The organism is Cytobacillus oceanisediminis, assembly GCF_003182355.1.
GTDB classification, from domain to species: domain Bacteria; phylum Bacillota; class Bacilli; order Bacillales; family Cytobacillaceae; genus Cytobacillus; species Cytobacillus oceanisediminis_A.
Genome location: NZ_QGTW01000002.1, coordinates 362,324 through 419,994 on the forward strand (window position 1 = coordinate 362,324; position 57,671 = coordinate 419,994).

Here is a 57,671-nt window from a genome sequence, read left to right on the forward strand (position 1 = left end):
GTCAATCATTGAAACCGTCTGGTAAATCAGAAATTACAAGTGTAGAAGTTAGTTTTAGTGCAAAGGATAATATTAATAAAACGACTAGAATTAGCACAAACAAAGGCAATATGAAAACAGCTAATTTACACGGTATTATTGGTTCTCCTATTAGGATCAATACGCAATCAGAATTTGAGAAAGCAAGCATTACATTTACTTATGATGAATCAAAGCTAGGAGACACGTTGGAAGATGATCTAGCCATCGTTTGGTATAATGAAGAGGAAGAAATGTTTGAAAGCCTTAACGCTGTGTTAGATACAAGTAAGAATACAATAAGTGTGGAAACGACTCAGCTTAGTGAATATATGGTTGTTGATAAGAAAAAATGGTTGGAGCTTTGGAGTAAGGAAATAGACTACTTAAGCAGAGATAAGAATATAGTTTCTAGTAGCGATGATTCAAGTGGTGGAGAGACAGATCCAAAAGATTCAGATGGGGATGGCTTATACGATACCTATGAAACTGAAGGAATGAAAACACCATACGGTATCATCTACTCAGATCCTAACAAGAAAGATAGTGACGGAGATGGATTAACCGATGGGCAAGAAATGGGTCCATTCAAAACTTTCACTATGGAATTTTTTGGAATTACTATTCATTTTGAAGGTTTCTTTCCAACCAGTTTTCCTGACCAAAAAGATAGTGATGGAGATGGAATTTTTGATAAAGAGGATGAAAGACCGTTGTTGTACTCTGATTTATCCAATTTAGTAATTTATCAATCAGATAGACCAGAAGGCTATGATGAAAATGGAGATGTAGCGAATGATATGAAAACAAATGATTATACTGGAGATGAAATGACTGACATTAGCTGGATGTTCAATTTCCAATTATGGGAATCTGATTGGCCAGATATTCTCTTTGATGAGTTCGAGTGGATGTCAACAAGCTTATTTTCTACGGGAGAAATGGAAGATGTTATTTTAGATATGATTGACCATTTTGAGGGAGGAAATGGTACTGATTATCGCAATCAGACTTTAACGAAAAAAGCGAGGGAGCATGAGACAACAAAAGCCTATATTGAATTCCTCAAAAATGCTTTAGTTGATGAGTTAAAGAAAAATGGAGGTAATTTGGCAGCACTTCAGTTTGATAAAAGTACAAAGGATACAGATAAATTTTATCAATATATACAGGATAATGCTGTTTACCCGACGTTTAGCACTTGGGGTGATAGAATAGGCGGACTTACAATTTCAGTAAATGATACTTGGGGGAATACCGTATCCGTAAAAGACTTTTCAGTAGAGAACAATCACTTTAAAGGTGTTATGCAGGTTCGTTTATATGATCATTTTGGGTTAGATCAGCCAGATGTGGAGAAGGAGTATGTCAACTTAGCAGGATTTCGTGCCTGGTTTGTCTTACAGCATTATGATGAATATAATGGGAAATATAAGCCCTTTGTTTCTGTAATGGAAATGGATACCATTTGAGGGGAAATTGAGTGATTAAAATTAATGTAAAAATTATCGTTTTAATGATTGGTATAGTTTTAATTCCATTAAACGTAATTGGATGTACAAAGAATGAGGAATCAAGCGGGGAAACAAAGATTTTCGAAATTGCCAATACAGAACAGATCGTTGGTAAAAAGGATGAAGAAGAGGTGACTCTTAGAAAGCATTATATGATTCTGAATCCACCAACAGATTTAATAGATTTAAAAGAATTAGTTGAAAAATACATTAAGAATCATCCAGTTGAAGAAGACATGAATGTAATAGAAGGAAAAAACAGGATTTTTTATATGTCCTTCTATAGGGAAAGTGACGATTTGCCAAGAGACTGGCAGCCTGATGAAAGTTACATGAATACGGATCGGATGGAACATCATAAGCATGATCTCATTGCATCGATCATTTGGTCAGATGCTGAACCACAAAAAGAATACAATGTTTATGATAAAAGTAAGGAAGGAGAAATAATTAAGTGGTTGCGTTTTATTGAGGATCAGCTTGTTGAGTGATTAGACTGGGGATCACCATTCCCATATGACCCTCATTACTCGAATCGTTTCCATGTTCCGTTAAAGGGCGCTTTTGTTCAATAATCAAAAGTAATAATGAACCAAAAATCTGCACGTTCTTATTCAGAACGTGCAGATTTTTGGATTTTTTACATTCAAAAAACATACTGCCATAATCAGCATTTTTTAAATGCCAAATACACCAAAGAAGTAATTAGTATCATTACTTGCTTAACAAAAGGAGGAGGCAATGATTTGCCTCCTCCTAGTTATTTTACTTATGTTAAATTTTAAGTAGTTAGAGCAAATTCTTCTGTAATGCCAATTCTGTATCTGCGCTAGTCTCAGCCCAGAGAGAAGCTTCATAAGAAGAAGTAAACTCATTATTTTCAGAAGCATAGAAATCCGGGTTCAGGATGAGCTCAGATTTTTCCTCAGCCGTTAATGATAGGTTCCCGCTAGCAGAAGTTGCAGCCAGTTCCTTACTTGAAGAAATCGCAGCTGCTAAATCTGCTTCAGTGTTGCTTTGTAACTTAGTATTCAAAGAAGATTCTTTATCATTATCTTTAGGTTCCAGCTTAAGGCCACCCTCTGTTAATCCGTTAATGGCTAGAGAAGCTTCATCTGCCTTCAAGTCAGCGATGATAGAGTCATTTTTCACAGTGCCACGGAATGTGGTCTCAATGCCATTCGTACTTTCACTCTCTTGACCTGCTTCCACGTTCGCTTCTGTGGCAGCTTCAAAACCTGCGGATAAAGCACTATTCGTTTCAATAGAAGCGTTGCTCTCACCACTCAGGGACACATCCATTTGGCTGGAAGCCTCGGTATCAGCCGATCCTGACACTTCAGCGCCTGCGTCAGTCACTGCATCATTTACTGCAGATGAACCGTTCGATACAGTTTCAGTGACTTCCTCATTTTCAACTGATACGGACACTGCTGTGCTTGCATCACTTTTTCCATTAGCTTGAACAGAAACTTCATCTCCGGTTACGGATACATTGCTTTCTTTGAGGGAAGCCTGTGCCTTTAGATCAGCTTGTCCGCTGATCGCTGCGGTGTCATCAGTGTCTCCAGTTAGCTGGAGGTCCGCTTTTCCTTCAGTAGAGTGATCCTTGGAAACTGCTTTAATGGTTAATGAGTTATTAACACTTCCTTCAGCTGAAGTACCTTCAGTTTGAAAAGCAGATTCTGCTTGTGAATGGATCGTGCCCTGCAAATCAAAGCCATCCTCTGTCTCAATAGTCACTTGATTTTCGCCTTGAAGCTGGCTGGAAAGTGTCAGGGAGTTTTCTTTTTCCTCAGCAAAACCGGTACTTCCTCCAATAAATAGACCTGCAGCGATTGCACCTGTAATAGATAATGTTTTTACTAGATTCTTCTTTTTCATGATTATGTTCTCTCCTTCTTATTTTTTGATTTTTAAATATCGTCGTTTATAAGAAAGAAGAGAATTCCGGCGGCCGGGACGGCGGAGCATTTACCCATTGATCAAAGAACTGTCTTACATGACTGCTGCCGCCCATTGATGGCGAAGTAAGATCCTTTATTGTGCTTGGTAATATACCCGGAATATATGTAAAGGCTGAAACCGATGAACCTGCCTGACTGGAGGATGGTGACCCTGGGCCTCCGTTGGAAGGAATGATTATGTCCATTACAGGCATTTTTTTATCCGGAAGCAAGCTGGAAGAGTTTGAGCCCTGATCAGCGTTTCGCTTTGGTTTGGAACTTTGTTTTCCTGTGGGTTTACTATTATGTTGAAATAGCGTTTCTTCGTTATTGAAAGGTGTTTCCTTTTTGGAAATGGTGAACTTTTTCGTATCTTCCAATGGGAATGGTCTTTCAGATTCAGGTTTTGCATTTGATCTCTTAGAAACGCTTGCTTCTTTTTCAGATGTTTCAGCTTTTATAACAGGTTCTTTTAAAACCCCGGCTGATGGAGCTGGATCTTCCGCTTCTGCAGCTGCCTTTATATCTTGAAGACTGGCAGTTGGGGTAACAGCCTTAACCAAATCTCCTTCCTCCAGTATGTCCACTTTTGCCGCTGGTGTGCTGGCGGAAGAAGAAATATTTTCAGAAAGCGATTCAACTGCTTCACTCACAGCTTTGTCATGAGTGGATACAAAGTCTTCCAGCTCCTTATTAACAGCAGCGGTGCTTTCTTCCGTGCTGTTTTTTAATCCTGATTGTTCCTGGTCTTCCAGGACTGCTGTACCATCGGCCTCTGCTGCATCTGACAGCAAACCTGAATCGGCAGAAGCATAGCCCGGAAGGCTCATCACAAATATAAAGGAAAATAAATAGAACAAACGGTGTTTCACTGCGTCACTCACCCCCCTTCGAAAGGAAATCTATTATGTATGAAAAAATCTTTTTCTATTGTTTATACCCTCTAGGAAATGAATTAAACCTATTTTTTGAGATTTTTTTTTAGAAGAAAGAAAAGCCTTTAATAAAAGTATAAACATCCTAATAGGAGAGTGAAGCTGTCTTAAGTCCTAAATCTATTTTCATGACTTTTGAAGGTGGAAAAAATCCGGAGCAAGACCCCGGAAAACCCCACATTGCTCCTCTTTCTGATATGATGTAGTTACATCTATTAAGTCGCAGTTCATCCTATTGAAGATCCTATTTATTTGGGGGAAGAAGTATGGTTGGGGTAAAATCGGTCATCATCGATGGAGAAACGTTCTATATATTTAACAGTGCCATCTATATTTTCGAGTCTTCTACAGGAAGTACTTTGGAAGTGGATATGATTGTGAGTGAGGTTACTCTAAGAAAATATAAAGATAGGGAAAGTTTGATAGCAGAAATAGAGTTGGAAGATGGAAGAGTCATTAGTTCCTTTATGTTTTTAAAATCACTGCCGGGAAGGCTGCCCAGGCTTAATTTATTCTGTGAACTGGATGAGAGCGAAAACTACGAAGGTGTGCTTAGGATAAGTGAGAATGATTTGGCATTTCCAGATATTGAAGAAGGCATCACGTTAGAGGATATCAGGAAAGTGGAGATGCCAAATGAAAAGATTACGCTTAAATTAAACTTGCCCATTGATCAAGTGGAATGGTTAAGAGAGCAGAAAAACAGGGATCTAAATCTGCTATTTAAAGAGCTGTTATATAAGCATTTTAAATAGACAGACCAAAAATGGTGAACCAAAGTCTGTGTCTGACTATATCCGGTATAGAGCTGAAGGAGATAAAAATAAAACCTTGCTGATTTTTACAGCAAGGTTTTTCGCTATTTATTCTTTCAATCGAGTGCTGACCTGAAAACATTTTCACTTAAAAATTTCCCCATTAATTCTATATTTGTAAAAAGTAAAAAATAATCTTTATCCAGCCGAATAGCGAGAACCACAAAGGAATGCTTAATCCAGTGGCCCATAAAAGCCCTTTAATGAAATTCTCTGATTCTGGAAATTCTTGTTCGTTCATAACAATCATCCTTATTTAATCTTGTTTGTTATGAATTGTTTCCTGTCTCTACTAGTTATATACATATTGGAAAAGCTTTGCGCCTTAATGAGGAAGAAGAAAAATAAAGATGAATACTTAAATGCTTGAGGAGTACGATCTGCTTAAATGATACAGACACACCAGATGTTATTGAATACTAACAAAAGAAATTAAATAGAGTTATCGCCCCCACCTTAATGGCTGTGGGCTTTTTTACAGTTTGCTAGCCATGTTTAGATATTTAAAGATTACCTGGCAAAAGAAAACATAAATCCGGACGATAGTAAAGAAAACAATTTGGAAGTATATAGGCTATATTACCTATATTAACATTGTATTTATGTTATTATTTTCCTATATGGCAATAACGCATATATTCATAGCCTTTATAAAATATAAAACACGAGGGGAGAAGACATCGTGATTGAAGAATCACACATGAAAACCATGCGGATTTTGTCCCTGTTTGAACGTCTTAGCCAAGGAGAAGTAATCAGTAAGGAAAAGGAAGCAGAGAACTTTAATGTGAGTGTCAAAACAATCCAGAGAGATCTGAAGGAAATAAACACTTATTTTTCGAATTATAAGTTTAACACTATAACAAATAGCATCGTTTATAACCGAAAGGCCAAAGGATATATGCTTAAGTTTAATAAGGAGTTAGCTTCAGTTAGGCCAGGAGGAAAGTGAAGAGAAGTTACTTTACTTCAGCAAGGGATCTGGAAAGGTCCCTTGTTTTCTTATTTTAGCAGGTATATTGACTGGAGTCCTATCCCTTTAGCCGGGAAGAGGCCGGCTGCCATTTATTTAAAAACATATGTCCCTTTTTTTGAAAACTCTTGAAATACCAAAATGAAAACGCTACACTTATAATATACAATTTTTCGTATATTGAAAGTGAAGAGGTATTGACATATGAGCCGTATTTGGGAAAGTTTGTATTCGAAGAATGGGCTGGCAGCGAAGTTTATTGCGAAGGAGCTTATTCAGTTTTCAGAGGGAGAGAGGATCCCGCGGGTGAGTGATTTTACGGAAAAGCTTTCCCTGGGCCGGGGAACTGTGCAGGGAGCACTAAGAGTGCTGGAGGAATTGCATGCCATTTCTCTGGAGTCAAGGGGGCATCTTGGGACCTTTCTTAAAAAGAGAGACATCAACCTTCTATACGAGATTGCCGGCATCGGACCTGTAATGGGCGTTATGCCTTTGCCTTATTCCCGCAAATATGAAGGCTTGGCTACCGGCATTGTGGAAGGCTTTGAAGAGTTGAATAAGAAATCGGGACTCGCTTATATGAGAGGGGCCAGGAGAAGAATTGAATCTTTGAAAACGCGCCGCTACGATTTTGCGATCATGTCCCAGCTGGCAGCGGAAGAAGCGGTACAGGAATTTGAGGGCCTGGAAATTCTACATACACTAGGGCCTGAAACATATGTGACGTCACACAAAGTATTTTTTTCAAAAAGCGGAAATGACAGGATCCTGGACGGCATGCGATTAGGGATTGACTATTCATCTACTGACCAGGCCAATATCACTATGCTGGAATGTGAAGGTTTGGATGTTGAACTCATCAAAGCAGACTATATGCAGCTCTTCACCATGCTGAAAAATGGCAGTATTGATGCAGCGGTATGGAATGCTGATGAAGCCAGGGCTTTTAAGACCTTTACTTCCTCTGATTTTAAGTCGAAAAAAGCAAAGGAACTGGCCCTGAAAGCAACAAGGGCTGCCATTGTAATAGAAAGTGAAAGAACGAATATTAAGGAACAGATCCAGCTTCTTCAATTTGAAAAAGTGGAGGAAATCCAACAGCTTGTCGAGGAGGAAAAAAAGTATCCTCACTATTAAGGAACTGGAGTTCTAGTTTCTTTCTGTGATTAATATACTAAATACTGTATACTGGAGGAATTTCAATGAATTTAGAAGAGTTGAAACAAAGATTAGACATCCTTTTGACCTCTTTGGTTGTTAGCACAAAAGCTGCAGATATAACTACTCTAGCATTCATGCATTTAAGTTCAATCTTAAAAAAAGATACCATTGACCAGGCAGAAATGCTGTTCACGCATTTGCCGACAGCACTGACCAGAATTGAAAAGGGTGAACAGGTGGAAGCTCCTCATCCGTCTCTGCTGGAAGAGGTAAAGCAGTCACCGCAAGCGGCATTGGCAATAAAGGAAATCGATTTTATACAGCAGCAATGGAAAAAACAGCTCCCCCAGGAAGAAATTGATTTTCTGCTAATCCATTACACGAATGTACTGCAAATTAATAAAGGAGGAAACTAGGATGAAAATTGTAGTTGGAGGACAAGTGGATAAAAAAGAGATTGAGAGCTTAATAAAAGAGATTGATAGCAGCATCACGACGATAGTCAAGTCTGATTTGGAAGCTGCCATGGCAGTCAAGACAGGACAAGCAGATTACTATGTCGGCGCCTGCCATACTGGAGGCGGAGGTGCTTTGGCAATGGCTATTGCACTTCTGGGCAAACCAAATTGCGAGACTGTTTCCATGCCAGGGAAAAAGCCTGTTGAAGAAAAAATAGTAACCGCTATCAATGAAGGCAAAAAAGCTTTCGGATTTACAGCGGATCATAAAGATGCCGCAGTCCCGATGATTATCAAAGCTTTAAAGAATAGAAGGTAGGAAGTCCATTTAACTTAAGGGGGAAAATGAAATGGAAATGACCTTAATTATCCTGATTGGTGCCGTTGCTGCTGTTTTGGCCCATATGAATATTGCTGTTTTCAATGATGGGCTTCGGCCCATTGTCTCCGAGCACGTAGAAGGGCGGATGACACGAAGAGACCTGGCATTCACTGCCTTTGCCATGAGCTTTGGCCTTGTGATCGGTTTTGGAATTCCTTTTACATTGTCGGCCAGCATCATCCTTGTTCATAGTATCTTGCTGGGGACAGATATTATCGGGCTGCTGACTCCGAAAAATAAATGGGGAACGCCACTTGCTGCCGTAATCGGAGGCGCGTATGGAGCAGGTCTTTTAATCGGACTGGAAGGCTTTGTGAAGCTGTTTGATTATCTTCCGCTTAACTTCCTTGAAGCAATGGGAGCAGTTGGAGCCCCCGTTGTTGTAACATTCATGGCATTCCCTGCCCTTGCTGTAGCAATGCAGTTCAGTGTAAAGAAAGGTGTCATCACCTTTATTGTTTCTGCATTAGTCCGCCAGCTTGCTGTTTGGCTGAATGAAAGTGCCATCTTAACTGTTTCAGGTACAACTGTAACACTTAACCAGGAAGGAATGGCTCTTATCACAGGGATGATCTTCTTGCTTGCATTTGCCATGAAAGAAAAAGCAGAAGAGGGATCCTCTATTGACCTGGCTGCTGTGTTCAGTGACAAAGTGGCTAAAATCAGAAAAAACGTGGTCTTCTTTATGATTATTGGCGGTCTTATTGCAGCTGCTACCAATCTATGGATTATGGCTGGAGATCCAATTTCGCTGAATCTATTGGCTGAAGGCAAAGCAACAGATGCCGGAATTGCTGCAGCTGCCCGTGCACTCGGCTTTATTCCGCTTGTAGCCAGTACAGCTATTGCAACAGGCGTTTACAGCCCGGTCGGATTCACGCTCATTTTCGTCGTAGGATTTTTCTCTCCAAATGTTTGGTTAGCCTTGATTGGCGGTGTCATTATTATTTTCATTGAAGTTATGCTATTAAGCTCAATTGCCAGATTCCTTGATAAATATCCTGGTGTCCGCAACTCCGGAGAAAACATCCGCAGTGCGATGACCAAGCTTCTGGAAGTGGCCCTTTTGATCGGTGGAGCGAATGCAGCCAATGCCATCGCCCCAGGATTTGGCTTCTTCTTCATTGCGGGCTTCTATTTATTGAATGAAGCAGCAGGACGCCCAATTGTCCGTATTGCGGTTGGTCCTGTTGGTGCCATTGCAGTCGGAATCATCGCGAATATCCTTGTTGCTCTTGGAATTATGTCCATTCCTCAATAAATGGTATGGAAGCTGTCATAAAAAAATTAATCTATGTTATAGCGGGGTTTATCCCCGTAATAATTATCCACAAGATAAGATTAAGCAGAGAAGATCGGAGTGAAAGGCCATGATACAAACAGTTCTTGGAAAAATTGCTCCGGAGGAATTGGGGATTTGCTCGGCTCACGAGCATCTCTCCATTGATCTTTCGCGAGTGAAAAAAGATCCGGATACGATATTGGATGATGAACAGGGCATGCGTGAGGAACTGGAGGACTTTTACCGTCTGGGCGGCAGGTCGATGGTCGAGGTGACGAATGACGGCATGGGCCGGGATGCTCTTGTTCTAAAAAGATTAAGTAAAGCGACAGGCGTTCACCTGATTACGTGCACAGGCTTTTACAAGGATCCATTTATCCCGGAATATGCCGGAGACTGGAAAGCAGAGCAGTTTGCGCAGCATTTCATGAAAGAAGCTGCGGAAGGAATCGCTGACACCGGCATTCTTCCAGGTGTCATCGGGGAAGTAGGCACAAGCAAGAATGAAATGAAGCCGATTGAGAGAGAACTGTTGATTGGTGCGGCTATAGCCGGAGCCGAAACAGGCCTTCCGGTCACAACCCATACGACGCTCGGGACACTTGGCTTTGAACAGGTGCAGCTTCTTACAAAGCAAGGACTTCCTGTAGACCAAATCATTGTCGGCCATCAGGACCTTAATCCGAATAAAGAGGAAGTGCTCTCCGTTTTGGAAACAGGTGCCTATATCGCTTTTGATACGATTGGCAAAAATAATTACCGGCCGGACGGAGAAAGAGTGGATTTCCTGCTTGATTTTATTAATCGGGGATTTGAAAAGCAAATCCTGCTGTCAGCCGATTTAACCAGGAAATCCCATTGGAAAAAGAATGGCGGGCCAGGCTACGGGCTTGTGCTTGAATCTTTTATTCCAAAATTAAAAGAGGCCGGTGTTTCGGACAGCATTCTGCAGCAGCTTCTAATCGTTAATCCATCCAGAGCTTTTTCAATAAGGGAGGGATCATAGTGTCAACATACAATCCAGCCAATCTGAAGTATGCCGATTCTGTTCTGCCAAGTTTATCGATACAGGAGGCCCGGGAAAAACAATTCAAACTCGTCGATCGAATGAGCCGTTATTTTGAGGGAAAGCAGTTTCTATCGATGGGAGATCTTGGTGTCTCTCCAAAATGGAAGCGTCCGGAACAGACTTATCTTGTGGAAAGAGTGCTGGCGGATTTTTTTGAAGCGGAGGATTGTGCCCTTGTCCGAGGTGCTGGAACGGGAGCGATCCGAAATATTTTAAGCATGCTTTTAAATGCAGGAGATGAAATGTTCATTCATAAAGCCCCTGTCTATACAACGACCAAAGAAACGTTAAGGATATTAGGCATTAAAACAGTCGAAGCGGATTACAACAATCTTGAGGAAATCAGAGCAGCAATCAGGCACAACCAAAGCCCTAAAGTTTTCTACATTCAGCATGCCCGCCAGCAGCCGACAGACCATTACCGTTTGGCTGAAGTCATTAAAGCCGTAAAGGAAGAACGCCCCGATCTGCCAATTGTGGTGGATGATAATTATTGCGCATTAAAAACGAAGGGGATTGGCGTTGAATTGGGCGCCGATTATTCCACTTTTTCCGGGTTTAAACTGCTGGGTCCGGAAGGGATTGCTGTCATTGTCGGAAAAAGAGAGGCGATTGCACGAGTCCATCATTATAACTATTCGGGCGGAGGCCAGGTCCAGGGCTACGAAGCAATGGAGCTGCTCAGGATGATGACCTTTGCCCCTGTATCTTTAGCGATTCAAAATGAGCAGGTAGAAGAGCTGTGCCGCCGGCTGAATGAAGGGGCTGTGGCCGGAATCCGCGCTGCGTATATGACCAATGCCCAATCGAAAAATGTCATTGTGGAATTGGAGGATCCCATTGCCCAACAGGTTATCAGCATGAGTGATAAGCACGGCGCCGCCACTCACCCTGTTGGGGCAGAATCAAAATATGAAATCATTCCAATGATTTACCGGGTATCCGGAAGCTTTTTGGAAGCCCAGCCGGAACTGAAGGAGTATGGATTGCGCATCAACCCAATGAAATCCGGTGCAAGCACGATTATCGGCATATTGGAAAAAGTGATACCTCTTGCAAAAGAAAAGCATCATCGCTGATACCGTAAACAAAGGGGGGATATTCAATGTTTTTAGATGTAACAAAACGAAGAAACCCAAAGCTTATACAATCAGGTGTCACCTTGCATCAAAGCGGGCAAATTCCCCCAAATACGTATGTGATCGATCTTGATATCCTGGGAGAGAATGTGGAGGCACTTGCAAGAACGGCAAATGATCACAGCTTCCAGCTTTATTTCATGAGCAAACAGCTGGGCAGGCTTCCGTTTATTGGCCGGTTTATAGCAGAGCATGGCATTCAAAAAGCTGTGGCTGTGGAATTTGATGAAGCCAAAACACTGGCAGAAGGCGGCGTTGAAATCGGCAATGTTGGCCACCTTGTTCAGCCTGGGAAAAACCAATGGCCGGAAGTTTTATCGTGGAAACCGGAGGTCGTGACCTTGTTTTCCTACGAACGTGCGCAGCAGCTTTCTGAGGCAGCCGTCCAATCCGGAATGGTGCAGGATGTCCTGCTGAGAGTGTATGCAGACGGGGATTTCATTTATCCCGGACAGGAGGGCGGCTTTCCCTTGGATTCATTGGATGAAGAGCTGACTAAGCTGGCCGGACTTCCGGGCATTAACCTAGCCGGAATCACAACATTCCCGAACTTTCAGCTTTCAGAAGACCGGTTGGGCATGAAGCCAACCCCTAACTTTCAAACCCTTCTTCAGGCAAAAAAAGTTTTAGAGGAACGAGGCATTGAAGTCAAGCAGGTAAACGGTCCAAGCGCGACAAGCTGCGAAACCATTCCATTTTTAGCTGACAAGGGTGTAACACATGGAGAACCTGGACATGCCCTCACAGGAACGACGCCGCTCCATGCTTATAGGGATCTGGCTGAAAAGCCGGCCATTATCTATGTAACGGAAGTGTCCCACCAGGACAATGACCATTATTATGTAATCGGGGGCGGATATTATGGCCGCTCCCATCTAACGGGGTGCCAGGTCGGAAATGCAGAAAGCGAGATATTGGATCAGTATGTCCCGGCAGCAGAACCGGCTCCTGAAGCAATCGATTATTACGGGGCAATCGAAAAACCGAAGGACTTCCGTATTGCTGAAGGGGATACAGCCATTTTTTCATTCCGCACACAGGTTTTCGTTACAAGAGCCCATATTGCCTTGGTAAAAGGAATACAAAGCGGACAGCCGGAACTTGTTCACTTTGAGAGGAAGTGGTAAGGATGGCAAAAGCAATACTGCTGGTGATCGACAGTTTTGGCATCGGGGCAATGGAGGATTGCGGCGAGTTCAGCCCCTCTGACTGCAGAGCCAATACCTATAAACATATAAGGGAATCTGCAGGCTTTTTAAATATACCTACTTTAGATCATCTGGGACTGGGGGCGCTTGCCGATGGGAAGCGTGCACCAGGGAATGCCTATGGATGCTCGGCGCTGGCCCATCATGGAGCCGATACGTACCTGGGGCATCAGGAAATCGCCGGAAGCTGCCCAAAGCGTTCGAATAAAAGGCTGATGAAGGACATTCATGGGAAACTGGCAAAGGCTTTGAAGGATGAAGGTTATCGGGTGGAATACCCATGGGAGGAACGGCCTGTGCTTCTGGTGGACGAAGCCTGTGTCATCGGGGATAACCTTGAGTCTTCAGCAGGAAATATCATCAACTTAACGGCAGATTTTAATAAAATGCCCTTCCATGAATTAAAGGAAGTCGGAAAGGTTGTCCGCCAAAACGTGGACACCAGCCGGGTCATCGCTTTCGGCGGCCCATATACCACGATCGAACACATCCTGTCAGTTGTTCATGAAAAAAATCCCGGACAATGGGGCGTCGATGCACCAAAGGCAAGGGTATATGGAAAAGGCTACGAAGTCTATCATATGGGCTACGGAGTAAACATAGACGGTCAATTTCCGATGATTGCTGCCCGGCATGGCCTGAAAGTCCATCGAATTGGGAAAACAGCAGATGTTCTGCATGGTGAAGGACCCGCACACCCGATTGTCGATACCGATCAAGTATTAAGAGTTTTAGAGACTTCCTATCGGGAAGAAAAAGAGGATGCTGCGTTTCTCGTGAATATCCAGGAAACGGATCTGGCAGGCCATGCAGAGGATGCAGAATGGTATGCAAGGCTCCTTAATACTACAGATCAGTGGCTCTCTGCCTTTCTCCCAAAAATGGCTGAGGAGGATCTGATAATCATCATGGCCGACCATGGGAACGATCCAACCATCGGCCATTCCAACCACACCCGGGAATACGTGCCTATTTTGGCTGCTGGGAAACGGGTAAAAGCTGTTAATATTGGAAAACGAAATAGCATGGCTGATGTTGGGGCTACACTTTGCGAGTTTTTTCATCTGCCTGCCACGGAAGAAGGCACAAGCTTTTTGAGGCAAATCCTATAATAAACTTAAATCCGCTCTCGGCTATAGAGCGGATTTTTCTGTATCCAATCTTTTACTTATTATGATCTGGTATAAAATCATGCCATATAAATAGACAGCAAATATAGCAATTAGGACTTCACAGTCGGCTATTTAAGGTAGATTGATTACTAAATAGGATTTTGATAGGCCAAAACCAATGCTGAAAAAACGACATTAACCCCATTTTATTTCCCGAAAAATAATAGATATTGTCAAAGTTTATAAGAGTTCATTAGGGAAAGAGTAATTTATTGAACAAGGGGGAGAAAGGCTAGCTGAACAAGAAAAGCAGGAAGCTGCCGCAAGCTTTTTAAAAATAAAGGGAGAAGTGCTGTTAACACTTCTCTCTCCTTCCAATTCCTAAGCTTCGTTTACTATACTGTTACCCCAACTTTATTATATTTGGAAACCCCAATTTCAGCTGCTCCCGGTTTTCCATTTTCAACTACCCAGGATGACATGGTAAAGGCTTGTGCATTCGGATCCCCAGGGGAAGAAACCGCACGGAAGTCCGTTTTCCATGAATCATGGGTCAAATCGCAGCGTACATATCCGCGCAGGTCGCCATTAAAGAGCTTCACATGCGGGTTAGCGGAAAGTGCTGCTTCCACGTTATCCTTCCAGCCGCATCCTGAACTGATCGAGGTTCCGACGAACTCAGTCGCAAGCGTCTCTGAGGAAGGATTATGGAAGTCAGCCTTCAGGTCATTGACCCAGCTTGAATGCCAGTCTCCGGCAAGGACAATCGGATTGGAAGGGCGGTGCTGCTGAATGAACTTTAATATCCGGTCACGCTCGGCCGCATAGCCGTCCCATTGGTCATGATTAACGCTGATTCCTGATCCGGGATCATAATCAAACTGAGCCACAATGGTTTGCTGGGCAATGACATTCCAGCGGGCTTTGGAATGCTCAAGATTTTTCATTAGCCATTGCTCCTGTTTGGAGCCCATCATTGTTCTTGCAGGGCTCTGAGCTTCCGGATCCAGCGGAGCACTCGGAAAACCGTCCCTTAATTGATCATCACGATATTGGCGGGTGTCCAAAACATTGAAATCCGCTAAATTCCCATATGTGAATTGACGGTAAAGAATCATATCGGAGCCATGCGGTTTTGATCGAAGCCTGAGCGGCAAGTGCTCATAATAGGCTTGAAAGGCTGCAGCGCGAAGGGCCAGAAAGTTTTGGTTCGATTCTTCTCCATCTGGCTGTGAGATATCATTCGCCCAGTTATTTTCAATTTCGTGATCATCAAAGGTCACGATAAACGGAAACGCAGCGTGAGCTTGCTGCAGGTCAGGAGAAGTCTTGTAAAGGGCATGCTGGTTGCGGAAATCAGCAAGGGTTGCTGTGTCCCTTTTTTCATAAATATAGTCCCCAAGGTGGAGAACAAAATCTAGATCCTGCTGTGCCATGTCTCGGTAAGCGGCATAGCGTCCTCCCACCCAGGCCTGACAGGAAGCGAAGGCAAAAGAAAGGCTGTTCACATGTGCTCCCCAAGCTGGAGCCGTTTTTGTCCTTCCGACAGGACTGATTTCATTTCCGGCTTTAAATCGATAATAATATTCCATTCCCGGCCTTAGGCCATGTACTTCTGCATGGACAGAATGGGCAAGCTCCTGCATCGCCACTTCTGTTCCGTGTTTTACTACCCTCTTAAATTGTTCATCCTCTGCTACTTCCCACTCTACCCGGATATTTTTATCAGGCATTCCGCCTAATCCATCTGCCGCAGCAGGATCAGGTGCCAATCTTGTCCATAATACGACCCCATCCGGTAAGGGATCTCCAGAAGCAATCCCCAGCGTAAATGGATAGGCATTGAAGGTAAAAGAAGCTTCCACACCCTTTTTGGACAATGAATGGGGGATTGTGAGGCTCAGCGCAGCAGCCAGTGCTGCTTTGCTGGAGGTGCCTAAGAACGACCGCCGGGTAAATGTTTTCGAATTGAATTCCTTTAACCATTTTTCATAACTCATTTTTTCCACTCCTTATGTAATCGATAATGAAACTCTGTCAAATCGTTCTGACATTTAATAGATAACATAGGCTCAGAATGGAAATGTCCGAATTTACCAAAAGTATATACAATCTATAACTATCTAACATTTGCTTAAAAAAGTGTAAATAAATTAACGTGGAATAGGATTTCTTTATTCCGCAGAGGAAGGCGGAACACAATGGAAGTTTAATAGAGGGAAGTCAAGAGGTACCCCTAATAGGGAGCTTAAATCGATTGGAAAAATGGATACCATTTTACTCAAAATTTACAAATGATTAAAACATTTATAACTTTTTTACAATTCTTTACCCTGGCTTTATTAACATTTTTTAATCGTTCCCTATAATTTTACTAGTACATAAGAAATTATTATAAAGGGGAAATCATTCTATGGATCGTCGTTTATTCTTAACATATGCTGGAAGCACAACTGCAGCATTAGTTGCAGCCTCTACAGGGATTGGCGCTTTAACAGGAAACGCCATGACAGCCAATCATTTAATGAATGGACAGCCTTCAGGGCAGGGCAAGCCTCTTACCGCTCCTTTCAAACCTGTTAGCCGTACATGGGAAAACGAATTAGTGCTGCCTAATGGTTACAAGTACAATATTATCGCCTCTTATGGGGATGTGATTAATTCAAAAGGCGAGAAATTCGGGGATGCAGCGGATCTTACTGTTTATTTCCCTATTGATAGTTTAGAAGGGGGAAATCATTCGGAAGAGGGCTTAATCTGGGTCAATCATGAATTTCCTGAGCCAGGCAACTATATGAAGATGTTGGGGATTAATGAAGCAACTTTTAAGAAAGAAAATCTTGCGAGCTATCCGGAGCTTCTCAAAATGGAAAAAGAAGCAGTGGGCGGCTCGGTCATTCATGTAAAGAAAGAAAATGGCGAATGGAAGCTTGTGCAGAATGATGCCTATAACCGCCGTGTTGATGGGACAACCCCGATTGAATTAACCGGTCCTGCCCGTGGAAGCAAAGCGGTAAATGGGGCCACAAAAGTGTTCGGATCACTTGGAAACTGCAGCGGTGGACGCACTTTATGGAATACCGCTTTATCCTGTGAGGAAAATACAGGATATGGAAGCTCCTATGGCTGGCCCAATTTCGATGAAACTCATTACGGCTGGGTTGTCGAAGTGGATCCGTTTGATCCCAAAAAGCCTGTACGCAAGCATACAGCGCTTGGACGTTTCGCACATGAAAATGCAGCAATGGGATTAACCGAAGATGGCAGAGTCGTCGTTTACATGGGTGATGATAAAGGTGACGAATGTTTCTATAAATTCATTAGTGACAAGAAATTCAACCCAAACAACCGGGAAGCCAACTTTGATATTTTAGAAAATGGAACTTTATATGTAGCAAACCTCGGAAAACAAAAATGGATTGCGCTTGATTATGCTTCCAATTCTGCACTAAAAAGCCAATTTGCTGACCAGGCGGATGTCTTAACGAACGCACGGGCTGCAGCTAAAGCGGTAGGGGGAACGAAATTGGATCGTCCGGAAGATGTGGAAATCCACCCTCATGACGGAACTGTATTTTTAGCGTTAACCAATAACTCCGGGCATGGAAATTTCCACGGACAAATTGTCCGGTTTGCCCCTGCAAATGGAGACCATGCAAGTGATTCCTTTACGTTTGAGGTATTTATTGCGGGAGGACAGCAAAGTGGTATTACTTGTCCTGATAATCTTCACTTTGACAGCAAAGGAAACCTGTGGGTTGTGGAGGATTATGGAGCAACAGAAGACAATATATATGCAGCGTATAAAAACTGCGGTGTATTCATGATTCCTACGGATGGAAAAAGCTATGGAGTCCCTCACCAATTTGCATCAGGTCCAAAAGGATGCGAAGTAACCGGTCCTTGGCTGACACCGGATGAACGTACTTTATTCCTTGATGTCCAGCACCCTGATACTTGGAACCCTGCCCCTGGATACGATTTTGGACGTTCTTGTTTAGTTGCCGTACAGGGTGGAAGCTTCAGTAAATAACACCAGGTAACCAGCTGGGCAGGGCAGTGAACGAAGTCAGCTGCAATAAAAAGAGATTAATAGCCTCTTCTTTATCTATAACGTTTAAACTCGTTAACAGCTTAGCCTATTATATATGGAGGGAGCACCTGAGATGGTTTTTACTTGTAAAAAACACGTGAAGGAAGCTTTAAAGATCATAGATCTTCCTCATATTTATCCAATTTCTGAAAATGACCGAATGAATTGCCAATATGCCAACTGCCGCATTTGCGGAAATAAAGCGGAATTTAAGCTTTTTAATTATCTTCCGCAGCGGAAAACTAAACAAGCAATATAAAGGGAGGATGATGAAGCATGCTTCAAAATATAGGGATTCCCGGATTGGTTTTAGTCCTTGTGATCGCTTTGATTATTTTCGGTCCTTCCAAGCTGCCTGAAATCGGACGGGCCTTTGGCCGCACGTTAACGGAATTCAAGAGTGCCACAAAGGGCCTGGTATCCGGTGAGGATCATGAGGAAGACGAAAAGAAACAGAAAAAATCAGTCAATTCTTAATCATGATAGACGGGGAAACTCGTCTATTTCTTTTCTTTAAAGATTTGAAAGTATAACTTTGAACTTTGATAACTGTCTAGCTCCAGCGCCTGCCCCCTCGAGGTCACAAGCTTGTCTAGTTGAGGCTCCTAGGAACTCGAGACATAAGCCAATCCCTTCCAGAAGGAAAGAACACCTTCTTGCAGGGCTTGTCTTATGCTTGTCGTCCCTGAGCAGTCGCCTCCACATTTCGGGCAATCCTCCCAGAAAGGCAAAGAACGCCTTTCCATGAGGCTCGTCTTGTGCTTGAGGCCCACAGGATGCGGGTCATGTAGACGTTGCCACAGGACGTGGCGTTCTTAGTCTGCGTTCCTTCGTGGGCAAGGTGCTAGCGCTTTTCTATTATGCGGGAGGTGTCCAGGATGGAAAGCAAAGATGTGCATCTGATTGAACATTTGGAGGAGCTTCGCCAACGAATCATTAAAACCCTAATCGCATTCATTCTTTTTATGATTGCTGCTTTTATCTTTGTGCAGGATATTTATCAATGGTTAATAAGGGACCTTGACGGAAAGCTGGCCATATTGGGGCCGAGTGATATTTTATGGGTATACATGGTCCTTTCCGGCGTGCTTGCCATAGCTGCTACAATCCCTGTAGCTGCCTATCAGGCATGGAGGTTTGTGGCGCCGGCTTTAAAGAAGGAAGAGCGCCGAGTTACTTTAGGCTTTATCCCGGGCTTATTTCTTCTATTTATTGCAGGACTTTCCTTTGGTTATTTTGTCCTGTTTCCAATCGTGCTCGGATTCTTAACACAGCTGTCAGCGGGGCAGTTTGAAACGATGTTTACGGCAGATAAATATTTCAGGTTCATGATTAACCTGACTCTGCCATTTGGCGTTCTATTCGAGATGCCCCTGGTCGTGATGTTTTTAACGAAGCTGGGAATTCTCAATCCAAATAGACTTGCAAAGTCGAGGAAGCTCTCTTATTTCGCTCTCATCGTCATCTCAATCCTGATCACTCCGCCCGATTTTATCTCGGATATCCTGGTTATTGTCCCATTGCTTCTCCTTTTTGAAGTGAGTGTGACCATTTCCAAAATGGTTTATAAGAAAAAGCTGATGGGTGAAATGATAAAAGGATCTGCCCCTGCTAATTAAAAGCAGGGGTATTTTTTGGCGGTTCTGCCGGGGATATGGATGCGAGAAAAAGGGAGCCAGCGAACAATACACTGACTCCCTTATTGCAGGACGGTTCTTTATTTAATCAAACGTTTGATTAAAAGCATTTATCTTATGGAAACAAAAGGATCGCGTCAGTAATCGGCCGTTCACGAGCTACCCATTAAATAGGTTTAAACAACGATTTTCCCTATCGCTGCTTCGTCTGCAATAATGGTCACATTCGTGTGTTTTCTTAAAATAGAGGCAGGGAAGCTTTCATTAACCTCTCCCTTTAATAGTTGCTCCAAGGCATCTTTTTTGGCATCTCCCGAGACAAGCAAGAGAATTTCTCTGCTGCGCATAATGCTCGCAATCCCCATGGTAATGGCATGAGCAGGCACTTCACTAAGGCTATTAAAATATCTTGCATTGGATTCGCGTGTAGAAGGTGTTAATTCGACAATATGTGTTTCAGTGTGAAAGGATGTACCTGGTTCATTAAAGCCAATATGGCCATTGCTGCCGATGCCAAGAACTTGAAGGTCAATGCCGCCATGTCTCTCTATCAGATTTTCGTAATCGCTGCATTGCTGCTGCGGATCGGCTGTATTGCCTAAAGGAACATGAGTATTCGATTTTTGAATATCAATGTGATTAAATAAATGCTTGTCCATGAAAAAACGGTAACTATTTGGGTCTTCACTGGAAAGCCCCATATATTCATCCAGATTAAAGGTTGTAACGTCCTGATAGGAAGTATGGTTTTTTTGATGATCTTTTACCAATTGTGCATATAATCCAACCGGGGTTCCGCCTGTGGCCAATCCCAGGTTAATGTCAGGATTGCGGCGTATTCTATCGATTAAAAACTCCGCTGCTTTTTGACCCATTTCATCATAATTTTTTGCTTGTAAGATTTTCACTGCTGTTCTCCTCCTCGATGATAGGCAAGCTCTCCACGGCAAAAAGTCATATCTGCTTCAAGCTGCTCATCCAATATCACGATGTCAGCGTCTTTTCCTTGGTCCAACTCCAATTATTTTATGATTCTGTACTTGAATATAGCCTGCTTCAATTTTTTGGTCTTCCGCATATATTTGCATTCCTTTAAGCAAGATACCGTTCAAGGTAATCAAACCCCTTTGTGTATATAGTAAAAAATAGGCTCTGTTAAATTTGGCTGTTGATTTCCGCTGCAGGCACTCAGCGAACAGCGGGGCTACTGGGAGCCTCCTCGTCGCTCTGCGCCTGTGGGGTCTCCCTTGGTATGCTACTCCCGCAGGAGTCTCGTCGCCTTCCACTCCAATCAACAGGGTGCTAAAAACAACAATTACCTTTAACAGAGCCAAAAAATAAAAGGAAAGATTCAGCTAGTTAAGGCTCATTAGTTTCTATAATTATTCAATAAACAGATATTTCAAAAGCATCCCGTTGTTATTCCAGAAGACCGGGGGTTTCCTTTTCAAGTAGTTATTCTACTATCAGGAATGAATGAAAAGTAGACTCGCACTCTAAATTGAACGTGTTTTCAGTGTTGGAGTAAGAATGATGAAAAGGATTGAAAACGATTTCAAACCCATTGAACTGCGGCAGCTGCGAATATATGATACGGATAGAAGGTTAAAGCACCAAAGTTTCTCATCAAGATAAAGGGGGGCAATATCAATGAAAAAAGCTTTTGAAAAAGCTCAGCAATTTGGTAAATCGTTCATGCTGCCTATAGCGGTTTTGCCGGCAGCAGGTTTGTTATTAGGAATTGGCGGAGCGCTGTCTAACCCGAATACGGTTTCAGCTTATCCATTTTTAGATATCAGCTGGCTGCAGGCCATTTTTACGATCATGAGTGCGGCAGGTTCAATCGTATTTGCCAACTTGCCGATCATATTTGCGGTAGGGGTAGCGATCGGTTTAGCCCGTTCTGATAAAGCAACGGCTGGATTAGCTGCCATGATCGGTTACTTTGTTATGAACAGTACCATCAGTGCGCTGCTTTCTTTAACCGGAGACCTGGCGAAGGATAACTTGGCAGGAGCCGGTCAAGGGATGGCTGTCGGGATTCAGACTTTGGAAACCGGTGTATTTGGCGGTATTATCGTCGGGATAGCAGCAGCTGCCCTGCATAATAAATACAATAAAATTGAGCTGCCTCAAGTGTTAGGATTCTTTGGGGGATCTCGCTTTATTCCTATTGTCGTTTCATTTGCTTCCATTTTTGTAGGAGCGATTCTATTTGTAATCTGGCCTTACTTCCAGGCTTTAATCAATGGGCTTGGGTCAGTGGTTACAGGTACCGGTGAAATCGGAACCCTTTTCTACGGATTTATTTTACGTATGCTCGGACCGCTTGGCTTGCACCATATCTTCTATCTTCCATTCTGGCAAACAGCACTTGGCGGAACGCTGGAGATTGGCGGGAAACTGGTCAGCGGTACACAGAATATCTTTTTTGCCCAATTGGGTGACCCTTCGACTGAACAATATTACGAAGGGGTATCAAGATTCATGTCAGGCCGTTTTATTACAATGATGTTTGGTCTGCCGGGAGCTGCATTGGCCATTTATCATTGCTCTAAAAAGAAAAACAGAAAAGTGGTAGCGGGAATTTTGTTATCAGCAGCGTTAACATCATTCTTGACAGGAATCACTGAGCCGCTGGAATTTAGCTTCTTGTTCGTGGCACCTCTTCTTTATTTAGTACATGCCATTTTTGATGGTTTTGCTTTTATGATGGCAGACATATTCAATATTACGGTCGGACAAACTTTCTCAGGCGGATTTATTGATTTCATTTTATTTGGAATTCTCCAAGGGGCCGATAAAACAAATTGGCCATATGTGTTAATGGTAGGTATTCCATGGTTCTTCTTATACTACTTTACGTTTAAATTCTTAATTAGAAAAAAGAACTTTAAAGTTCTTGGACGTGAAGATGAGGAACAGGCAGCAGAGCAAGTTTCAGCTACAGACCGTGCTAAAACGATTGTAGAAGGATTAGGCGGAACAAATAATATTGATATAGTTGATTGCTGTGCGACTCGTCTGCGGGTAACCATTAAAGACGAATCCCTGGTAAAAGACGATGTCATTAAACAGACCGGATCAAAAGGGATTGTGAAAAAAGGAACGGGTGTTCAAATTATTTATGGACCTCAAGTCACCATTGTTAAAAACGAAATAGAAGAGTATTTAGGTCAGTAATAAATAATAAGGACGTGTTTTACATGCATCAAGTGCTGGAACAGATCAAAAATGGACTCATTGTTTCCTGCCAGGCTTTAGAAGGAGAACCGCTTCATAGCCCGTTCATTATGGGACGTATGGCATTAGCTGCAAAGGAGGGAGGGGCTGTTGGCATTCGGGCCAACTCCGTCCCTGATATTAGGGAAATAAAAGAACAAGTCGATCTTCCTGTGATCGGCATCATCAAACAGGTATACAAGGATCATCCTGTTTTTATTACACCAACCATGAAAGAGATCGATGCCTTAGCTGAGACGGGTGCCGAAATCATTGCGACAGATGCAACGAATCGGATCCGGCCAGATGGCAAGGATTTAGAATCGTTTTATCAAGACGTAAGATCAAAGTATCCTCATATATTGCTGATGGCGGATGTCTCTTCCGTTGAAGAAGCCATTTTTGCCGATGAGCTGGGGTTTGATATTGTCGCACCGACATTATACGGATATACAGAAGAGACAAAAGGCTTAAAAATCGATGATCATGACTACGCCGTGATCAAACAAATCGTGAAAGAAGTGAAGCACGCAAAGGTACTGGCAGAAGGAAATGTTTCAACCCCGGAAATTGCCCGCTCTGTGCTGGATATTCATGTTCACTCGGTTGTGGTAGGCGGTGCGATTACAAGACCGCAGATCATTACAAAAAGGTTTGCAGATGCTATGCAAAAATAAGGATTAGCTGAAAGCAACTCAGGCTGCTGACTGGGTTGTTTTCAGCTTTTTGTTTTAATGGGGCTAGTTATGGATATTTCATAGTTTTCGGCCATTTGACTAAAAATAAGTTTAACATCTTGTATAATGGACGCATGGATTATCTAAAAGGGGAGAAAGAATATGGAATATCTGGGTGAAAATCTTCTGCATGGCATAGCCTGCACGATGGAAAAATTCACAAGCTCGGAGTCGGAATTAGCAAAATATATTATCGAAAACCCTGATGAAATCAGCCAATTATCGATCAATCAAATCGCGAAAAAAATTCATATTTCTCCGGCTACGATTACCCGCTTCTGTCAGAAAATTTCTTTTTCCGGGTTTAATGAGTTCAAGCACGAATTAAAAAGATATATCGATTTAAGGAACAAACCGACTGCATCCAGTGATATCAAGGAGATCGATTATTTTTCCAATCTCTATCAAAACCATTTAGAGATTATCGAAACGACCTTTCGTAAAATGACTTATTTTGATATTCAGCAAGCTGTTTCCCTTTTAACGGATGCAGAGAAAGTGCATGTATACGGCATCGGCAACTCAGGGATTGCAGCCCAGGAGTTCAAATGGAAGTTTTTTCGGATTGGAATCCAGGTTGAGTCGATTACAGACCCTCATCAAGCTGTGATGGATGCAGCATTAAGCACAGGCAGCAGTCTAGTCATTGGCATTTCTGTTTCAGGGAAAACAAAAGAAGTCATCGACGCGATTAAAATTGCCAAGAGGCAAGGTGCGTCAGTCCTTGCTATCACGAGTGATAAAACATCTGAACTCTCCCAGCTAGCAGATTTATCCCTATTAGTTATGAGTAAAAGCAGTATGCATATGGGTCAGAACATTTCTCCAACCCTTCCGCTGTTTCTGCTATTTGACTTACTATACACAGAACTTGTTGCAAAAGACTATATGAACCGGATTCGGATTCGGGATAAGACGTTGAGGGCTTTGGAGGATATTTGATGAAGGTCGTGCGATGAAAGGGACTGCATCAAATACATGGAATCCTTTCGTCTTCACAAATTTTTATCTTGTGTTCCAACTGTCCAAAAATCAGGTGCTTGATCGTACGTACAACGATGTATAAAAACCTGTATTAACGAGTAAAAGATAAACAAAAGCCAATCCCTTGAACTGTATGGGATTGGCTTTTTTGCTAACTTCATATAATAAATTTTTATGTTAACTAAAAATACATATTAAATTCCCGTCTCTCTGACACATTCTGCAAATGCAGCGAACGTTTTGCTATGAAACTGTGCTTTTCGGGAAACCAGTCGTGTTGTTGTGAATTTGTACTGTTCCGGAACCGGATGAGCCTGTACGCGATCATCGTTCACAGCAACGGCCGATTTGGTTAGAAGCGTGTACCCGATTCCTGCTCGTACGCAGTTCAGCATCGTCTCTAGCGTGCTGATCTCAACGATGTTCGTGGGGGTTGCACTGACACTGTGGAGCCAATCTTCGATGGTTGCACGTAAAGGGCAGCCTTTTGAAAACACAACCCATGCTGTATTCTCAACGTCCGGAAAAATTGCAGGTTCATTTCCATCAGCGGCAGTCAAAAGTACGACTTCTTCTCGAATCTCATAGGCGACTTGCAACTGGGATAAGTCGAATTCGCCCGTAAAGAATGCGCCATCCAACTGGCGGTTCAACACTTTCTCGTAATTAACCGGCGACGTCCCAGTGATCAGTGATAACGCAACTTCGGGGTATTTGCTTTGAAACTTGGATAACGCACGAATAAATGGCCCAGAGGAAGCGACCGTCTCCACAACACCGATCACAAGCGGTCCGCATGGGTAATCTGGTTCTTTTACAGCCCTGATGGCCTCGTCCATCCTAAGCAAAATATCCGAGGCATAATTGCTTAAGACGAGCCCCTTCTCAGTTGGTATTACGCCTTTCGGATTTCTCTGAAAAAGCTGGGCGCCAAGCTCCGACTCCATCTTGCGAACCCGCATTGTAATATTCGACTGAACGTAGCCCAGTTTCTCTGCCGCACGGGTTATGTTGCCCTCATCTATGATCGCCATAAACACTTTTAAATCGGTCAACTCCATAGAAAAAACCTCCAATTACACATCAATAATTTTGATGGATATATCAATATTAATCATTTTATTATATGGAATTGATGGAATACAATCATATTAATAAAACAAATCGTGTCGGTGACAAATAATTGTCCTGCTACGGTAAACTATAGGAGGAATTCAATATGAGTAAATATTCCAATCTTTTTTCTACATGCCAATTAGAGTCCCTGAAATTGCCGAATCGGGTGGTACTATCTCCGATGACCCGAACAAGTGCAGAACCGTCCGGGCTCGCAAATGAACGTATGGTCCGTTATTATACCCGTTTTGCGAAAGGTGGGTTCGGTCTCATTATCACGGAAGGCATCTATCCCGATACAGTGAACAGCCAAAGTTATGAGAACCAACCCGGCATAGCCAATAATGCACAAGCTGAGTCGTGGAGACCTGTCATTCAGGCGGTTCAACGCGAAGGAGGAAAAATTGTCGCACAGTTAATGCATGCGGGTGCACTTGTTCAGCATGACAGATTTACGCCAATCGCTCCATCAGCAGTAAAACCTGTGGGTAAGATGCTCGAAGATCATGGAGGGAGCGGAGAGTTCGCCGTTCCGAAAGAGATGACTCAAGAGGAAATCTGCAAAGCAATCGACAGCTTCGCACAAGCTGCTCTCCGTGCTAAGCAGATTGGCTTCGATGGGGTGGAAGTCCATGCAGCGAATGGCTACCTGCTCGATCAATTCATCACCGATTATACCAACCATCGAACAGATGAATATGGCGGTTCAACGAAGCGACGAATCCGCATCGTTGTGGAAGTGCTGGAAGCCATTCGTGCTGTTGTCGGCCCAGATTACATGGTAGGTGTTCGTATCTCACAAGGGAAAGTAAACGATTTTCATCACAAATGGGCAAACGGAGAGACGGATGCGAAGATTATTTTTGAACAATTAGCAGCTGCATCCCCAAGTTACATCCATACGACCGAATATAAGGCGTTTGTCCCAGCTTTCGTAGAGGATGGAACGACGCTTGCCAAGCTAGCTAAGCGATACAGTGGCCTTCCCGTCATCGCCAATGGCAAATTGGGAGAACCGGAGGCTGCAAAGCTCCTCATTGAGTCGGGAGATGCTGACCTTATCGCAATCGGAACGAGTGCATTGGTTAATCCGGACTGGGTGAACAAAGTACAAGAAGGTAAAAAGTTAATCCCTTTCGACCATCATTTCTTGCACCCTATAGCGACACTGAAAGAAGAAGAAGTTATAGTCTGAGAACTTCCAGTCAATTAAGACTGACCGTTTATAAAAAGTTTAATCAAAATCCTGTATAAATTAATACAGGATTTTTCTTTTTACTCTTGTTGATGTTGTAAAACTCCAGTCATGTTACTCCATTTAAGGTGGCTTTTCTTGAATATCTGTGCATCATGGATGTTCAAGTACGGTCTTCCGTTAAAGGGCGCTATCCTTGAATAAGGGGAGTGCTCTTTTTCATTTAAAGGGCCAGATTGTTGAGGAAAACTCCTTAAAGGAAGAAAGTTGAACCCCTATTGACATTATAATCCAATCGGTTATAATTTTAAGTAATTAAGTAATTACTTAAATAATTAATAATGGAGGTAAGAATGATTGACCATCAATGCATTATTTAAAGCTTTATCTGATGAAAATAGAAGGAAAATATTAGACCTTTTGCGAAATGGTGACTTGACTGCTGGAGATATTGCTAATCATTTTGAAATGAGTAAACCAGGAGTATCTCAGCACTTGTCTGTTTTAAAAAATGCTGAATTAGTATACGCCATAAAAAAGGGGCAGTATGTTTATTATTCTTTAAATTCAACTGTTTTTCAGGATGTTTTGAAGTGGATTATTCAGTTTAATTCAAACTCAAAGGGGGAGGATTTATGATTAAAAAAATTTGTTTATGTTTCTTAATTTTTTTATCTTCTGGTGTCAGTATTTATTTATACGCTAAGAATATGGCGTTTGAAGAAACGAGATATGGTATAACGGAAGTAATATTATTTAGTATTCCGTTTACAATGTGTTTAGTAAACAGTAGTTTATTCATTCTTCCTAAACAATTTCAAGGCTCTTATTCTCGATATAAAAAAGGAATAGAGAGTATATTTTTGTCGATTACAATGATCCTTTTTATGCTGCATTTCGGCTTAATCCTGGAGGCAATAGGTACAGATGTTAACCTACTCCTCTTAATCCCTATAAGTGTAGGTATCGTGCTTATCACCACAGCTAACACCCTTCCTAGATTTCAATTAGAATTAAATAAAACATCCTCAGAATTAACCCAATCAACTCATCAAGTATGGAACATCGTAGTACGTCCATTTTCTTTACCTTTGTTTATTGGTGGTTTAGCAATGTTACTTTGTGTGATTCTTCCTGGTACTTTGATGTTTGTTGGCTTCTTCTCAATACTTTTATGTACATTGCTTGTATCTATTTTTCTTTCATATAAAGCTTTTCAATCACATTTAAAAAATTTGTAATATTGGAGTGGTTCCTTTGAATAGAGATAAGGTTTGTTCAGAATGCGGTTCAAAAGAGACTAGAACTGGTGAATTCAAAGGTTATGGGGCATTATTTAAGAAGAAAGCAATTATTAAATGTTCTGAAGTAGATGCTTGTTTTTGTGTAAATTGTGGTTTTATATTGAATCTAAAAGTAAGAAACCCAGAAAAGTTTTTATAATTTTGACTAAGTCTTGTTGAGATAAGGGGGGGGTTCTTCAATTAGATTAACCTAAATTTTCTTCCACAATCGGGCGCTTTAATGGCATAAGGATCACAGAAATGATCAAACTTCTTTATAAAAACAAGATTTAAATCTACTAGAAAAGAATCCATTTTGATCAATTTTTCAAAATCGATTCTTTTTATTTATCGTAAAATACCGGTTTGTGAGGTGTTTTTGATCAAACTTTACTTCATTAACTATACTAAAAAAATCGGCGTACATTATGTTCAATATGTACGCCTTTTTAGTGAAAATTCAACATTTTTTACACATTAACCGTACCAAATATATTATGTCTACTATGTATGATATATGAGCGTTAGCGATCCCTTTACTTTGAAGAAGTGTCGTGTAACCTTGATAGGTGTGGGGCTGGGGTAACCTGATCCCTATCCCAAGAGAAACACGACCCTGCAAGGTTCAAAGTCAAGGGCATATATTATACAGGTCTAATATAATAAAACTCTATAAAATCAAGGAATTTTCACCTTTAGTCTAGATAAATTCAAAAGCAACATTAGGATGTAAACTAGGAAAATGGCCAGAAAAAACGCAACCAATTAAAGATTGCGTTTTACAATTCCATTTATATGGGAGTGGATTTTATGAATTGAAGCCAACATACTCTTTAATCCGAATATTAATTACTCTCTAAATCCTATATAAAATGAATCTTTGTGTAAAATTCGATTATATGCATACCATGCTGCAAGCCAGCGCCCATGAGTATTGTTTGCATCTCTGGGAATGTATCGTACAGAAAACCTGCCATCACCCTTGCCGGCTCCTTCATATGTGCTGGCAAATGGAAATTCATCACATTCATATCCTTCCGGTTTATTAAGATTCTTACATGCTTGATTTTTGGCATTGGTATTCTTGTTATATTGTTCTCTGTCATATGCAGAATAAATTCGAGTGAGTGGAGGCTTAGGCTCCTTCCCTGGGATTACGCTTCCTTCTGAGGTCAAGGCGTCTTTATGATGCTGAAAAGCTTCTTTCATAATATTAAAGTACGGATCATTCATATCATAGGTAAAGGTCGGAATGAAATTCGCAAAGATAGCCCCTTCTCTTTTAGAAAAGCCAGGAGTAAACAGATAATCGGCTGAGTCCATTCGAATGGTTTCTTTTGGACCATCATTTGTCAGTGGAGGATATTTTTTGCTAGGTGGATCTACAGTTATTCTTGGCCACATATCCATGTAACTTACCTGATCCTTATTATTATTCGTAATTGGTGGGGCTTCAGATGTAATATAAAACTGGTAATGACTGCTTGATTCCCAATTTGCCAATGTTCTTGTGGCATTTTCATCCGCACCAATACAATCACGGGTTTCTGAAATACCGTCACATTCCGTGCTGAGGGTAACTTTTGAACCTCGCCATCCTTTGCTGTCAAAGTCTGTATCAATATCGTCTATTGTATAATTGTAAGTAACTCCCCGAAATCCGTTATATCCATTTGCGATAACGGTTACTCGAAAGGCAACCCAGTCACAGCCAAATGGAAACCAACTTGGACCACATCCGGCTGGATCGCTATACACAACGTAGCTCGACCAACATTGAGAATAACGGTTTTTAATCCAACCTGATGCTGCCTTTTCATTCTCCACACAGGAATCAAATGTTATATCATCGTACTGAAATGAAGGGGGGGTCCAATCATCTCCATCTGAAGCAGTAATGGAATTCGCCATACCGGAATCTTTTCCCTTATCTGTCCTTTCCTCCATTATCGTAACCGCATTTTTCTTAACCTCTGAATTCATTTGCTCCAGCGTTTGTTCTCTTGGGCTATGCTTTTGATTTGATATTAGCCCTAATGTTTCCGGAGATTTCCCTTGTTTCAGTTGGCTAATAACTTCATCCGCTTTTTCGGAATCACTCGTTGGAATGAAATATAATTCTGGTTTTGCTTGCTTGATTTCATTTTTTTCTTTTTCCGTAACTTCTGACGAGGAATTTACTTTAGCCTCCATTTCAACTGGAGCAGCAAAAAACATGCATAACGTGAAAAGTAAGGCCACAAATTTGTAGTACTTTTTCATTATCCTTCCTCCATTTCTTATTTCCAAAAAAAATTCAGTATGAATTCTCGCACCATGCTAAATAACTTTTTTCATTACTCCAAAGCAGAACACCATTGTTTTCATTTGCGTTTTTTTGCATTAACACTTTCATTAAATACAAGTACTGTAATAACCTAAATTAAAAATTTCCATTTTTTATCACTCTTTCTCGTGGTAAAATATTACAAAACTATCATATTATATATAAAATAATTTCATAAGGGGAAAAATTACTGAATAATCCCAATTTATTTCTCCATATCAGAACTTTGTTCATATCACAATTTGCTTAGAGTTTGTTTTCCACCAAAAATTGTTGATTTGAAATATAGTCGAGATGTTTATAAAAAAGATGCGATGTTTAAAATAAAGTCACGACGTTTATAAAAAAGTTGCGAAGCTTTTCCCTGCACCGTTTTGAAATAATCGAACCGTTTGTAAATGTTTTATCAAAAATCCTGTATTGCAGGATTTTTTTTATTCAGCAAACGGGCCAGATTATGGAGTAAGGATGTTTGATAAAAAGTGTATTATAATCAATGGCTCATTGTTATGCTTTTGAATACTTCCCCCCAAAAAAACGGTGTTCTTAACACAAATATCCAAGACATGCCACCGTTAGCTTTGTGCTTTTCTATATTGAATACTAAAAAACACAGATTGATTAATAAAACTTTTTAAAGTTGGAAAAGTTAAGAAAACGAATGAGATTAGGAGGGTTTGGATGGGGAGTTCAAATCGTTTACCAATTACATCTTCAGAATTAGCGAACTTGTGGATGACGTATCAAGACAAAACAATGATTATGAGATTTCTGGAATACTTTCTTGAACACGTTGAAAAAGAGGAAACACGGCAAATTCTACAGTCTTATTATGAACGTGCTGCAGAAAGTGTAGAGTTTGTGACCAATATTTTTCAACAGGAAGGCGCAGTTATTCCGACGGGTTTTACTGAAAAAGACGTGAATAAAGGGGCTCCCAAGTTATTCGACTATATGTATGATGTTATGTATTTGCACATGATGGCTAAAATAGGAACTAGTCTTTACGCGCTCTATTCGACTATGTCTTACCGTCAAGATATAAGACAATTTTTCAGACGTTTAACAGCGGAAGGGCAAGAGGCCTATGACCAAGCAACACAGGTTCTTTTAGAAGCAGGGGTTCTTTCTCGTCCCCCTTATGTATCGATGCCAAAAGAAGTGAAGTTTGCACATGATAAAAAATATTTGACTGGATTAAATTGGTTCAGTTATGAAAGATCCTTAAATACAATTGAAATTTCTCTTATACATCATGCCATTGAGACAAATCTTACGGGAATGCAATTAATGATCGGATTTGCACAAGTAGCACACGATCAACAGGTACGAAACCATTTTGTTAAAGGAATGGAACTGTCAAAGAAAGTCGAAACATCACTAGGTGAATTTTTACGGCAAGATTACATTGAACCCCCAGCTACTCATGCAGGAAAAGCGACAAATTCAACTGTTGCTCCATTCTCTGATAAATTAATGATGTATAATACCAGTTTGTTAACCACATTTGGACTTGGAAGTAATGCACTTGGCGGTGCTTTTAGTTTACGAAGTGATTTGCCGGCGAAAATGACACTCCTTGCAAAAGATATTTTTGATTTTGCGAAACAAGGTGGAAAAATTATGATCAAAAATGGTTGGATGGAAGAACCGCCACAGGTTGAGAATCGAAATCAATTGACAAAAAGGTAAAATAGGGTATAAAAAAGGGTACCTTAGTTGTCTTTTTTTAAAAAGAACAGGTATAAGCTTTTCTGTATTTTTTAGTGTTTCTTACAGTCGTTGGACCTAATATAAAATAGAATGAAAATCGAAGAAGTCTTATAGTCTTCTTTGTTCAATTAAAGGGCGCTATCATTGAATAAAGGTAGTGCTCGTTCTTTTTAATAGCAAGCTGCGAGAAGGAATTAGCAGTATGTAAATCGAAGATCTAAGGTATCAATAAACTGATTGGATTAGTCTAAATAAACATAATAGCAGAAATATAAAGAAGGATAATCTGAATATTTAATATAACTTAACTATTCGGGTGGGAGTGAAACTTTTTATATGAAGAAGGTGCTTTTGTTTTTATTTTATTAATGATGATGACTAGGTGTAATTATCCAACATTAAATAAAGCAATAAAAAAGGATACTCCATATAAAGTTAATAATGTTATTCATATAGAGAATGTGGAGTCTATCTCAATTGTTTTATATGATACTATGCCAGAACAAGAAGAATTCCCTCATCTTACTGAGCCTGTATTAGGAATAGCATTCTTCAAAGGAAATGATGAAGATGGTTGGGAAAATGTTGGTCCCAATGGGTGGGAAGTGATTCTATAGCTTCAAAGTTTATCCCAATATAAATTTTACTTTTCGACGGAAGCTTGGTCATGAACGACAGTATTTATATAGTTCTTTCCCCATTCGTACATTAATTCAAGAATAGGTATCAAGGTTTCCCCATGTTCTGTAAGGGAATATTCTACTTTAGGAGGGACGATAGGATAAACTTCGCGGTGAATAATTTGATCGGCTTCTAATTCCCTTAATTGATTAGTTAGCATTTTTTGCGTAATATTTGGAAGAAGTGCTTTCAATTCGCTAAATCTTTTTGTTCCTTCTTTGCCTAAATACCACAAAATAATCATTTTCCACTTACCGCCAATTACAGAAAGCGTTAGCTCTTTTTCACAATTAAACGTCTGGTTAAAATCACGTACGATTGGTATCACCCCATCCTTTAGTTACTTTTTTGATACTATGCCACTTATAAGTAAGTTCTTCCCAATATTAACTATACTGATTTATACTTCCTATTGTAAAGAAATTAATACTGGAGGGGACAAAAACATGAACCGTTTTACTATTCCGCGCGACATTTATTTTGGAGGAAATTCACTTGATAAGTTAAAAGAATTAGAAGGTAAGAAAGCAGCGTTAGTCATTGGAGGAGGCTCGATAAAGAAGACGGGTAATCTAGAACGCATTCAAGGCTTGCTTTTAGAAGCTGGAATTGAAAACCGTGTCATCGAAGGAGTTAATACAGAGCCAACTGTTCAAATGGTAAAAGAAGGTGTAGACGTATTAAATGATTTTGAACCTGACTGGGTAATCGGGATCGGCGGAGGTTCTGTAATGGATGCTGCGAAAGCGATGTGGTTATTCTATGAACATCCTGATTTAACTTTTAAAGAAGCAGCAAAACCTTTTACATTACCAAAACTTCGTACAAAAGCAAAATATGCTGGGATCCCAACAACAAGTGGAAGTGCAGCTGAAATTTCCAATTTATCCGTTATTACAGATGAGAAAACGAATATTAAATATCCATTAGCCGATTTTGAATTAACTCCAGACATTGCAATTATTGATCCAGTTATGGTAGAGTCGATGCCAAAACATATTACGGCATATACTGGCATGGATGCTTTCACACATTGCATTGAAGCATATGTGGCAAAGCCGCGTACAGTATTTACGGATGCACTAGCAATTGAAGGGGCGGCAATTATAAAAAATAATCTTGCAGATTCTTATAATGGTGACCAAGAAGCCCGAAAAGAAATGCATAATGCCCAAGCTATGGCTGGTATGGCTTTTGCCAATGCAGTACTTGGAAACGTACATAGCCTAGCACATAAAAGTGGTCCAACATTCGATATCCCGCATGGCTGTGCAAATGCTATTTATTTACCGTATGTCATTCAATTTAATCGAACAGTCGTAGCCGATCGCTTTGCAACAATTGCAAAACGAATAGGACTTGAAGGGAATACAAATGATGAATTAGTTGATGCACTGGTTTCATATATTCGTAATCTAAATACAGAAATGAATGTGCCAAATAGCCTTCAAGAGTTCGGTGTAACAGAAGAAATCTTTAATAAGCATGTCGATGAAATGGCGAAAAACGCTGTAACAGATCCATGTACAGGAACAAACCCTCGTGAAACTTCGATTGAAGAAATGAAACAGTTATATGTTTCAGCATTTTACGGGAAAGATGTGAATTTTTAATATAAATATATTTAACACCGTCCACATTCACGGACGGTGTTATCCGAGTTTATAGCATTGAAATTAAACAACTTTATTGTCGCCGATCAATAATACGATATCCTTTCCGTAGGGTCTGGTGCAAAAAGGTTTTGGTTTCCTTCTATCAGCAGTATTGTCGAAAATTGAAGAATAGTTAATGTGGAATATGTAAGCGTTTTCATTTATAATAAAAACAGGCGGATGGCAAGTGTGGCCATCATGGTATATAGCGAAGGCGGGGCTTATACTATTAAGTTTTTACAGTTGACTAAAGAATAAGAGAAAAATTTAAGGTTATAGGGGAATAAGAAACCTTGTCATTCTGAAGCATGACAAGGTTTCTTTGTGTTAAAAAAGAGAAAAAACAGAGGAGCCTGACCCTGGATACCATGAAGTTTTAAAGCGTAAAACAAAGAATCGGTTTTTACCTCATATTCCCCCAGACTAGGCAGGTAGAACGTCATTGACTAGGATCCTCAGAGTCCTTAAGGATAATATCTTGGCATTTTAGTAGATTATGAATAGCCGCGGGCATGTCTATAGCCACGCCTTCTTTAAAAGATTCACACCAAGCTGTATTTCATCAAAAGAAAGATTGCTGAAGCCAAGTTTGATAATCGGCTGTTCTGTATGGTTATGGATGAAATAAAGAGAAGTGGGATATACTTTCACACCGCAACTGGATGCCTGTTGAAGAAGCCATTCTTCTGTGCGCTTAAGGTGAACTTTTATCAATACATACAAACCAGACTGTTCCCCTATAACAGTTATACATTGACCGAATTGTCCCTTTAATGCTGATACTAATTGCGCCATTTTCTTTTTATACACAAGCCGCATGCGTTTAATGTGACGATCCCATTCCCCATCTTCCATAAATTTGGCCATTGTGAGCTGGTTCAGAAGAGAAGCGGTATTCTCGAAATGAATGAAGTGATTTTTGTAAAGGGTTACAAGCGGGTGGGGCAGCACCATATAGCTTAATCGGATTCCTGGAAGAAAGGACTTTGAAAAGTTCCCAAGATAAATGACTCTGGCAGCATCAATCGAAGCAAGAGCAGGAAATGGCTGTTGGGTATAGCGAAACTCGCTATCATAATCGTCTTCAATAATAAAGCCTTGCTTGTTGTTGGCCCATTGAATAAGCTTTTGCCGCTGCTGAATGGGCATGCTTACCCCGTATGGACTGTGGTGTGATGGTGTTACATAGATTAATCGTGATGTCTTTTGTTCCAATTGGGAAAAATCTGCACCTGCTTCATTAACTGGCAAGGTTTCAAGTGTATACCGGTGGAATTGAAAAGCTTCCCTGGCACCATCATAGCCAGGATCCTCAACTATAATCCTCGGAAAATCATCCTTCAGTATATATCCAAGATTGATCAGCATTTGCTGGGTACTGCTTCCAATAATAATGGAGTTGGAATCTGCCTTTACCCCGCGGGATTGGAGCAAGTATGCCGCAATTTGTTCCCGGAGACAGGCTTCGCCAAAAGGGCTCCCGTATCGAAAGCTTTCCGGAAACGTTAGTACTTGATTGGCCGTCCTTCTCCAGGCCTGTAAAGGAAAATGTGTCTGGTCTACGGCTCCTGCTTTAAAATCAATATGGACAGCCGTCATCGGCTCTGTTTGCTTTTTGCTAATAGTATGGGGCGCCTCTTGAAATAAACGGGATTCCAATTTATTTGCGAAATATCCTTTTCTTCCTTCCCCGCGAATATAGCCTTCTGCCGCAAGCTGCTCATATGCCATTAATGTGGTATTGCGGCTTACTTGAAGAGAGTCAGCGAGCTGGCGAATGGAGGGCAATTGTTCATCAGCCGGTATAACACCCTGTTCAATATAGTTTTTAAACTGCCCGTAGATTTGCTTGTATTTAGGGGAGTCATCCTTCATAGAAAAAATGGCATTTTTCATGGCAATCTCCTTTGACATGCTCAATTATTTAAAATTGTATCTTTTTATATGTCAGTTTGAATATTATTATAACTTATATCAAATCTGTTTTTGAGTGCTTCCTGGAGGAGCTTGATTATATTCAAACAGAAAGGAGACTTTTTATGTATATTCCCAAGCATTTTAAGATCAGTGACGATGAAGCCTTAACTGTCATAAAGGAGAATAGCTTTGCAACTCTTTTTTCCCAGCACAATGGTCAACCATTCGCAACTCATTTACCGTTAATATTGAACAAGGAAAATACATACTTATATGGGCATTTTGCACGTCCAAATCCCCAATGGAAAGATATCCCGAATCAAACAGTTCTAGTTATTTTCCACGGTCCTCACTGTTATATCTCGCCATCCTGGTATGAAACCAATAAAGCCGTGCCAACCTGGAATTATACTGCTGTTCACGTATATGGTGAAGTCGAACTTATTGAGGATGAAGATGAGTTAATCGGCTCCATGCATGATATGGTTTTGAAGTACGAAGCTCCTGACAGTTCATACCGATTGCAGGATATTGATCCCGAGTTTCTCGCTGGCATGAATAAAGGAGTTCAAGGATTCAAAATAAAGATTAATTATATAGAAGGGAAAGCGAAATTAAGCCAAAACCATTCCCGGCAGCGGCAGGAGCTCGTTGTTAATCAGCTGAAACAGATTTCAAATACCGATGAGCAGCAAATATCAAAGTTAATGAAAGAAAATCTGAAAAAGTAATAGTTAATTTTTTTGTTTCAGCCAAGTCAAATAGAAATTCGGCTATTTTGCTTTAGCGGATTCTGCATGAACATCGATTCCATACTTCCTCACTCGTCTCATCAGCAGCGATTGTGTAACGCCCAGTTTCTGTGCAGCCTTCCGTGTCGATTTTTCCTTTTTTAAAGCATCAAGAATCATATTCCTTTCAATGTTCTCCAGTAATTCCGGCATGCTGTTATACGGATCCGTCTGTTTCCTATAATCAGGCAAGTGCAGGTTTTCCATCATTTTTTGCGGCAGGTCTTTTTCGTCAATGGTTTGGTCACATAGGATGACCAGCCTTTCCATCAGGTTTTCGAGTTCTCGGATGTTCCCGGGCCAGTGGTAGGATTGAAAAATATCCAATACTCCTGAAGTCATTCGCTTTTTGACGTTGTATTTCTGGTTATAGGTGTCCAGAAAGTAGAAGGCAAGGTCCTTAATGACTTCCTTTCGTTCCCTAAGCGGTGGAAGGTTGATCGCAAGGATATGAAGCCGGTAATACAGGTCTGAGCGGAAGGAGCCTTCTTCTGTCATTTTTTCCAGGTTTCGATTGGTGGCGGCGATGATTCGGACGTTTGCCTGGACGTATTCCCTTGCACCGATCGGGAGGTAGGTTTTGGTTTGCAGGAAATGCAATAGCTTAGCCTGGAGGTGGGTAGGCAGCTCGCCGATTTCATCCAGAAATAACGTTCCGCCTTCCGCAGCCTGGATTAATCCTTGCTTGCCGGATGTGTGCGCCCCTGTAAAGGCTCCTTTTTTGTAGCCGAAGAGCTCGGATTCCAGCAGCTGCTCCGGCATGGATGCGCAGTTTATTTGGATAAATGGTGCATTGTACCGTTTACTTAATAAATGGATTCTTTCCGCTGTCGCGCTTTTTCCTGTACCTGTTTCACCGGTGATTAAAGCAGTCGTATTAACCTTGGCGATCTTCCCGATCAGGTCTTCAGTTGATGGGTGCAGTATCAATTCTTTCTTTGCCGGAAGATCGCTTGTATGTAAGGGAATCTTTAATTTTCTAAGCTCCTGGCTGTATTTCTCCAGCAATTCCTCTGTATCCCTAAGCTTGGAAGAGGTTTTAACAGCTTCCGTAATATCCCGGCAATGTGCGACGATGGCGATGACTTCTCCCTTTTCATCCTTCACTAAATGGCCGGTGGCGATAAATTTCCTTCCGTCTCTTACCTCCTGGACGGTGCTGACATTGCTGTTGGCTTCAGCCGCAAGCCTCGTAACCGAAGGAGAAAATACCCTCTCTTTCTCCAAATCTCTTACATTTCTTCCAATCAGTTTCTCCCTTGGCACCTGGGTTATGACTTCACTAATGTGATTGACCCATAGGGTGACTCCGTTTTTATCCGTAATATAGATGGCATCATTAATAGAATTCAGAATATCTGTAAAAAAATTTGGGCGCTGATTGGCCAGTTTTAGAAGCTGCTCCATATAATCCTCCTTTCTGAATTGATTTCGATTCATTTTCATCCGAAACGTTTGATAAAGGCGAATCGAAATCAACTCATTGAGTCGCTTTTAAAAACAATTATAGTAAATATTCTAAAAATTCACAACAAAATCTAGCGAACTTCGCCTAAATGACTCTATTAACTTGGCACGCTATTTGCAAAAAGAATAGGCAAGAAGGGAGCGGATATGGTGAAACATCAGGTAACGAATATCAAGCTGGATCGCTTAATGAAGACGATCCAGCAAAGTGCGGAAATTGGCAAGCTGCCAAATGGCGGCATTTGCCGGCTTTCCCTGACCGATGAGGATCAGAACATGAGAAGCCTTTTCCTGCAGTGGATGAAAGAGTGCGGATTGGAAACAAGGGTTGATGACTTTGGGAATATGTATGGAAGGCGGAAAGGCAGAAACAATGAGCTGGCTCCCGTTTTAGCGGGCTCCCACCTGGATACACAGCCAAAAGGCGGAAAGTATGATGGGGTGCTCGGTGTGCTTGGGGCGCTGGAGGTGATCCGGACCTTAAATGATCTTGGTATTGAAACGGAGAGACCGATTGAAATTGTTAATTTTACAAATGAAGAAGGGGCCAGATTTCAGCCGGCCATGCTGGGGTCAGGCGCCATGGCAGAGATTTTTAACAAACAAACGATCCTGAATATGAAGGATCAAAAGGGCTTCATATTTGGAGAAGAGCTGGAGCGGATCGGCTACAAAGGGTTAAAGGAAAACCGCCAACAGGACCCTTTCTGTTTCGTTGAACTGCATATTGAACAGGGCCCTGTCTTGGAGGATCGGGAAAAATCGATTGGAGTTGTCACGGGGATTCAGGGGATGAGCTGGCTGGAGGCAGCCATCACGGGGAGGACGTCCCATACGGGGACAACTCCGATGAACCGCAGAAAGGATGCTGTTCTGCTTGCCTCTAAGCTTATTGCGAAAATCTATGCGCTGGCAGAAGAGATTCCAGAATTGCTCGTTGCGGTTGGCCGAATCCAGGCATCTCCGAATGTTATCAATACAGTGGCAGATCAGGTGGTCTTCTCGATTGATATTCGCCATCCAGATGATCATGTTCGTGAACGCTTTGAGCAGCAGGTAAAGGAGTCATTAAGCACGATGACATTGGTAGAGGGAATGGAGCTGCAGATAAAAGATCTCGACAAAATCGATACAGACTCTTTTTCAAAAGAGATTATTGAGGTAATGGAAGACGCAGCCGAAAAACATAGCTTCTCCTATATGAGAATGCTGAGCGGGGCAGGCCATGATGCCAAGTATTTAAATCGGATTACCCCGACAGCTATGCTGTTTATTCCAAGCATAAACGGGCTCAGCCATTGTGAAGAAGAGTTTAGTACACCAGAGGATATTGAAAAGGGAGTACAGGTTTTATTTGATACAGTTTTGACTTTGGCAAACAAAGAAACCTTATAGGAGTGATCGAGTTGGAAAAAGTGCAAAAGGATGTCATTGAGAAAGTCTTTGAACAGGTGGATGCTTTATGGGAAGAGGAAGTTTCCTATCTGCAAAAGCTTGGGCGGTATCCATCCACACTGGGGAATGAAGGGGCCATTCAGGAATTTTTGGCGGACTCCCTAGAAAAGGATTTGAACTTGAAGGTTGAAAAAATAATCCCCGATCCGGAGAAGCTGGGTGCTCATCCCGGATACTCGAAGGCGGAATGGTCTTATGACAACCGTCCTGTCGTGGTAGGAAAATATGAGGCAAAGGGAGATAAAAAGGGGAAGAGCATTATTTTTCAAGGGCATATCGATGTGGTCAGCCCGGAGCCGGTATCCAAATGGAGCTTTGACCCATGGGGATCTGAAATTGTCGGCAATAAAATGTATGGCCGCGGCATTGCCGATATGAAGTCCGGGGTTACGGCTATGATTTATGCATTGAAGGCTGTTCAACAGGCAGGGGTGGAGCTTGCCAATGACGTAACGATCAAGACGGTCACAGAAGAAGAGTGCACAGGCAACGGAGCCCTGGCTGCCATCGAAGCCGGATACCGGGCAGATGCAGCCCTCATTCCGGAGCCGCTTGGACAGCAGGCCTTAGTGGGGCAGGTTGGCGTCATTTGGGTCCGCATAAAGGTGGCAGGCCTGGGGGCGCATACAGAAAGAGCGGACAAAGCGGTCAATGCCATTGTAAAAGCTTATAAAATGGTAGAAGCCCTTCAGGAATACGAGAAAGAGATTAATAGCCGGTCTAAGCATAAAGTGTTCGATGACCATCCGCATCCGCAAAATATTAATATCGGGAAAATCCATTCAGGCGATTGGCCTTCCACGGTTCCATCGGAATGTACGGTCGAAGCAAGGGTCGGCTTTAACCCAGGAGTGGATCCGGCAGATGTGAAGAAGGAGTTACAGGCATTTTTGCTGGAAGCGGCCAAGAAGGATGAGTGGCTAAAGGAGAATCCGCCGGAAATCAGCTTTTACGGCTTCCATGCGGAAGGCTTTACCCTTGATCCGGATCAAGAGTTTATCCATACATTGGAGGAAGCGCATCGGATCATTGAGAAAAGTGATTTAAGCTATGGCGCTTTTACAGGTACGACAGACGCCAGATTTTATAATCTCTATTACAATATTCCTTCCACTTGCTACGGGCCAACAGGCGCCAATCTGCATGCCCCGGATGAATGGGTGGATTTGGATAGTGTCAAAAGAGTCACGAAAACCTATGCAGCCTTTCTATTAAAGTGGTGCCAGTATAAAGAATAGGCTGTGTTAAAGGCCAATGTTGATTTTAGCACCCTGTTGATTGGAGTGGAAGGCGGGAGACTCCTCTAAAATGCTCTCGCATTTTCTTCGTGCGGTGTCTATTCACGGATGCTTATTCAATGTCCTGCGGGAGTAGCGTGTCAAAGGGAGACCCCGCAGGCTTAATGCTTGAGGAGGCTCCCTGACCGCCCGCGTTCGCTGAGCGCCTGGAACGGAAATCAACAGGCAAATTTAACAGAGCCAAAGAATAAAAAATAGAGCGGAAGAGGGGGTTCTGTCCTTTTTCCGTCATCAAAATGGGGGTTGAAATGATGAATCCAGGATTATGGTTATTATTCGGAAACGCAATTGCGACAACGGTCATATCAGCAGGTATTGTGATGTGGATTTTAAAGAAAGAGTACTTGCCAACCATTAAAAAGCTGGAAGAAGAGAAAGACACTCCGGCAAATCCCATTCATGATGGCATAACGAAGGAGGTATAGGATGGAGAAAATCATATTTTTTGTTGTCGTTGCCGTTTATGTTATTGCTGGAATCATCGTAACGAGATTTGTAAAAAGCAAAGATGATTTCTATGTCATGGGGGAAAAGGGTTCTACGGTCTTAATCGTTGGTACACTGGCAGCTACCTATTTAAGTGCGGTCACACTGCTTGGACTTGCAGGCATGATCTATAACGAAGGGCCTGTTGCGCATGCCGGGTTTGGTTCATATGGAGCCTGGTTAGGGACATTATTTGCTGTTATTTATGTAGGAAGAAAATTAAAGGCTTTGGATTGCCAGACGCTTCCGGACTTTTTTGAAAAGCGGTTCCAGAACAAATGGGTGACGGTAATTGCAACGTCCATTATGATTATCGGTTTATTGGGATATGGAGTCGTTCAATTAATCGGCGCTGGTGTCATCCTATCCGAGATTTTAAATATACCGTTCCCTGTCCTGATTTTATTATTTACTTTAGCTCTCTTGATTTTCAGTGCGATGGGCGGCATGTACGGAGTCGTTATTACAGATACGCTGATGTTCTTTACGATGCTGACGATTGCAATTGTGATTTCACCGCTCATTATTGGACAGGCAGGTCTTGACCAAATCAAAAATCTTGGGGAAGTGATCCCGGGTTATTATGGTGTAAATGGCGGAGCGGATCGTCCGTTTGGCTGGGTCTTTTCACAATTCTTAATGTGGATCCTGTTCTTTGGATGTACACCATCCCTTGTGTCCCGTGTATTCCCGGCGAAAAATGATTTTGTTATTTTGAAAACAGCCGTTGTCGGGGTATTCTTCGCTCCATTTATGCAATTGCTTGTTTTCATTGCCGCTGCTGCCATGATGGTACTGCAGCCTGGAATCGATCCTGCTGACCGTGTATTTATCGTTGGAATGAAGGATTATACACCGCCTGCTTTGGCCGGAATCGGTTTGGCGGGATTGATGGCATCGATTATGTCGACTGCCTCCACCCTTTTTGTTCTAACAGGATTTGCGCTCGCGAAGGACTTATTTGAAAACGTCTTGCATAAAGATTTTGATGAGAAGAAAAGCATGTTCATTGGACGTGGTGCCCAGGCCCTTGTGGCAGTCGTTGTTTGTATTATCGCGATCCTTCAGCCTTCATCGATCTTCTGGATTTCCATTTACGCCGGATCCATTTTTGCGGTTGCCTGGATGCCGACCATCATTGGCAGCCTGGAATGGAAGCGGATGAGCAGCAAGGCGGCGACAGCAAGCATGCTTGCTGGAATTATCACCTTTATCGTGTTCGGTGAATTGAAACGGTATGAAATTATTACCTTCCCGGTTGGCTTTGATAATTTCTACCTGGCCATTATTGTTTCTGTGCTTACCTTACTCATCGTCGGATTTATTGCTAAGCCGACCGATTATGAGCTGGGCTATTACCAGAAGATTAAAGAAACACGGTTATCTACTGTGACGATCAAAAGAATTTTGGCCAAGCACAACGGAGCTGCCGAGTTAAAAAGAGAATACAAACAAACGTTAACAGTTGCCGTTTCCTTTGTTGTGATTTCCGTTGTCCTTTGGGGTTATTTTATCGTCAAGCTAGGAATATAAATCTACATTATATTGACTTTATGATAGTAAGGGGAGAATTTACATGAGCAAAACAGCAGCTTTATATCAGGAATTAGCAGAGCTGGATAAAAACCATTTTCTGCATCCGACATCTCCGATCCAGCAGCAGCAGGAGCAGGGGCCGGCCTTTATTTTTAAAAAAGGGGAAGGTGTCTACCTGGAAGATGTAAGGGGGAACCGGGTGATTGACGGGATGTCCTCCCTTTGGAATGTGAACGTCGGGCACGGCAGGACAGAGCTGGGGCAGGCAGCGATGGAGCAGATGAGTCAGCTCGCTTTCAGCTCCTGCTTCGCCACCTTCAGTAATGAACCGGCCATTCGGCTGGCGGCGAAAATCGCTGAGATTACACCTGGTGATTTAAGTGCAACCTTCTTTACCTCCGGTGGATCGGAAGCGAATGATACAGCTTATAAGCTGGCACGGCATTACTGGATTTTAAAGGGCCAGCCTTCCAAAAAGAAAATTATATCCCGTAAAAAATCCTACCATGGGGTGGCGATGGGAGCGACAAGTGCTACAGGACTTAAACCATTCCGGGACTTCACGAATTCATTGGCACCGGACTTTTATTATACGGAAAACCTTTCTGCTGAAGCATTAAGGGAAACGATAGAAGCGGAAGGACCGGAGACGATTGCGGCCTTTGTGGCGGAGCCGATTCAGGGGGCAGGCGGTGTCCATATCGCTCCTGACGGTTACTTTCAGGAAGTGCGGAAGATTTGCAGTGAGTTTGATATTTTGTTCATTACCGATGAAGTTATTACCGGTTTTGGGCGTACAGGGAAAATGTTTGGAATGGAGCATTACGGCGTGGCTCCGGATATGATGTGCTTTGCCAAGGGGGTTACAAGCGGCTACGCCCAGCTTGGAGGAGTGGTATTTTCGAAGGCTATGTTTGAAGACTTTAAAGAACTATCAGCCGGAACCCTCCTGCATGGCTATACCTACAGCGGGCATCCAATGGCCTGTGCAGTCGGATTAAAGAATATTGAAATTATCGAGAATGAGAACTTGATAGAGAACTCCCGGAAAATGGGCGAGGAGTTGCTGAAGGGATTCAAGTGGATTCAGGGTGAGAGGGAGCTTGTTAGTGAAGTGAGAGCACTGGGGCTAATCGGTGCAGTTGAGCTTAAAAGTGACAAGGGACAGTTTGCACCAGCAGTTGTAGCTGAAGCGGCAAAACGGGGGCTCATCTGCCGCTCGGTGATCTTTGATGGTATGGATATTCTCGTCTTTGCTCCTCCGTTGACGATTAACAAGCAGGAGATTAATAGTCTGGCAGAGATTCTTTATGATTCTATTTTTTCAGTTGAAAAAAGGATATAGAGGATTAGCGGAGAAGAGTGTTTTAGGAACTCATCTTATCATTGAAACTGGGAGGCTAGGGAAATGACGGTCAAAAATAAAGAGAAAAAGAAGTTATATATCAATGGCGAGTGGGTGGAGGCGAAGGAGTATACATCCTTGTTTTCTCCTTATAGCCGCGAGCTGATTGCCGAGATTCCGCAGGCAACAGTTGAGGAGGTCGATCTGGCCATAGAAGCTGCCTATCAGGCCAGAAGCAAAATGGCGGAAATGCCAAGCTATCAGCGTGCCGGTATTCTTGAGAAGCTGGCCGGTTTATTGGAGCAGCGTTTGGACGAAGCTGCTGGAATCATCGCTCTGGAAGCAGCCAAGCCGATTACCACGGCTAAGGGTGAGATTGCAAGAACGGTTCAGACCTTCAAGTTTGCTGCTGAGGAAGCGAAGAGAATCAATGGAGAAACCATTCCGATGGATGCCGCACCTGGCGGGGAAGGCCGGGTAGCTTATACGGTGAGAGAACCGCTTGGTGTAATTGGGGCGATTACTCCGTTTAACTTTCCGATGAACCTTGTTGCCCATAAGGTGGGACCCGCCATTGCAGCTGGAAATACTGTCGTGCTGAAGCCGGCAGGCCAGACACCGCTATCCGCTTATTTTCTCGCTGAGCTTCTGGAGGAAGCCGGACTGCCGGCAGGTGCATTTAATGTCGTAACGGGCAGCGGCTCTGTAGTGGGAGAAAAGCTGGTAAAGGATGGCCGCGTAAAAAAGATTTCTTTTACTGGAAGCCCTGAAGTGGGAATTGGCATCCGAAATAAGGCCGGTTTAAAGCATGTTACTCTTGAACTGGGGTCCAATGCGGCACTGATTGTTGATAAGGATGCAGACGTGGAGAAAATCATTCCGCGCTGTGTAACGGGGGCATTTGCTTTCCAGGGGCAGGTTTGTATTTCTCTTCAGAGGGTTTATGTTCATAGTGACGTTTATGATAGCTTTGTAGAAAAGTTTGTGGAAGCTGCTGCAAAGCTTAAGGTAGGGGATCCTTTAAACCCGGAGACAGATGTGTCGGCTTTAATCGCTCCTAAGGAAGTGGAGCGCACATTGGGATGGATCGAAGAAGCAAAGCAGAATGGCGCTAAGGTCGTTTTGGGCGGAACAAGTGAGGGGAATGTTCTGAAGCCAACTGTATTGCTAGATGTTGAGCCAGCTGCGAAGGTTTCCTGCCAGGAAGTGTTCGCACCGATCGTTTTAATTAATAAAGTGAATTCAGTTGGAGAGGCGATCGAACTTGTAAACGACTCCCGCTATGGCCTCCAGGCAGGCATTTTCACTGAAAATATCCGCACCGCCATGGACGCTACGAAAAAGCTGCACGTCGGCGGTGTCCTCGTAAACGACATCCCAACCTACCGCGTCGACCACATGCCATATGGCGGAGTCAAAGAAAGCGGCGTCGGCCGGGAAGGCATCAAATACGCAATTGATGAAATGACGGAGATGAAGCTGGTTATTATTAATAATAACTAAATTGGTACCAGGTACCACCCGAATTTTCTTGTTTCACAGTTATGTTCCACGAAGGCTAACCACCGATGAATGCATCGGTGGTTTTTTATTTTTGGATAAACATTCTTCAATCAAACGTTTGATTGAATTGCTTCAAAGCATTGGGGGTGGCTGGTTTAGGGCCGTGTTTTTGCAGTTTTTAGTGAATTCCTTAAGCAGGTAAAGAAACAATAATTAGATCCCGATATTGGAAGACTCCTATTATTGGTCATTAAAGGCGCAGTAATTAACGACATAAAAAGCCTATTATTTCCCGAAAAATAATAGAAACGATCGAAGCATGTAACTTACATACATAATCGTTTTTTAAGTTATCTTTAAAGGTTGGCCTCTAAGAAGTCATATTTACCTATCCTTTATCTTTTTCCTATAGTTTTTGACTTTGTTTTGTCGGAAAGATGCTCCATTAGACTTTACAAGGTTCGGGAATCTTCGCACTTCCAGTTTGATATAAAAAAACAAAAAGGGAAATGGGAGTGGTAGATTTGCATTTCGAGTTAATATTGGAAGCGGTAATTGGCAAACGGGAAATTTTACACGAACTGGAATGCTCCATATGCGGTTTTAACGAAACATACTATAGAGATCCTGTTACCAAACAAAGTTTGGGCCGGGCGTGTAAAACCTGCAATTTTGTTCAGAAGTTTGAGGGAAGAAACCTTTTTGAAGAAAGGGTAGGTTAGTAATTTTGTAATTGTTCAATCGCTTTAGATCAAAGTGGATACTAAAACGACCCCCGAACGATTACGGGGGTTTTTAATGTGATAAGTGTTAACAATTAATATAAGAACTTAATTCAACGTCCCACGATCCACCTATTCATTGTATATAGCTATATCTTTACTTATATTTGGTGAACCCTTAAGTGTCTCCATTTATTCACCTGCTTTTATTCTTTAATAATATAATCCGGAAAACCGCGCTTTAAAGAATTATCTTTAGCACCTTCAGAGCTCTGTTTATCAATGAAGTTATCATTTAGAGAAAAGCTGTAAGTGCCTTTAGGTATTGAGTTCATTTCTTCTAGCTCTTTTGTGACTTGATCAAATAGGTCTTGGCTCGGTTTTGCCTGCTTGTCACTCATAAATAATTGAATGTTGATTTTGAAATTTTTTGATTCAAATAGGCTTTCTTCATAGGCGTTCCTTAAATTTTGTAAACTTTCACCAGGATTGTTTTTATAAAGGTCATAGACAGGCTTAATGGCCTCTTCCTTACTTGTTAAAGCTATAAAGTAATAAGGCGTCATAAAGCCATGGCCGCCTATATTTTGCAGGGCAGTCAGGGGTGTCCCAAACTTACGGTTAAATAGTCTAGTAGAAAGATCAGCTAGGCTATTTGTTATTTTTACTTAACTCCCGGTATTGGCTGCTAACAACATAAAGGGTTGAATTAAAACTATGTTTCCATTTCCTCCTCATTATTCAGCAGCGCCCAATTTATAAAAATTCATAAAATCTTATATTAATAGTTAATATTTAACTTTGAATTTTCTAAAATCATATGTATAATGGATTTAAGGTAGTTAAACGGAAAATTTCCGAAATGAATTCATTATGGCTATTCACGATCGTTTTTACAGCTAATTTAACAGAAGCATTCAGTGCTTTTAATAACTAGTGAGGTGTGATTTTTTGTCCAGTGATTTTTTAAAGGATTTAACCCCCCAATTGATCAAATGGCGGCGTACTTTACATGCTTTGCCTGAATTGGGTTTTATGGAGTACATCACGACTTATAGGCTTGGGAAAGAACTCGAAAAGATGGGATTCAACCTTTATATAGGGAAAGAAGCGCTAAAAGAGGATTCCCGTCTGGGAGTACCGGCGGAAGCTGATCTTGAGGAACACGAGAGAAAGGCTTTTAACTGGGGTGTTGAAGAGTCATGGCTGGATAAAATGAGGGGCGGAAATACCGGACTTGTTGCGACATGGGATACAGGTAAAAAAGGTGATCATGTTGGCTTCCGCTTTGATATTGACGCGTTGCCGATAAACGAATCAAACGATCCAGCTCATCTGCCGTCAAAAAATGAATTTGTTTCAAAGGAAAAGAATGTTATGCATGCTTGCGGTCATGACGGGCATACAGCTATAGGACTGGGAGTAGCCAAGTATATTTCATCCCATAGCGATAACCTGAAAGGACGCTTTACTCTTCTTTTCCAGCCGGCTGAAGAAGGGGGCCGAGGGGCTCGGGCCATGACAGATAAAGGCTGGCTCGATGACATCGATTATTTTTATTCAGGCCACATTGGCATTCAATCCCTGCCCGTTGGAACGATTGCGGCAACAACGCCGGGATTCCTTGCCTCAACAAAGTTCAATGTCTATTTCAAAGGAGTTTCCTCTCATGCCGGCATAAGTCCGGAACTCGGCAAAAATGCCTTATTGGCCGCAACGACTGCTGCAAATAATCTTTATGGCATTCCGCGCCACCATGATGGCGTAACCCGGGTCAATGTTGGAAAGCTGATTGCCGGAAGCGGCCGTAACATCATCCCGGAAGACAGCTATATGGAAATTGAAGTGCGGGGACAGACGCCGCAGATTGCAGAATATATGGCTGAGAAAGCCACTCGGATTATTCAGGCTTCAGCAAATATGCATGATGTTTCCTGCACGATTGAAGCAGTAGGTGTTACGGAAGTAGTTGTCTGTGATGAGGCGCTTATACCGAAAATTACGGAATGGTGTGCATCAAGTGAGTTTATTAAAGAAGTATTGCCTGCAGTGCCTGTTTCCGGATCGGAAGATGTCAGCCTAATGATGAACCGGGTCCAAAAGCATGGAGGCAAAGCAACGTATATGCTGTTTGGAACCCAGCTTGATTATCCTCATCATCATCCTCAGTTTGATTTCGAGGAAGAAGTTTTATTGGTTGCGATCGATGCCTATATAAATATTCTAAATGGGGGATCGGGCTTACTTGAGGCCTGATTAGCACGGCATTTAATCACCAAGAAACAGATTTTTAAGGAGGATACCATGACAAACAACTTTGCGAAAACGTTTCTGGCAGAAAACAAAGAGACTTTTGAAGAAATCAGCGAGTATATATTCCATCATCCCGAAACGAGATTTGAAGAGTATTCATCGGCGGAATTCCTGGCCTCTGAGTGCGAAAAAGCAGGATTTCACGTTGAAAGGAATGCTGGAGATATAGAAACCGCTTTTGTTGCTTCTTATGGAAGCGGATCCCCTGTTATAGGGTTCCTTGGGGAGTTTGATGCATTGTCCGGATTGGGACAGGTGCCAAACAAAACGTCTTATGAGCCAACTGAACTGAATGTAGGCCACGGGTGCGGGCATAACCTTCTGGGGACTGGTGCTTTTGCTGCAGCATGTGCAGCAAAAAAATATCTAGAAGATAACAACTTGCCAGGGACTGTTAAGTTTTTTGGATGTCCAGGTGAAGAAGGCGGATCCGGAAAAACATTCATGGTCCGGGAAGGCGTGTTTGAAGGAGTGGACGCAGCCTTAACCTGGCATCCATCTCCGGCAAACAGCATCATGAGCCTTTCCAGTTTGGCAAACTATCAGATTTATTTTAGATTTAAAGGCTTATCCTCACATGCTGCGAATTCGCCGCACCTTGGACGAAGCGCCCTTGATGCGGTTGAGCTGATGAACGTAGGAGTGAATTACCTTCGAGAGCATATCGTGCCGGAAGCAAGGATTCACTATGCAATCACCAACACAGGCGGCATATCGCCAAACGTTGTACAAGCAGACGCTGAAGTGCTGTATTTAATCCGGGCGCCAAAAGTTCAGCAGGTGGATGAGATCTACAAACGGGTATGCAAAATTGCGGAAGGTGCAGCACTGATGACGGAAACAGAGCTTTCCATTGAGTTTGATAAGGCTTGTTCCAATTATATTCCCAATCGCTCCCTTGAAAAGCTTCTCTATAAAAGTCTTCAGGAAGCTGGCATCGAAAAACCGAGCGAAACAGAAATTACTTTTGCCGAAAAGCTTTGGTCAACGCTATCAGAAGGTGAAAAAGAAAGCTATTTAGATATTTTAAGAGGATTTGGCTACGTTGGGGACGGAAGTGAGTTTGAGGGAAAATACCTCGCAGAAACCATCTCGGCATATGAACCATCTAAAGAAGTTCTTGCCGGATCTACGGATGTATCGGATGTAAGCTGGGTTATTCCAACCGCTCAGCTGACGGCATCAACCTCAGCTTTGGGGACACCGCTGCATACATGGCAAATGACCACACAAGGCATTAGCAGCTACGCTCACAAAGGAATGCTGCGGGCAGCAGAAGCAATGGCGTTAACGGCTGTTAAACTGCTGACTGACAAGGAAGAATTGGAAGCTGTTAAACAGGAATTCCATGAGTTTAGAAAAGCCAGTCCTTACACATGTCCAATACCAAAAGATGTGAAGCCATCGACTTTAAAATAAAGGCTTTTTTTGTAAAGTTAACTGCTTTTCATGACAAACTAAGTGCAACCTAGTGAGTTGATTGAAGTGGAGGGCTCTTGACTCCAGCGGGAAGAGAGGGAAGTGGGAGACCCCGCAGGCGAAGCGAGGAGGATCTCATTCCTCCCCGCGGGTTCGCTGAGTGCCCGCAGTGGAAATCAACGGGCAGTATTCACAAGCTAAAACAACAAAATCAACAATCAATGAGAAAAAGAGTCAAAATAAATAAAAAACTGAAAAGCGAGGGGAGAAAATGAAAACTGAAAAGCAAGGGGAGAAAAAGGTAACAGAAAAAAAGAAAGCAGGGATTGCACAGCGATTCCTGAATGGGGTTGAAATTGTCGGCAACAAGCTCCCGGATCCATTTATATTGTTTGCGGGGCTCGCTGTCCTTGTCATTATTGTTTCAGCTATTTTTAGCGCATTTGGTGCGACTGTTATTCACCCGGGCTCAGGAGAAGAGCTGCCGGTTAAGAATTTAGCATCTGCAGAAGGTTTGCAGTTCATCTTAACATCGATGCTCGATAACTTTACAGGATTTGCGCCTCTAGGCCTTGTTCTGTCCATGATGCTCGGTATCGGCCTTGCCGAGAAAGTTGGCATGCTGGATTATGCCATTAAGAAAACGATTTTAAAATCACCGCCGGCATTAATCACTTACACAGTTGTTTTTGTGGGGATCATGGGAAATATCGCGTCAGATGCAGCGATGGTTCTTGTACCGCCGCTGGCTGCCATGGTCTTTTATAAAATTGGCCGGAACCCGATTGCCGGTTTAGCAGCAGGGTATGCAGCAGCAGGCGCCGGTTTTACAGCAAACCTTTTGATTGCAGGAACAGACGCATTATTAGCAGGTATTTCAACAGAAGCTGCTCAGATTATTGATGAGAATATGGTGGTAACACCAATTGATAACTGGTACTTCAATATTGTTTCTGTGTTTGTTCTAACTGTTGTCGGCGGACTTGTTACAACGAAATTCATAGAACCTCGCCTTGGGGAATACAAAGGCGAAGAGGTAAAAGAAGCTGTAAAAGAAGATCCTCCTAATGCAGGCAAAGCATTGCGAAATGCTGTCATTGCAGGGGGCGTATATATTGCAATTATCCTGGGAGCCATCCTTATGCCAAATAGCCCGCTGACCAATGAAGATGGCGGCATTGTGCCATCCCCATTCCTTGATGGCATTATCCCGATCATTCTGTTCTTCTTTATTATCATCGGTACTGTTTACGGAATGACGGTTGGAAACATTAAGAGCAGTAAAGATGTTGCCCATTTTATGGCTGAATCGATGAAGGATATGGCATCTTATATTGTCTTAATATTCGCAATTGCACAGTTCATTGCCTTCTTCAGCTGGTCTAACATTGCTACCTGGGTTGCCGTGAACGGGGCAGAATTTTTGAAAGAAGCAGAGTTTACAGGTATAGGACTGATCATTGGCTATATTATCTTTACAGCATCGCTGAACTTCCTGATCACTTCAGGTTCAGCAAAGTGGGCCCTTGAAGCACCTGTATTCGTGCCAATGTTTATGCAGCTCGGCTATCACCCAGCCTTTACGCAAGTGGCTTACCGCGTGGCGGATTCGTCCACGAATATTGTGACCCCGATGATGCCATACATGGTTATAGCGCTGTCATTCATGCAGAAGTATGACAAGAAGGCCGGAATCGGAACATTTATATCGCTAATGCTTCCATACTCGATTTGTTTCTTGCTGACATGGATTGTAATGATCTTAATCTTCTTCTTCTTTGAGATCCCGTTTGGTCCGGGAATTGGTCCATTTCTCTAATAGAAAACTAGGATGTGAGTAAAAAAATGAATAACCTCGAAAGTAAACTAATAGAGTGGCGCCGTGATTTTCACCGCTATCCTGAAGCGGGATTTCTGGAAATGCGGACAGCTTCCATTGTTGCCTCGATCCTTGATGAACTTGGCTTTCAGCTGGAAATGGGCAAACAGGTGATGTCTCCCGGCTATTGCATGGGAAAGCCTAATAAAGAAGAAACAGAGGCTCATTATCAATGGGCACTCGAAAATGGAGCAAAAAAAGAATATGTTGAACCTTTTTCAGAGGGCTTTACAGGCATCGTGGCCACAATGGATACGGAAAAGGAAGGACCGACTATCGCATTTCGCGTTGATATGGATGCCTTGCCTATTAATGAATCCGAGGCAGACAGCCACTTTCCGCAAAAAGAAGGATTTAGATCCACTGTTCCAAACCAAATGCATGCATGCGGACATGATGCCCATACAACCATTGGGCTGGGCTTGGCAACCTTGATAGCTGAAAATAAGGACAGCCTTAAGGGGAAAATCAAATTGATTTTCCAGCCGGCCGAGGAAGGAACCCGCGGGGCAAGGTCGATGGCCGAAGCCAAGGTTGTGGATGATGTCGATTATTTTATTGCCTCTCATGTTGGCACAGGAGTACCAGATGGACACTTTGTTGCATCAAAGAACGGATTTTTGGCCACTTCCAAACTTGATATAACATTTAAAGGTGTTGCATCCCATGCCGGCGGAAATCCCGAACAAGGGAAAAATGCGCTGCTGGCAGCTGCTTCCGCTGCACTTAATATTTATGCCATTCCACGTCATTCAGAAGGGGCAACCCGTATTAATGTAGGGGAAATGCATGCTGGTTCAGGACGTAACATCATCGCTGACCGGGCCGTTTTAAAGGTTGAAACCCGCGGAGAAAACACGAAAATCAACGAATACGTCAAGGCCCAGGCAGAAGCTGTTATCGCTGGTTCAGCACAAATGTATGGAGTCGAATACGAGATTCAGACTGTAGGCGAGGCAGTAAGTGCCCAGGGATCAACCGAGCTTGCTGCTGTATTGCAAGCTTGTGCAGATGAATCTCCCCATATTAAGGCAAGCATCCTTGAAGACGATTCACCTGCAGGTTCCGAGGACGCAACCTTCTTTATGGAAAGGGTTCAGCAAAACGGAGGACAGGCAACGTACTGTGTTTTTGGAACTGAGCTTGCGGCAGGCCATCATAATGAGAAGTTTGATATAAACGAAAGCACGATGCTGGCAGCTGTAAAAGTACTGTTTGAGTCCATTAGGAAATTAAACTGATTTCGAAATGAATCCAATACAAGAAGTGAGGCAGAGAGATCTGCCTCATTTTCAGCATTTTTCATCAGGTTTGAAATAAGGGAAGGCGTGTTGAGAATGAAAGATTGGCTTGAGAAGCATCTGAAAGAGTTGAATTTAACCACCACCATGGAACGGCCGGAAGGATTCTGCCGATTAGGGTACACGGAAGAGGAATGGAAAGCAATTGATGTTTTTGTTTCGATTGCTGAGGAGATTGGTTTGAAGGTCCGGAGAGATGAGGCCGGGAATGCGATTGCCAGGTGGGAGCCAGAGGAGAAAGGGATGGAAACTTCTCCAGCTGTTGCCGTAGGTTCCCATGTGGATACGGTAAAGGGCGGGGGAGGATATGATGGAGTAGCGGGCGTTCTTTGCGGTCTTGCCGCTATCAAAAAATTAAAGGAAGAGGGGTACCTTCCTGCTTCTCCAATTGAAGTGATTTGTTTTGCATCAGAAGAATCTTCGCGCTTTGGAGTATCAACGATCGGAAGCAAAGCGATGAGCGGTCTTTTAAATAAGAAAGAAGTGGCAGATGTGCCAGACGAAAGCAGCATCACAATCCGCCAAGCAGTCGAAAAAATGGGCATCTCATGGAAAACAATTGACCAGGCTGAAAGGCCGGAGACAGCATTGAAAAGTTTTATTGAGCTTCACATCGAGCAGGGCACAAGGGTGGAAGATGCCGGGGCAGAATTTGGAGCCGTTACGGCGGTTGCTTGTCCAATCCGCTTAAAGGTGATCATAAACGGGCAAATGGGCCATACGGGAACGACTCCAATGGGGAACAGAAAAGATGCCCTTGTCGCCGCTTCGCCTCTCATTACGTTTATCTCGGAATCAGCTGAATCTTTATCCAGCTCAAGTGCAGTACCTATTGTCGCTACGGCCAGCACGATTGAACTAAAACCAAATGCCATGAATGTGATTCCAGGTATCGTTGAGATTGGGGTGGATATTCGCAGTGTGGACGATTCGTTAAAAAAGGAAATGGAAAGGCTCATCCGCCAAAAATGCAGTCAGCTTTCAAGTACATTTGGTGTTACAATGGAAGTGAATACCCTTGTTCATAACCCATCCGTCCAGTTGGATGATAAAGTGAGGAACAAACTGCAGCAATCAGGAGAATCTTTAGGGTATAAAGCACTGGTGCTGGAAAGCGGTGCAGGCCATGATGTCATGAATATGGCGGCCAAATGGCCATCTGGGCTATTGTTTATTCCGTGCAAAAATGGGCTCAGCCACCATCCAGAAGAATATGCCTCACTTGAAGACTTGGAAATGGGTTCGGCAATTATTGCTCAATATATAAAGAGTGAAGCAAGCATATAAAGCAATAGAGAAGAAAAGCAGGTGGAATAGAATGAAAATCCGTGTTGGGGTAGTGGGTCCAGAAGACTCTGTCCGACATATTCTCGCTTTGGGGCGTGAACATAGCGAGCTGGAAATGACTCCATATATCTATAAAGAAACAAAGGAAACGGAAAACATCATCAGGGACTATCAAGCATCTATTGATCTATGGTTTTTTTCAGGGCAGGCACCTTATTATTATGCGCGTTCAAAGGGACTAATCACTGAAGAAAATGCCCACTATCCCCCATTGTATGGGTCGAGTCTGCTGGGAACGCTCCTTGAAGCACAAATCAGGGAAGGCGGGTTTCAAAATGCCAGCTTGGATACGATTCAGCAATCAGAACTGGATACACTAAGCAGCACATACTATTTAGGAGATTTGAACATTCATTCCTTTTCTTATAACGAATATGAACCAGCCGAGGAAATCATCCGATTCCATAAAAAGCTTTATGAGGAAGGAAAAACTCAGGTCGCCTTGACCTGTGTCCTGGAAGTTTACGAGCGGCTAAAAGAAATTGGAATACCCTGTTACCGTGTTGTTCCCTCTCCTGTCGCCATAAAACTTGTACTCCGGTATTTAAAGGAAAGAGGCCAATCCAATTGGTATAAGCGGTCACAGATTGCCATTATGGGTATTGAAGTGGTGCACTCCGCCAGTTCACTTGATGAACAGCATTTTACATACGAGATGAAGCGCCATGAGCTTGAGATCAAGCAAGTCATGCTGGATTATGCTGAAAAAGTGCAGGGCTCGTTCGTGCAAATTGGAGACGGTCTATTCTTTATTTATACAACAAGAGGCGAAATGGACATGCATTTTCAGGAAGCCTCCATGTATTCCTTGATTGAGGAAGCGAAAATACACAGCAAGCTCAAAGTCAGAATGGGGATTGGCTACGGATTGACGGCCTATGATGCGGAGCAGAATGTCCGGCTTGCCCTCCAGTATGCCCGAAACCAGGAAACGTCGCCTGTTATTAGTGTGGACGAAGGAAAACAGATCCAGGAACACCTGTCTGACAGCGGAGAGGAGATCATTTCCTATCAGCAGCGCAAATGGGGAGAAGAGTGGGAAGAACGCTTTAAAGATGCTAAAATCAGCCCGGCAATCGTATCAAAAATCGAGTACCTTTCAAAGCATTATCAAAAGAATATCGTCACGGCCCAGGAAATCTCGAGGTGGCTGAAAAACACCGAACGCAATTCAAGAAGAATCATGGCCGAACTCGAGCGGCTCGGACTTGCAAAAGTGACCGGAGAAGAACAGCCTGGCCAGCGGGGCAGGCCAAGGAAGGTTTATGAATTGCTGTTGTAGGTGTGACAGCGGCGATAATGGTAAGATTTAAAGCGTGAAACTTACCTGCTTAATAATAAAGCCTTGCTGACTTTCAGCAAGGTTTTTTACTGTGTATTTTTCCACCATATGATGCATGCAGGCTGGTTTCATACCCTGCTGCTGATTGCTGTAAGCTATATCCTGCTTGAAAAGCTAAAAATTTCACCGGCTTATATTATCATGGGAGCACTTTGTTATGGGGCCGTGTTCTTGAGTTATTAATAGTTTTGGGAGATTAAATTTATAACCAGCCTGGTCCTTGACCGAGCTGGTTTTTTAATAGAGGTTTTTGAGTATTCTCGTGGATGGGGAGTCATTATTGGGTAAGATATCTGTTCCTTTCTAAATCTATCAGTAAGATTTTCAGTTTATCGGATAATTTTTTGATATATCGGTCAGATTCTCATTTTATCGGTCAACTTTTTGATATATCGGTCAGATTCCCATTTTATCGGTCACTTTTTCAATATATCGGTTAGTTGGCTCTGTGGGGCATTTTGAACGAGTTTGATAGATTCCATTTTCACTCCGGAATTGTCCCTAATGTTAGATAAATTTAAGATGCTGCTAGATATTCACAAAAATAGGTAAGATAAAATTTGAATCATGCTAGATAAATCCTGAATGGTGTTAGATAACTGTTATTCCTTCAGCCGATCCGGCAATCCCTGGATCGACGATACCACCACATCAAGCTTAGCTTCAATTCTGTTCAGCAGAAAAAGTGTGACAACAATCGGGAAGCCCAGCTCGCTGATTAAGGTGACCATCTGTTCCATCTTATTGCTCCTTTCGTTTAATATATTTTCTATAAAAAAGGCCGGTTCAGAAAGAAACCGGCCACTTCACATTACACTAATTCATATTCGGTTACGTTGCGCTCCAGCAATCTAGCTCCTTGTGCCTGAACAAAGTCACCGCCATTACCGTCAAAT

The 57,671-nt window shown here is 42.4% G+C and carries 49 protein-coding genes (2 of these 49 running past the window's edge); 37 read left to right on the forward strand and 12 right to left on the reverse strand.

Annotated elements, in window-relative coordinates:
* Together DFO73_RS06010 and DFO73_RS06015 are read left to right on the forward strand one after the other, a co-directional pair.
* Window positions 1-1,490: the 3' portion of a DUF3289 family protein gene (locus DFO73_RS06010; protein ID WP_110063868.1), read on the forward strand. Its footprint begins 1,210 nt before the window's first position; 1,490 of the gene's 2,700 nt are visible here — the last part of the coding sequence; its start codon lies off the left edge, out of view; the stop codon is at window positions 1,488-1,490.
* A gap of 11 nt (window positions 1,491-1,501) precedes the next feature.
* Window positions 1,502-2,023 (forward strand): hypothetical protein, encoded by a 522-nt coding sequence (locus DFO73_RS06015; RefSeq protein ID WP_110063869.1) that lies wholly within the window; start codon window positions 1,502-1,504, stop codon window positions 2,021-2,023.
* 298 nt (window positions 2,024-2,321) lie between these two features.
* On the opposite strand, the gene DFO73_RS06025 is transcribed toward DFO73_RS06015, so the two are convergent.
* Both DFO73_RS06025 and DFO73_RS06030 read right to left on the reverse strand, forming a co-directional pair.
* A complete protein-coding gene (locus DFO73_RS06025) occupies window positions 2,322-3,416 on the reverse strand; it encodes a hypothetical protein (RefSeq protein ID WP_110063871.1) in 1,095 nt (364 codons plus the stop codon).
* Window positions 3,417-3,462: 46 nt separating this feature from the next.
* Entirely contained in the window at window positions 3,463-4,350 is an 888-nt protein-coding gene (locus DFO73_RS06030; protein WP_110063872.1) for a hypothetical protein, read from the reverse strand.
* Window positions 4,351-4,679: 329 nt separating this feature from the next.
* Between DFO73_RS06030 and DFO73_RS06035 the strand changes: the two genes are divergently transcribed.
* The 10 genes from DFO73_RS06035 to DFO73_RS06080 all read left to right on the forward strand — a co-directional run bounded on the left by DFO73_RS06035 (window position 4,680) and on the right by DFO73_RS06080 (window position 14,012).
* Window positions 4,680-5,168 (forward strand): hypothetical protein, encoded by a 489-nt coding sequence (locus tag DFO73_RS06035; protein ID WP_110063873.1) that lies wholly within the window; start codon window positions 4,680-4,682, stop codon window positions 5,166-5,168.
* 742 nt (window positions 5,169-5,910) lie between these two features.
* Window positions 5,911-6,180, forward strand: coding sequence for a DeoR family transcriptional regulator (locus DFO73_RS06040; protein WP_110063874.1), 270 nt, complete (start codon window positions 5,911-5,913; stop codon window positions 6,178-6,180).
* Window positions 6,181-6,405: 225 nt separating this feature from the next.
* Window positions 6,406-7,338, forward strand: a complete 933-nt coding sequence (gene yhfZ / locus DFO73_RS06045; RefSeq protein WP_110063875.1) for a GntR family transcriptional regulator YhfZ — start codon at window positions 6,406-6,408, stop codon at window positions 7,336-7,338.
* Window positions 7,339-7,403: 65 nt separating this feature from the next.
* Window positions 7,404-7,778 (forward strand): PRD domain-containing protein, encoded by a 375-nt coding sequence (locus DFO73_RS06050; RefSeq protein ID WP_110063876.1) that lies wholly within the window; start codon window positions 7,404-7,406, stop codon window positions 7,776-7,778.
* Between the two features lies 1 nt (window position 7,779).
* The gene (locus tag DFO73_RS06055; RefSeq protein ID WP_110063877.1) at window positions 7,780-8,139 is read left to right on the forward strand and encodes a DUF2620 domain-containing protein; all 360 of its coding nucleotides are present in this window, start codon (window positions 7,780-7,782) and stop codon (window positions 8,137-8,139) included.
* A gap of 31 nt (window positions 8,140-8,170) precedes the next feature.
* Window positions 8,171-9,463 (forward strand): YhfT family protein, encoded by a 1,293-nt coding sequence (locus DFO73_RS06060; RefSeq protein WP_110063878.1) that lies wholly within the window; start codon window positions 8,171-8,173, stop codon window positions 9,461-9,463.
* A 109-nt stretch (window positions 9,464-9,572) separates the two neighbouring features.
* Window positions 9,573-10,490, forward strand: coding sequence for a phosphotriesterase family protein (locus DFO73_RS06065; protein ID WP_110063879.1), 918 nt, complete (start codon window positions 9,573-9,575; stop codon window positions 10,488-10,490).
* Window positions 10,490-11,632 carry an aminotransferase class V-fold PLP-dependent enzyme gene (locus DFO73_RS06070; RefSeq protein WP_110063880.1) on the forward strand — a complete coding sequence of 381 codons (1,143 nt, stop codon included), beginning with the start codon at window positions 10,490-10,492 and terminating at the stop codon, window positions 11,630-11,632. The genes DFO73_RS06065 and DFO73_RS06070 overlap by 1 nt, the downstream gene beginning before the upstream one ends.
* A 26-nt stretch (window positions 11,633-11,658) precedes the next feature.
* Window positions 11,659-12,819 (forward strand): YhfX family PLP-dependent enzyme, encoded by a 1,161-nt coding sequence (locus DFO73_RS06075; RefSeq protein WP_110063881.1) that lies wholly within the window; start codon window positions 11,659-11,661, stop codon window positions 12,817-12,819.
* 2 nt (window positions 12,820-12,821) lie between these two features.
* On the forward strand, window positions 12,822-14,012 hold the full coding sequence (locus DFO73_RS06080; RefSeq protein ID WP_110063882.1) for a phosphopentomutase: 1,191 nt from the start codon (window positions 12,822-12,824) through the stop codon (window positions 14,010-14,012).
* A gap of 395 nt (window positions 14,013-14,407) precedes the next feature.
* On the opposite strand, the gene DFO73_RS06085 is transcribed toward DFO73_RS06080, so the two are convergent.
* Window positions 14,408-16,012, reverse strand: a complete 1,605-nt coding sequence (locus DFO73_RS06085; protein ID WP_110063883.1) for an alkaline phosphatase D family protein — start codon at window positions 16,010-16,012, stop codon at window positions 14,408-14,410.
* 413 nt (window positions 16,013-16,425) lie between these two features.
* Between DFO73_RS06085 and DFO73_RS06090 the strand changes: the two genes are divergently transcribed.
* The 3 genes from DFO73_RS06090 to tatC all read left to right on the forward strand — a co-directional run bounded on the left by DFO73_RS06090 (window position 16,426) and on the right by tatC (window position 19,724).
* Complete coding sequence (locus DFO73_RS06090; protein ID WP_110063884.1) at window positions 16,426-18,045, forward strand: PhoX family protein; 1,620 nt, start codon at window positions 16,426-16,428, stop codon at window positions 18,043-18,045.
* 336 nt (window positions 18,046-18,381) lie between these two features.
* Window positions 18,382-18,582 (forward strand): twin-arginine translocase TatA/TatE family subunit, encoded by a 201-nt coding sequence (locus DFO73_RS06100; protein WP_110063886.1) that lies wholly within the window; start codon window positions 18,382-18,384, stop codon window positions 18,580-18,582.
* Between the two features lie 401 nt (window positions 18,583-18,983).
* The gene (tatC, locus tag DFO73_RS06110; protein WP_110063888.1) at window positions 18,984-19,724 is read left to right on the forward strand and encodes a twin-arginine translocase subunit TatC; all 741 of its coding nucleotides are present in this window, start codon (window positions 18,984-18,986) and stop codon (window positions 19,722-19,724) included.
* Between the two features lie 194 nt (window positions 19,725-19,918).
* Here the strand turns inward: tatC and nagB are convergent, their stop codons facing one another.
* On the reverse strand, window positions 19,919-20,650 hold the full coding sequence (gene nagB / locus DFO73_RS06115; RefSeq protein WP_110063889.1) for a glucosamine-6-phosphate deaminase: 732 nt from the start codon (window positions 20,648-20,650) through the stop codon (window positions 19,919-19,921).
* A gap of 742 nt (window positions 20,651-21,392) precedes the next feature.
* On the opposite strand from nagB, the gene DFO73_RS06125 reads away from it, so the two are divergent.
* The 3 genes from DFO73_RS06125 (at window position 21,393) to DFO73_RS06135 (ending at window position 24,643) form a co-directional block, all read left to right on the forward strand.
* Window positions 21,393-22,925 (forward strand): maltose/glucose-specific PTS transporter subunit IIC, encoded by a 1,533-nt coding sequence (locus DFO73_RS06125; protein ID WP_110063891.1) that lies wholly within the window; start codon window positions 21,393-21,395, stop codon window positions 22,923-22,925.
* Window positions 22,926-22,948: 23 nt separating this feature from the next.
* Window positions 22,949-23,641, forward strand: coding sequence for an N-acetylmannosamine-6-phosphate 2-epimerase (locus tag DFO73_RS06130; RefSeq protein WP_110063892.1), 693 nt, complete (start codon window positions 22,949-22,951; stop codon window positions 23,639-23,641).
* A 162-nt stretch (window positions 23,642-23,803) separates the two neighbouring features.
* Complete coding sequence (locus DFO73_RS06135; protein WP_110063893.1) at window positions 23,804-24,643, forward strand: MurR/RpiR family transcriptional regulator; 840 nt, start codon at window positions 23,804-23,806, stop codon at window positions 24,641-24,643.
* A 236-nt stretch (window positions 24,644-24,879) separates the two neighbouring features.
* On the opposite strand, the gene DFO73_RS06140 is transcribed toward DFO73_RS06135, so the two are convergent.
* Window positions 24,880-25,746, reverse strand: coding sequence for a LysR family transcriptional regulator (locus DFO73_RS06140; protein ID WP_110063894.1), 867 nt, complete (start codon window positions 25,744-25,746; stop codon window positions 24,880-24,882).
* Between the two features lie 158 nt (window positions 25,747-25,904).
* Here DFO73_RS06140 and DFO73_RS06145 point away from each other — a divergent pair, with 158 nt between their 5' ends.
* The 4 genes from DFO73_RS06145 to DFO73_RS06160 all read left to right on the forward strand — a co-directional run bounded on the left by DFO73_RS06145 (window position 25,905) and on the right by DFO73_RS06160 (window position 28,439).
* Window positions 25,905-26,996 (forward strand): oxidoreductase, encoded by a 1,092-nt coding sequence (locus tag DFO73_RS06145; protein ID WP_110063895.1) that lies wholly within the window; start codon window positions 25,905-25,907, stop codon window positions 26,994-26,996.
* Between the two features lie 363 nt (window positions 26,997-27,359).
* Complete coding sequence (locus tag DFO73_RS06150; protein ID WP_181395941.1) at window positions 27,360-27,635, forward strand: autorepressor SdpR family transcription factor; 276 nt, start codon at window positions 27,360-27,362, stop codon at window positions 27,633-27,635.
* Window positions 27,632-28,237, forward strand: coding sequence for a hypothetical protein (locus DFO73_RS06155; protein WP_110063897.1), 606 nt, complete (start codon window positions 27,632-27,634; stop codon window positions 28,235-28,237). The genes DFO73_RS06150 and DFO73_RS06155 overlap by 4 nt, the downstream gene beginning before the upstream one ends.
* 16 nt (window positions 28,238-28,253) lie before the next feature.
* The gene (locus tag DFO73_RS06160; RefSeq protein WP_110063898.1) at window positions 28,254-28,439 is read left to right on the forward strand and encodes a hypothetical protein; all 186 of its coding nucleotides are present in this window, start codon (window positions 28,254-28,256) and stop codon (window positions 28,437-28,439) included.
* A 689-nt stretch (window positions 28,440-29,128) separates the two neighbouring features.
* Here the strand turns inward: DFO73_RS06160 and DFO73_RS06170 are convergent.
* Window positions 29,129-30,541, reverse strand: a complete 1,413-nt coding sequence (locus DFO73_RS06170; protein ID WP_110063899.1) for a NucA/NucB deoxyribonuclease domain-containing protein — start codon at window positions 30,539-30,541, stop codon at window positions 29,129-29,131.
* Window positions 30,542-31,286: 745 nt separating this feature from the next.
* On the opposite strand from DFO73_RS06170, the gene DFO73_RS06175 reads away from it, so the two are divergent.
* Window positions 31,287-32,297 carry a DUF3231 family protein gene (locus tag DFO73_RS06175; protein ID WP_110063900.1) on the forward strand — a complete coding sequence of 337 codons (1,011 nt, stop codon included), beginning with the start codon at window positions 31,287-31,289 and terminating at the stop codon, window positions 32,295-32,297.
* A 664-nt stretch (window positions 32,298-32,961) separates the two neighbouring features.
* Here the strand turns inward: DFO73_RS06175 and DFO73_RS06185 are convergent.
* A complete protein-coding gene (locus tag DFO73_RS06185) occupies window positions 32,962-33,318 on the reverse strand; it encodes a winged helix-turn-helix transcriptional regulator (RefSeq protein ID WP_110064013.1) in 357 nt (118 codons plus the stop codon).
* A 127-nt stretch (window positions 33,319-33,445) separates the two neighbouring features.
* Between DFO73_RS06185 and DFO73_RS06190 the strand changes: the two genes are divergently transcribed.
* The gene (locus DFO73_RS06190) at window positions 33,446-34,612 is read left to right on the forward strand and encodes an iron-containing alcohol dehydrogenase (RefSeq protein ID WP_110063902.1); all 1,167 of its coding nucleotides are present in this window, start codon (window positions 33,446-33,448) and stop codon (window positions 34,610-34,612) included.
* Window positions 34,613-35,170: 558 nt separating this feature from the next.
* On the opposite strand, the gene pdxR is transcribed toward DFO73_RS06190, so the two are convergent.
* Window positions 35,171-36,550 carry a MocR-like pyridoxine biosynthesis transcription factor PdxR gene (pdxR, locus tag DFO73_RS06195; RefSeq protein ID WP_110063903.1) on the reverse strand — a complete coding sequence of 460 codons (1,380 nt, stop codon included), beginning with the start codon at window positions 36,548-36,550 and terminating at the stop codon, window positions 35,171-35,173.
* A 143-nt stretch (window positions 36,551-36,693) separates the two neighbouring features.
* Between pdxR and DFO73_RS06200 the strand changes: the two genes are divergently transcribed.
* Window positions 36,694-37,302: an FMN-binding negative transcriptional regulator gene (locus DFO73_RS06200; protein ID WP_110063904.1), complete on the forward strand. Its 609-nt coding sequence runs from the start codon at window positions 36,694-36,696 to the stop codon at window positions 37,300-37,302.
* A 42-nt stretch (window positions 37,303-37,344) separates the two neighbouring features.
* Here DFO73_RS06200 and DFO73_RS06205 read toward each other — a convergent pair whose 3' ends face one another.
* Window positions 37,345-38,769, reverse strand: a complete 1,425-nt coding sequence (locus DFO73_RS06205; RefSeq protein ID WP_110063905.1) for a sigma-54 interaction domain-containing protein — start codon at window positions 38,767-38,769, stop codon at window positions 37,345-37,347.
* A gap of 207 nt (window positions 38,770-38,976) precedes the next feature.
* On the opposite strand from DFO73_RS06205, the gene DFO73_RS06210 reads away from it, so the two are divergent.
* The 6 genes from DFO73_RS06210 to DFO73_RS06235 all read left to right on the forward strand — a co-directional run bounded on the left by DFO73_RS06210 (window position 38,977) and on the right by DFO73_RS06235 (window position 46,452).
* Complete coding sequence (locus tag DFO73_RS06210; protein ID WP_110063906.1) at window positions 38,977-40,224, forward strand: M20 family metallo-hydrolase; 1,248 nt, start codon at window positions 38,977-38,979, stop codon at window positions 40,222-40,224.
* A 20-nt stretch (window positions 40,225-40,244) separates the two neighbouring features.
* Complete coding sequence (locus DFO73_RS06215) at window positions 40,245-41,522, forward strand: ArgE/DapE family deacylase (RefSeq protein WP_309043010.1); 1,278 nt, start codon at window positions 40,245-40,247, stop codon at window positions 41,520-41,522.
* Window positions 41,523-41,830: 308 nt separating this feature from the next.
* The gene (locus DFO73_RS28490) at window positions 41,831-42,007 is read left to right on the forward strand and encodes a hypothetical protein (protein WP_181395935.1); all 177 of its coding nucleotides are present in this window, start codon (window positions 41,831-41,833) and stop codon (window positions 42,005-42,007) included.
* Window position 42,008: 1 nt separating this feature from the next.
* The gene (locus DFO73_RS06225; RefSeq protein ID WP_110063909.1) at window positions 42,009-43,601 is read left to right on the forward strand and encodes a sodium:solute symporter family protein; all 1,593 of its coding nucleotides are present in this window, start codon (window positions 42,009-42,011) and stop codon (window positions 43,599-43,601) included.
* Between the two features lie 43 nt (window positions 43,602-43,644).
* On the forward strand, window positions 43,645-44,949 hold the full coding sequence (locus DFO73_RS06230; RefSeq protein ID WP_110063910.1) for an aminotransferase family protein: 1,305 nt from the start codon (window positions 43,645-43,647) through the stop codon (window positions 44,947-44,949).
* Window positions 44,950-45,012: 63 nt separating this feature from the next.
* Complete coding sequence (locus DFO73_RS06235) at window positions 45,013-46,452, forward strand: aldehyde dehydrogenase family protein (RefSeq protein ID WP_110063911.1); 1,440 nt, start codon at window positions 45,013-45,015, stop codon at window positions 46,450-46,452.
* 928 nt (window positions 46,453-47,380) lie between these two features.
* Here DFO73_RS06235 and DFO73_RS06245 read toward each other — a convergent pair.
* Window positions 47,381-47,836 carry a DUF1672 family protein gene (locus DFO73_RS06245; RefSeq protein ID WP_309043011.1) on the reverse strand — a complete coding sequence of 152 codons (456 nt, stop codon included), beginning with the start codon at window positions 47,834-47,836 and terminating at the stop codon, window positions 47,381-47,383.
* A gap of 289 nt (window positions 47,837-48,125) precedes the next feature.
* On the opposite strand from DFO73_RS06245, the gene DFO73_RS06250 reads away from it, so the two are divergent.
* The 6 genes from DFO73_RS06250 (at window position 48,126) to DFO73_RS06280 (ending at window position 56,715) form a co-directional block, all read left to right on the forward strand.
* Window positions 48,126-49,430 (forward strand): amidohydrolase, encoded by a 1,305-nt coding sequence (locus tag DFO73_RS06250; RefSeq protein ID WP_110063913.1) that lies wholly within the window; start codon window positions 48,126-48,128, stop codon window positions 49,428-49,430.
* Between the two features lie 48 nt (window positions 49,431-49,478).
* The gene (locus tag DFO73_RS06255) at window positions 49,479-50,906 is read left to right on the forward strand and encodes a M20 family metallopeptidase (RefSeq protein WP_110063914.1); all 1,428 of its coding nucleotides are present in this window, start codon (window positions 49,479-49,481) and stop codon (window positions 50,904-50,906) included.
* Window positions 50,907-51,177: 271 nt separating this feature from the next.
* The gene (locus DFO73_RS06265) at window positions 51,178-52,725 is read left to right on the forward strand and encodes an AbgT family transporter (protein ID WP_110063916.1); all 1,548 of its coding nucleotides are present in this window, start codon (window positions 51,178-51,180) and stop codon (window positions 52,723-52,725) included.
* A 26-nt stretch (window positions 52,726-52,751) separates the two neighbouring features.
* Window positions 52,752-54,026, forward strand: a complete 1,275-nt coding sequence (locus DFO73_RS06270) for a M20 family metallo-hydrolase (protein WP_110063917.1) — start codon at window positions 52,752-52,754, stop codon at window positions 54,024-54,026.
* Between the two features lie 96 nt (window positions 54,027-54,122).
* Entirely contained in the window at window positions 54,123-55,373 is a 1,251-nt protein-coding gene (locus tag DFO73_RS06275; RefSeq protein ID WP_110063918.1) for a M20 family metallo-hydrolase, read from the forward strand.
* A gap of 31 nt (window positions 55,374-55,404) precedes the next feature.
* Window positions 55,405-56,715 carry a hypothetical protein gene (locus DFO73_RS06280; RefSeq protein ID WP_110063919.1) on the forward strand — a complete coding sequence of 437 codons (1,311 nt, stop codon included), beginning with the start codon at window positions 55,405-55,407 and terminating at the stop codon, window positions 56,713-56,715.
* A gap of 662 nt (window positions 56,716-57,377) precedes the next feature.
* Here the strand turns inward: DFO73_RS06280 and DFO73_RS06285 are convergent.
* Both DFO73_RS06285 and DFO73_RS06290 read right to left on the reverse strand, forming a co-directional pair.
* The gene (locus DFO73_RS06285; RefSeq protein ID WP_019380521.1) at window positions 57,378-57,515 is read right to left on the reverse strand and encodes a YvrJ family protein; all 138 of its coding nucleotides are present in this window, start codon (window positions 57,513-57,515) and stop codon (window positions 57,378-57,380) included.
* Between the two features lie 71 nt (window positions 57,516-57,586).
* A protein-coding gene (locus tag DFO73_RS06290; RefSeq protein ID WP_110063920.1) for a DUF2922 domain-containing protein crosses the window boundary here: on the reverse strand, window positions 57,587-57,671 show its 3' end. 134 nt of this gene lie beyond the right edge of the window; 85 of the gene's 219 nt are visible here — the last part of the coding sequence; the start codon falls outside the window, past its right edge; it ends in the stop codon at window positions 57,587-57,589.

What these genes read in the sequence shown, in the direction of transcription:
- DFO73_RS06175 (WP_110063900.1), top strand. Translation starts at nt 31,287, where the DNA reads ATGGGGAGTTCAAATCGTTTACCAATTACATCTTCAGAATTAGCGAAC.
- DFO73_RS06130 (WP_110063892.1), top strand. Translation starts at nt 22,949, where the DNA reads ATGCATCAAGTGCTGGAACAGATCAAAAATGGACTCATTGTTTCCTGC.
- DFO73_RS06270 (WP_110063917.1), top strand. Translation starts at nt 52,752, where the DNA reads ATGAATAACCTCGAAAGTAAACTAATAGAGTGGCGCCGTGATTTTCAC.
- DFO73_RS06210 (WP_110063906.1), top strand. Translation starts at nt 38,977, where the DNA reads ATGGTGAAACATCAGGTAACGAATATCAAGCTGGATCGCTTAATGAAG.
- DFO73_RS06140 (WP_110063894.1), bottom strand. Translation starts at nt 25,746, where the DNA reads ATGGAGTTGACCGATTTAAAAGTGTTTATGGCGATCATAGATGAGGGC.
- pdxR (WP_110063903.1), bottom strand. Translation starts at nt 36,550, where the DNA reads ATGAAAAATGCCATTTTTTCTATGAAGGATGACTCCCCTAAATACAAG.
- DFO73_RS06235 (WP_110063911.1), top strand. Translation starts at nt 45,013, where the DNA reads ATGACGGTCAAAAATAAAGAGAAAAAGAAGTTATATATCAATGGCGAG.
- DFO73_RS06085 (WP_110063883.1), bottom strand. Translation starts at nt 16,012, where the DNA reads ATGAGTTATGAAAAATGGTTAAAGGAATTCAATTCGAAAACATTTACC.
- DFO73_RS06065 (WP_110063879.1), top strand. Translation starts at nt 9,573, where the DNA reads ATGATACAAACAGTTCTTGGAAAAATTGCTCCGGAGGAATTGGGGATT.
- DFO73_RS06125 (WP_110063891.1), top strand. Translation starts at nt 21,393, where the DNA reads ATGAAAAAAGCTTTTGAAAAAGCTCAGCAATTTGGTAAATCGTTCATG.
- DFO73_RS06055 (WP_110063877.1), top strand. Translation starts at nt 7,780, where the DNA reads ATGAAAATTGTAGTTGGAGGACAAGTGGATAAAAAAGAGATTGAGAGC.
- DFO73_RS06255 (WP_110063914.1), top strand. Translation starts at nt 49,479, where the DNA reads ATGACAAACAACTTTGCGAAAACGTTTCTGGCAGAAAACAAAGAGACT.
- DFO73_RS06100 (WP_110063886.1), top strand. Translation starts at nt 18,382, where the DNA reads ATGCTTCAAAATATAGGGATTCCCGGATTGGTTTTAGTCCTTGTGATC.
- DFO73_RS06205 (WP_110063905.1), bottom strand. Translation starts at nt 38,769, where the DNA reads ATGGAGCAGCTTCTAAAACTGGCCAATCAGCGCCCAAATTTTTTTACA.
- DFO73_RS06280 (WP_110063919.1), top strand. Translation starts at nt 55,405, where the DNA reads ATGAAAATCCGTGTTGGGGTAGTGGGTCCAGAAGACTCTGTCCGACAT.
- DFO73_RS06155 (WP_110063897.1), top strand. Translation starts at nt 27,632, where the DNA reads ATGATTAAAAAAATTTGTTTATGTTTCTTAATTTTTTTATCTTCTGGT.
- DFO73_RS06230 (WP_110063910.1), top strand. Translation starts at nt 43,645, where the DNA reads ATGAGCAAAACAGCAGCTTTATATCAGGAATTAGCAGAGCTGGATAAA.
- DFO73_RS06050 (WP_110063876.1), top strand. Translation starts at nt 7,404, where the DNA reads ATGAATTTAGAAGAGTTGAAACAAAGATTAGACATCCTTTTGACCTCT.
- DFO73_RS06035 (WP_110063873.1), top strand. Translation starts at nt 4,680, where the DNA reads ATGGTTGGGGTAAAATCGGTCATCATCGATGGAGAAACGTTCTATATA.
- yhfZ (WP_110063875.1), top strand. Translation starts at nt 6,406, where the DNA reads ATGAGCCGTATTTGGGAAAGTTTGTATTCGAAGAATGGGCTGGCAGCG.
- DFO73_RS06190 (WP_110063902.1), top strand. Translation starts at nt 33,446, where the DNA reads ATGAACCGTTTTACTATTCCGCGCGACATTTATTTTGGAGGAAATTCA.
- DFO73_RS06265 (WP_110063916.1), top strand. Translation starts at nt 51,178, where the DNA reads ATGAAAACTGAAAAGCAAGGGGAGAAAAAGGTAACAGAAAAAAAGAAA.
- DFO73_RS06285 (WP_019380521.1), bottom strand. Translation starts at nt 57,515, where the DNA reads ATGGAACAGATGGTCACCTTAATCAGCGAGCTGGGCTTCCCGATTGTT.
- tatC (WP_110063888.1), top strand. Translation starts at nt 18,984, where the DNA reads ATGGAAAGCAAAGATGTGCATCTGATTGAACATTTGGAGGAGCTTCGC.
- DFO73_RS06135 (WP_110063893.1), top strand. Translation starts at nt 23,804, where the DNA reads ATGGAATATCTGGGTGAAAATCTTCTGCATGGCATAGCCTGCACGATG.
- DFO73_RS06025 (WP_110063871.1), bottom strand. Translation starts at nt 3,416, where the DNA reads ATGAAAAAGAAGAATCTAGTAAAAACATTATCTATTACAGGTGCAATC.
- DFO73_RS06275 (WP_110063918.1), top strand. Translation starts at nt 54,123, where the DNA reads ATGAAAGATTGGCTTGAGAAGCATCTGAAAGAGTTGAATTTAACCACC.
- DFO73_RS06080 (WP_110063882.1), top strand. Translation starts at nt 12,822, where the DNA reads ATGGCAAAAGCAATACTGCTGGTGATCGACAGTTTTGGCATCGGGGCA.
- DFO73_RS06090 (WP_110063884.1), top strand. Translation starts at nt 16,426, where the DNA reads ATGGATCGTCGTTTATTCTTAACATATGCTGGAAGCACAACTGCAGCA.
- DFO73_RS06200 (WP_110063904.1), top strand. Translation starts at nt 36,694, where the DNA reads ATGTATATTCCCAAGCATTTTAAGATCAGTGACGATGAAGCCTTAACT.
- DFO73_RS28490 (WP_181395935.1), top strand. Translation starts at nt 41,831, where the DNA reads ATGATGAATCCAGGATTATGGTTATTATTCGGAAACGCAATTGCGACA.
- DFO73_RS06075 (WP_110063881.1), top strand. Translation starts at nt 11,659, where the DNA reads ATGTTTTTAGATGTAACAAAACGAAGAAACCCAAAGCTTATACAATCA.
- DFO73_RS06060 (WP_110063878.1), top strand. Translation starts at nt 8,171, where the DNA reads ATGGAAATGACCTTAATTATCCTGATTGGTGCCGTTGCTGCTGTTTTG.
- DFO73_RS06170 (WP_110063899.1), bottom strand. Translation starts at nt 30,541, where the DNA reads ATGAAAAAGTACTACAAATTTGTGGCCTTACTTTTCACGTTATGCATG.
- DFO73_RS06225 (WP_110063909.1), top strand. Translation starts at nt 42,009, where the DNA reads ATGGAGAAAATCATATTTTTTGTTGTCGTTGCCGTTTATGTTATTGCT.
- DFO73_RS06145 (WP_110063895.1), top strand. Translation starts at nt 25,905, where the DNA reads ATGAGTAAATATTCCAATCTTTTTTCTACATGCCAATTAGAGTCCCTG.